This is a genomic window from Coleofasciculus sp. (assembly GCF_046565525.1).
Classification (GTDB): Bacteria; Cyanobacteriota; Cyanobacteriia; order Cyanobacteriales; family Coleofasciculaceae; genus Coleofasciculus.
The window spans coordinates 1-57,671 of sequence record NZ_JBKHUP010000048.1 but is presented as its reverse complement, the minus strand read 5'-3'; the positions used below and the strand labels follow the sequence as shown (position 1 = coordinate 57,671).

Sequence of the window (57,671 nt, the reverse complement as noted above, 5' to 3'; positions counted from 1 at the left end):
GAGCATCCGCAGAGCCTGTGTTGGTATCTTTCCCGGTGGCTGGGTTGACATAGAGAGTGGATTGAACCATTCGTTTAGAATTTCCGATATTAAAGTAACCTATTTCAGCAATTGTGGAATAGATTTGTTTTGTAGTGAGGGAACCTTAGCCCTCTCCAGCTAGGCTTTAAAGCACTCTTTGTGCTTACTACAAAGCCCTATTTTACCTGTGTCACGCCAGTAGAAGCTAGGAGATTAAACAAATGAGTTTCGATAATTCATCGGTGACATGAATAATTTATCTGTTCCATCCCTTACCCCATCCGCCGCCAACTTTTCCCAGCCACTCCCATAAGCACCATCAGGGAGAATGGCGTTATCTATCGCGCAGGAGTTGCAGATTCTTACGGAAAGTGACAGTATTGGGATGATTAGAGCCTAACGTGCGATCGGCAATGGCTAAAGCCTCTAGATAAAGAGGTTCAGCTTCCTCGTAGCGTCCTTGAGATTTGTAGAGTCCTGCTAAATTATTCAGGCTTAATGCGACATGGGGATGATTGTCTCCCAGCAGGCGTTTGAACAGTGCTAAAGCGTCTAGATAAAGAGGTTCAGCTTCCTCATAGCGTCCTTGAGAATAGTAGAGACCTGCTAAATTATAGATGTTTTTGGCAACATAAATATGATCCTCTCCTAATAATTCTCTTATTAAACTCAAAGCTTGCAGAAAAAATTTTTTAGCTTTAACATAATTGTCTTTAAGAGAGTATAGTACTGCCATATCATCGAAGATAGCGGCAATGTTAAGATTGTTTTTGCCCAACAAGCATTGTTTCAGTTTTAAAGCTTGCAAAAACAAGGGTTCAGCTTGGTCGTAATATTGTTGAGCCATGTATAGTTTTGCCAAACCATGGAGGCTAGTAGCAACATCAGCATGATTTTCTCCCAACAAGCGCTTTCTCAATTCTAAGGCTTGTAGAAACAAAGGTTTGGCTTTCTCGTACCATCCTTGAAAAGAGTAGAGGTTTGCCAAATTATCAAGGCTAGCAGCCACATCGGGATGATTTTCTCCCAAACGCTGGACAGTGACAGATAGACAATCCTTAAACCAAGGTTCAGCTTGCTCATAGAGTCCTTGACCTTTGTAAAAACAACCCAACCCAACAAAAGGCACAATTAAATCATCATCCGCCAACCAGTCTTGTTGACTCGTCGCCGCTTCTGCAATATGAGGAATAACCGGATTAACTGCTTTAATCTCTGCCAATGTCGGCGTCTGCGGGATTTTATCTGCCTCCCCTACCATCACCCGACAAAAATCCCGCTTCAACTTATCCGCTATCCCTGACGCTTCCCGCTTACTAATCAAAAATTCCCGAATCAGCGGATGTAATTGATACAAATCCTTCCCTTGACGCTGCACTAAATGCAGATTCACCAACCCATAATCCCTAATTTCCTCCAACTCCTCCTCATCCATTTCCGCCAAACACCCCTCCACCAACCGCCAGGGAATTGGCGTAGCCGCAAACAAACTTAACCCTATCCCCAACTCCTGCGCTGACTCATCTAATTCTTGCCAACTCAACTCAAACGCATCTCTTACCCCCAATTTCGCCGTCATATCATCTTCTGACTTCGGCTTTTTCATCGCTAACTGTTCCAACTGTTTCGCATGCAACCGAGATAACATTTCCTGTAACGATAAATCCGGTTTTCGCCGCAAATATCGCCCCACCAACTCCAAACCTAAAGGCAAATATCCCAACTCGCGACAGAGTTTTCGCCCTTCCCAGGGTTCCTGTTGCAGCCGTTCTCGTCCAATCAGCGATTCTAACAACGCCAATGCTGCTCTCGGTTTCAGCACATCCAGGGATAACTGACGAATCGACGCCCCCAAGTCTAACCGCGTCGTGATGAGCATCCTAAACCGAGAAGCATCCGAGGGCAAATACTGCCGCACCTGCTGATAATCCGTGACATCATCAATAATAATCAGCACCTGTCCCGGCGGTACCCAATTTCGCCAGCAGTACGCCACCTGAAGCGGTAACTCTAACCCCTCTGGAATCGATAAGGGTAAATAAGTTCTGGCAAATTGGACAATCTGAATCCCTAAATCCACACCTCGCCCATCCAACCAGCACACCCCACCCTCATACACCGATTCCGGCGGAATGTTTTCCCGATGGGAATAGCGCCTAGCATATTGCAGCGCCAATTCCGTTTTCCCCACACCTCCCATCCCCGCCACAGCAGAAATGGCAACCTGCTGATTATCTTGTAACTGTTGATGTAAAGTATTTAATGCCTCTTCCCGTCCAAAAAATTGATCGTGGCGTACACCACTCCAAGGAAGATTGTGAGGCGGATTTACCGTTACCCGTTCCGCTACGGGCGACTGTAGTCAGAAGTGAACGCCACCGCTAAAATCCTTGAAGGTATTGCCAAAAACGGCTTTATCCACGACTTCTGCGACTTTGCCAAATTCCTGTTTAGTCGTCGGTTGTTGAGCCTGAATTGCCGCTTTTAGGGCTTGCAGTTGTGCCAAAATTTCCCCATTGGCATTTTCCTGCGCCGCCGTCGCTACATCTTGCACCGCTTGCGCTACCTCTTGATCCTGCTGCGCGGCGGCTTCAAGTTCCAGCACCGCTTCTCCCCAATCTTCCGGTTGTTCCTCAACCCGCGCCAAGGCTGCATCGGCGTTAGGGAATCGGGCTTTGAGCAATGTTACCAACTTGCCACCCTGGGCTAATGCCTTTTCACCCAAAACCTCGCCCGTTTTCTCAAATGCTTTGGTAATCACCAGAGTTGCGATCGCAGCTGCCGATAGCGTCAGTGGTTCCATATTTTTATCCTAAGTCACCGCCATAGTTTTATTCTAAATCAGGGAGTCTCCCAGCAAGATCCCCGATTGGAGACGTCGGAAACCTGTCTGACTTTTCACGTTATGTGGCACCTCTGTAGGGGCGGGTTTCACCACTATCTTTTCGGTTGCACCCAGATTTTACTAAACCCGCCCCGACGTTGCATGCAACGTCTCTACAACTTTTTGGTTGCACAAGAGATGTGACTAAACCCGCCCCGAATCAGGTTTCTAGACTTCCCGTGAAAAGTTAGACCCCCTACTCCTACCCTTCCCTGATACGGCTATGACTCTAGGTTTTAATTCCGTCTTGCCAACCGTGACTCGCCTCAGTCGCTGGGCATTATCTGCGGCTTTACTATGTGCAGGTGCGACGCAAGCCCAGATGAGTGTGTCACCTTTAGTGATTGAAGCCCAAGCCAACCGGGGTCAAGCTCAGGCAATTATTAATGTTACCAATACCAGTAATCAACCCTTTCGGGGGAGAATTTACGCGGAACCCTTTACTTATGGCGATAATGGGTTTCAAATCTTAGACTCTAGCCCCAGCGATTTAACCCCTTACCTGCAATTCTCACCCAGAGAATTAACTGTACCACCGGGAGTGCAGCGGCGCATTCGTTTAATTACTCGCTTTCCACCCAGTTTACCAGACGGGGAATATCGAGCCGTTGTTTTTACGGAAACGCTCCGGGAAACGACGGATAGTGGTGGTAATTCTGTCGCTTTAACGGCACGAATTGGCACAACCGTTTATGTGCGTCAGGGAGAGTTATCGCCAACTTTGGCAGTAGAAAGTGCTAGTTGGAATTCTGAACAAGACCAAATTCAAGTATTGGTTGAAAATACTGGAATGGCATCGGCTAGAGCAGCGGTGAGTTGGACGTTAAAACAGGGAGATACGGTAGTGGAGACGGGGAGTTTGAAACCAACGGGAATTGTGGCGGAGAGTGAGCGTCAGTTTCTATTAAATTATCCTGATGAAGGGCAATTGGCTACGGGTCAATATCAGCTTACGGGTGAGTTGATCTGGGCTGAAGATGATGAGCGACGTACACAGCCGTTTAGTGTCGATTTGATGATTCCTACACGGTAAATGAGGGGCGATCGCGTGGTTGAGCCGATTGGTTCTGAAGTTTTGGCTGGTGGTCAGTGCCCATCCTACAGTATATCTTGTGGTGTCGAGAGGTTGATCTTTTTTAACGCAGAGGGTCGCAGAGGTTGGCGCAGAGGGTCGCAGAGGGTACGTGGGGTTTGAGTCGGGGAGGCGATGGGCTTTGTTTTTGCTGTTTATTTGGCTTTGTTCGCTATACCATAAAAAGGGAGTTATGTCAAAAAAAATATGTGTTTTTTACAAAAATACATGCATCCAAGTGGTGCGGGTTTTGAGGGGTATTGAGGCTAAGTTGGATTTATTTTGATGCTATTTCAATGGTTTTGGGGAATGATGTCCAGGATTGGAAGAAAAGTGGATATACTTCCCCAGATGTTCAATTCTACCAAGTCGCTGGATTGACGTAAATCCGTTAGTAGTTGAGAATTATTCTCACAGTTTTTGGGGCGGTTAAGTTCTGTAAATTAACAAAAATCTGATTGAAGTTGGGTGGGGGGAAAAGTTTTCGTTATCATCAGCCGTCATGGATAACCTACAGGAAGAATGTCGGCAATATTTGATTGGGGTGAGACAGCTAAAATGGTGGATTAGATATTACAGGTTTTCCGGGCGCAAGTTTAGGGTTTTTTGGGCGCAAGCCTTGCGCCCCTACGTGATATATTCTGTTGGGTGGCAAATCCCGATCGCGCTGGGTTTGGCTGTGGGAATAGCGGCTAAAGCTTTTTCTCAAAGCAATTCCAGTCTTGCTCCGCATTTAATCGGTCAAACACAGAGGGAGGATTCAGACAATCCGGTTATCGAATTTTCCGATAACTTTACGGTGTTTCCGGTGGGGGTGAATGTGGGGGGGCGCCCGGTAATTTTTAGTGTTTTGGTGCGGGGACAGGAAGATGGTAGTCAAGCGGTTGAGTTTGAGAAGTGGCTGATTCCTTATGATGCGGTGGTTCAAGCGTTGAAGCTGGAGGTGACACCTTTACCGGATGGGCAATTAGACGTGCGATCGCCTGGATTGATTACTCGTCTCAATCCCCAGGAATTACGGAATGATCCGGAGTTGGGGTTGGTTTTGTCGATTCAAGAGGTACAAACCTTACTCGGTGTTCCCGCAGAATTTGATATTAATGAGTATGCAATTATTTTTAATCCCCCTTGGTTGGGACAGAAAACTGGGGGGATTGCGACAGAAACCCCTGTGCAACTGGAAGGTTTGCCCCGAATCACTCCTACTGATTTTACCCTAACCGCGATCGAGGAACGGATTACGGCGACTGGATCAGAGTCAACGTCGGGTTTGGGTGAGGCTTCTTCCCTACGGTATCGGGGGGAATTAGCGGCGGTGGGGACATTACTATCGGGGAGTTGGTATGTTCGGGTGAATCAACCGGATTTGTTAGACTCGCCGAGTTGGAGTCTCACAGAAGCCCAGTATTTGCGACAAACCGATGGGGCGGATTATGTGATTGGTTCTCAACCCACGTTTTGGCGGAGTCAGGGGAGGGGGGATTATTGGGGTGTGACGACGATTCAACGACAGGGATTTATACCTCCGGTGACGTTTGGTGGGGGTGGATTTAGTCCGGGACAACGGTTACAGGCGTCGCAGGTGGGGCGGACTATTGTGGGTGAAGCGGAACCGGGGACGTTGGTACGCCTGACACAGGGATTTAGCGATCGCGTCTTGGCTGAAGTTCTCGTGGATTCTTCGGGTGTTTATCGGTTTGAGGAGGTGCCGATTGGGGGTCAAACCTTAGGGAGTTATCGCATTTTATTATATCCCCAAGGACGCCTTTCTGCTCAACCGGAGGTGCGGGAGGCGACGTTTTCTACGGTACCGGGACAAATTCCTGATCGGGCTGCGGCGATGATTGTTTCAGTTGGTTTTTCCCATCAACCACCTGGATTGAAGCGTCAAAATTTTGTGGGAGAATGGCAGGATTTTCAGGGAGGAATTGCCCAACGTTGGGGCGTATCGGAAGCGTTGACTGTAGGTGTGGGTGGGATTTATGACCAAACCGCGAGGGGATTAGCTGATGTGTTTTTTCGCCCCAAAGGGATACCATTGGAAGTGGCGGCGTCGGTGTTGAGTCCAGATCAAGAGGGGGATTGGGATATTAATGCTAATGTGCGTTATGAACCGACGTCTAATATTAGTCTACAATTCAATAGCGATCGCTTCTCCCAACGGCTTAACCTGAATTGGCGTGTCTTTCCCCGTTTAACGGTATTGGGAACCTATAATAGTCGCGAGGGTACGGCGGTAGGAATGCAAACCGGGTTTAGTCGTCGTGGTTTTTTTACCTTTGCCCGGGCGACAATTGATGACCAAAATCGCTGGCGCTGGAATGCGACGCAACGGTTAGGATTTTTACAACTGAGTCAACAGGGGAATGAATTGGGGTTTCGCTCAGAGTTGAATTATAATCTGTCTGGGCGTTTTTTGGGTGATGGTTATTCTGCACTGCTGACTTATGAAACCCGCAACCTCCAGCAGCGGGATAATTTAGCCACAATTGGCTGGCGTTATCGATCCAAGGCGCGATCGCAAGATGGGAGTTATCTGTGGGAAACTCAGTTGGGCTATGGGTTGGGTTCTCAGGGTTCGGGATGGATTGCCCAGCTACAGACTACGATTATACCCGGTTTGCTTTTGCGTGGGCGTTATGATGGGGTATCCTTAACCTCGAATGAAGCCAATTATAGCCTAGAACTGGTTGCGAGTTTAAATGTACAGGAGGGGGTAACTCCTGGCGATCGTCAATCAGATCGGTTTCGCGATCGCGGCGGGGTATTGATTCAGCCGTTTTTTGACCGTAATAATAATGGTAAGCGCGATCCGGGTGAAGATATTTACACCGAAAACCCAGAGTTATTATTAATTCTGAATAACCAACCGATTCAATCCTTTCGTCCCCAAGTCCAAGGGGATCGAATTGGGCTACGCTTACCACCGGGAACCTATCGCCTCGACTTTGATCCGTCTGGATTTCCCCTCGATTGGCAAACCGTCAATGATGCATACAGGGTTGAGGTGGTAGCGGGAAGTTATACGTTAGTCCAAGTTCCTCTGGTCTTATCCTATACTCTCTCTGGGGTAGTTACAGATACCGCCGGAAATCCCGTTGCTGGCGCGAGGGTAGAAGCGATTAGCGTTGATGGCGAACAACGACGATTTTCCGTCACCAATGGGGCGGGTGTTTATTATCTCGAACAGTTACCCCAGGGAACCTTTACCCTACAAATCAATCAGGAACCCGCCCAACCAGGGACAATCACCCTGGATGAGGATTCAGAACCCTTTCAGGAATTAAACCTGCGATCGCCCTAACTCACTCTGGGAACTGGAAACTGGGATAAATTTCAAAAATCATTTAGATATGCTCTATAATATAAAGCTTCGTAAAAAGTTCGGCTTTTAATTTATAGCATAGTTTGGCAATTTTAAATCATTTTAGCTAGAATTTTTTTCTACCCCACTGACACTTGGCATTTATTTCTTTATACTAGAGAAAGCTGCGGCAAAATAATGCTTCACAAATTGACAATGGATAATGAACAATGGATAATGACCTCTCCTTAAAAGAATAGGATTGAAATTAAGGAAAATCTTTTTTAATTTCTTCGTAAACGAAGAGGTCTTAGACCCAATTAATCAATTGTCAATTATCAATTATTAATTATCCATTGAGAAAAACCTCTTCTGAGTCGATCAACCACCCCCGACAGGATGACGTTTGATCGATTTAATCCATTAAACCAGTCCAGTGCATTTCTACCTCAAGATCAGGGAACGCTCATGTCTACACCGATTCAGTTCAGCCGTTGGTTAGCGATAGTATTGATCATCCCGTTGGCATTTCTGAAGCATGAACCGCTACAAGCTGAGTCGATAAAAGCGGCTGATGATGGGACGGGTACAAGTATTAATTTAGACGGTAACCAATTTAATATTACAGGCGGAAGCATTTCCGGAGATGGCGCGAATCTGTTCCACAGTTTCCAGCAATTTGGACTCAATGCTAATCAAATTGCTAACTTTTTATCCAATCCGCAAATTCGTAATATTTTGGGTAGAGTTTCGGGGAATGAGGCGTCGATGATTCATGGGTTAATTCAGGTCAGCGGGGGAAACTCTAATCTATTTTTGATGAACCCATCGGGCTTTATTTTTGGGTCTAATGCCAGTTTGAATGTGCCAGGAAGTTTTACGGCGACGACGGCAAATGGGATTGGGTTTGAGAATGGTTGGTTTAATTCCAGTGGTGAGACAAACTACCAATCGTTAGTCGGTTCCCCAAATCGTTTTGCGTTTACGATGAATCAGCCGGGAAGCATTATTAATGCGGGTGAATTAGCTGTAATTGAGGGAGAAAATTTAACCCTGCTGGCGGGTCAAGTGATCAACACGGGAACCCTTTCCTCTCCTGGAGGGACTATTACAATTACGGCGGTTCCTGGAGAAAACGTGGTCCGGATTTCTCAAGCTGGGATGTTACTGTCGCTAGAATTTGAAGCCGCGACAGTGGGAGATTCTCTACCAACAGCAGACGGAATTTCACCCTTACAATTAGCTGAGTTACTCACCGGACATCAGGAAGAAGAGAGTACAGGCGTCATTGTTGACTCAGAAAATACAGTGCGACTCATCGGTTCAAATGTCGAGATTCCCACAACAGCAGGAACAACAATTCTGTCGGGCGTAATTGATACCTCTAGTGAGCAATTTGGGGGTAATGTCTATCTATTCGGCGAACAAGTGGGATTAATAAATGCCACTATTAATGCCTCTGGTGGTGATAAAGGTGGCACTATTTTGATTGGTGGCGGGTTTCAAGGACAAGGTGCGATACCGAATGCTTTACGGACATTTGTGAGTCAGGATTCCGTTATTTATGCTGATGGGATAAACACAGGAAAGGCTGGACAAGTTGTGGCTTGGGCAGATGAAATTAACCGTTTTTATGGCAGTGTGAGTGCCAAAGGGGGCGACATTTCCGGTGATGGTGGCTTGGTCGAAATATCGGCGAAAGAGAGTTTGATTTTCCGAGGATTAGTTGATGTCGGGGCAACATCCGGGAATCCAGGAACTATTTTATTTGATCCGAAAAATATCACGATTAGTGATGGGGGAACCGATAATTTTGCACAAAATGATTTGTTTGGCGAGAATCCAAGCAACTCTGTTACCTTTGATACGGAACAGCTCAATGAGCTCATGGGCAATGTTATTCTACAAGCGAATAATGATATTACGATTAATCAGAGTATCAATGCCAGTAACATTACCACATTGACCCTACAAGCGGGCAGAAGTATCACGATTAATAATGTGCTCATTACCTTAAACGGCGGCAACTTTAGCGCCACAATTAATGATGAAAATGCTTTAGCCACCCAACGAGATGCAGGAGTTGCCCAATTTGTGATGAATTCAGGGTCGCAAATTTTCACCAATGGGGGTAATATCTCGATAAAACCGGGAAGCTTTGGCGGTGATGCGATAGGAACAGTACTGCTTAATGGTGGAACTCTCAATTCTGGAGACGGTACGATTGATATTACCGGCAGAGGAAGTAGTGGAGGTGCAGCGAAAACGGGGATTTTTCTGAGTAATGGTGCGGTTGTGGAATCAACAGGAACAGGCGCGATTACTTTAGAGGGAACAGGTGGCGCTGGAACAGATGCGACTCGCGGTATCGAGATACAAAATCCTGGAACAAGGGTAAGTTCTGAGGATGGCGATATTTTAATTAATGGTATTGGTGGAGACTCAACCGGAAACGATAACTTTGGTATTTTTATGCTGGGTGGTGTGGTTGAATCCACAGGTACAGGCAATATTACTCTCCAAGGAACAGCGGGAACGGGAACAGATGGGAATCGGGGTATTCAGATTCAAAATTCAGGAACCGTAAGTTCAAACGATGGCGATATTGTCCTAAGTGGTGCAGCCGGAAACGCCACGGGAAACAATAACTTTGGTATTTTTATGCTGCAAAGCAGTGTAGTTGAATCCACAGGTTCAGGAATGATTACCCTAGAGGGTACAGGGGGAACAGAGGCTTCCAGTCGCGGAATTCAGATTCAGGATTTGGGGACAAAGGTAAGTTCTAATACGGGTAATATTCTCCTTAGCAGTACGGGTCAAGATACAACAGCATCAGATAATATTGGTATTTCTCTGCTGGGAAGTGGTACGGTTGAATCCCAGGGTACTGGCAATATTACGTTAACCAGCGAAGGTAGCATTGATACCCGTAGTGGAATTCTGGATAGTGGTTCATCCACAACGGGTGGAACAATTACGCTAACGGCGCAAAATGGGGCGATTACTACGGGTGATATTAATACATCTGGCGATATAAATGGTGGGGATGTTGTCATCGAAGCCAACCGGGAAATTACCACTGGGAAACTTAACACCACTGGCGGTTCCGGAGGAGGTAATGTTAACCTTAATGCCCCTAATGATATTCAAGTTAGCTGGATTAATACAGAAGGGGGTACAACAGGCGGCACAGTCGATGTTAACACCGACAGCTTTTTCCGCGCCACCGATATCTTTACCGCCGCCAATGGGATACCTGCGAGTATCTCCACAATTGGGGGGAGTGAAGGGGGCAATATTACGATTAGCCATGGCGGAGAGAATGAAACACCTTTTGAAATCGGTGATGCGACGACGAATGGCATAGCCGCCGCCCTTACCACGGGTAGTGCGACAATTTCTCCGGTGGAATCATTCCCCTCAACTCAAACGACAGGAAATATTCAGATTATCAGTGCAGGTTCTCCACAGACACCTGTTCCTCCACAGACACCTGTTCCCCCACAGATAAACCCAATTCTTTCCCCGGATGAGATTTACAATCTTTCTGAGGGGATTGATTCAGACAATCTTATCGAGTCTCTGCCCTTTATCGACACCACAGAAAATGTGACTCAGGCGCTGCCAATTATAAACGCCTCAACCCCACTTTTGACCCTACAGGATGCATCGGAGGCGACGAATCGCTATATTGAATCCTTAGAACAAGCCCGACTTAAGGAATTTGCGGATTACTTTGGGCAGGATTTCTCTCAATATTCGATTTCCTTAGCCAGTATTGAACAGAAGTTGGCAGAAATTGAACGCCAAACCGGGAATCGTTCTGCCGTAATTTATGCGGTAACCCAACCGGATGGCGTGAAATTAGTCCTCTTTTCCGCCGCCGCCGAACCTGTCACTAAAGTTATCCCGGTTAATCAGGATCAACTTTTACAAACTACGAACGAACTGCGAGTACAACTGACAGATGCATTTCGCCGCCGGGGGAATGGTTATTTGCAACCCGCGCAACAACTTTATCAGTGGTTAATTGCACCGATTGCATCGGAACTGGAAGCGGCTGAAATTGATACGTTACTCTTTTCCATGGATGCGGGATTGCGGACGATACCGATGCCCGTCTTGCATGATGGTGAACAGTTTTTGATTGAAAACTACAGCCTCAGCATGATTCCCACATTCAGTCTGATGAATAGTAATTATCAGCCGATGACAAATCCGCAAATCTTGGCGATGGGGGCATCAGAATTTACGGAACTTAATCCGTTACCGGCGGTTCCGGTAGAGTTATCAACGATTGCCCAAGAAGTGGGTGGTAAAGTTTTTCTCAATCAGGAGTTTACATTAGAAAATTTAATTCAAGAACGCCAGCGTTATCCTTACGAAATTATTCACCTAGGAACTCATGCCGATTTTAAATCTGGGGGACCTAGTAATTCCTATGTGCAGTTGTGGAATGAAAAGCTAACCTTAGCGCAAATGCAACAGATGAATTGGGATAATCCGCCTGTGGAGTTATTAGTCTTATCGGCTTGTCGCACGGCGGTGGGAGACAACCAAGCGGAGTTAGGCTTTGCCGGATTAGCTGTGGCGTCGGGTGTGAAGAGTGCCTTAGGTAGTGTATGGCAGGTGAGTGACCAAGGTACATTAGCCTTAATGACTGAGTTTTATAACCAACTGAGTCAGACTCAAATTAAGGCAGAGGCGCTACGAGAAGCCCAGTTATCAATGTTGCGGGGAAATGTGGTGATTGAAGGGGGACAATTGCGCGGGAGTGGAACAGGGGGTGGGGTATTATTACCGCCACAATTGGCTGAGTTGGGACAAGTTGATTTATCCCATCCTTATTATTGGTCGGGATTTATGATGATTGGTAGTCCGTGGTAATTTGTCATTTGTCAGGCTATCGGTCTAAGGCGGGACATTTTGGTGAGGAAAGGGAACAGGGAACAGTCATTCTAAGAACTCCCTTTTGATAAGGCGATTAAAATCGCAACTACACAAACAAAGTCCGCCTGCGCGGACTTTTGCGGACTGGTTAATAATGGCGGTGACTAACCTGGATGGGGGATTATGTGCCTTTGTTTCAGGGGTTTAGGGTTGGTTTTTGGGATTAAAGCAAGGCTTTAATTTTCTGCCACAATTTTACCAGATTTTGATGCCATTTTTGCCAACGCCTACGATTAGTCGCTAGGTTTTGTAGCATCCACAGTTCATCATCATCCGGCTTCAAGTTTAACGCCTGATTGTAAGCGGTGACGGCTTCCTGATAGCGTTGTAATTCTTGAAGCGCATTTCCACGTTCTGTCCAGTAGTTATAATCTTGTTTGAGTTGCAAGGCTTGATCATAACTGTCAATCGCTTCTTCATAGCGCCTTAACCTAAATAAAGTCTTACCGCGCAAATACCAAGTCTGGTAATTCTTAGGGTGAATCCGCAATGAGTGATCATAACACTCAATCATCGATTCGTAGTCTTTTAGATTTAAAAGTACAACCGCTTTGGTGTTCCAGGCTAACTCATAATCTAGATTACTCTCCAAAGCGCGATCGCAACTCTCAAGCGCCTCCTGATAACGTTCTAGGTGATTTAAGATCATCGCCCGATTATGCCAAGCTTGAGCCGAATTGGGATTTACTTTGATCCCTTGATCGAAGGATACTAGCGCCTCTTGATAACGATGTAATTGATACAACAGAAAACCGCGACTACAGCAGGTTTCCTCATCATCAGGTTGAATTGCCAAGGCGTTATCGTAGGATGCAATTGCTTCCTGCTGGCGATTTAATTTCCGTAATGTGTTCCCCCGATCAATCCAGGCTTTCCCATAGTTGGGGTTAATCGCTAAGGCGTGATTGTAGGAGTCAATCGCTTTTTCATACCGCTTGAACTTCCGCAACGCTATTGCCCGGTTATACCACACTTTGACATCATTTGGGTTTAAGGTCAACGCTTTATCGTAGGACGCGATCGCTTGGTCGTAGTGTTTTAACGTTTGTAGTGTAATCCCCCGATAGTTCCATATTTTTGGATTATCAGGATTAAACTGTAACGCTTTATCGAAACTCGCTAAAGCTTCTTCCTCACGTTCTAAATGGTGTAACGCTACCCCCTGATGATACCAAGCTGAGGTGCAATCGGTCTTAAGTGTTATTGCTTCATCGTAATAAAGAAGCGCACCTTCATAATCTCCTTTTTTGGCTAAAGCATCTGCCTTTTCTACCTTTAAGTCTGCCTTTTCCTTAGCGGTTTTACGGTAGGATAAGGGACTGGAAATTGTTAAAGTTGGGTGTGAATGTTGTTGAGATTTAGGCAGGGAATCCCACTCATAACTCATTTCGATTTCGTTAATTAACATGGGCAGACTCAGGAAGGCGTGATCTAGGTTCCAGCTTAATTTTAGCTGCCAAGCCTTCAAGCTGGAATCTTCCTAAATAAATAAATTCTGTCAAAATAGTTTTTCTAGAGAGTCCAGGGTTTAGAGGGATGAATGTTTCTTATATTTGTTGTGCAGAGAAAATAAAACTGAATAGAGACTTTACCGACAACCTATCTATGACAGGGAGAACCCGGTAAGGCTTCTGCAAATCCTCTGAAAACGTTATTGTAGTGAAAGTAAGGTTAGAAAAAAAGATATGGCGGTTCAGTTGCGGCGACCTATTTTAGTGGGCGGTATTGCTTTATCCTTTGGATTATGGATGCTCCCGACTGTGCATCAGTCAGTGGCGGAGTGGGGAGAAGTCGGACTCTTGGGCGCGATCGCACTCGGTACTGGGGTATGGTTGTTTAACAAGGGAAGCTCTCGTCTGGTGGAGTTTTCACCCCCTTCTTCACCTCTAGATCGAGGGACTGTAGAGAGGGCGATCCAAGAGGCTGAATCCGCGATCGCTCGCCTCGAAACAGAAGTGGAGAACCCCTACATTAGCACATCGTTACGACAGCAGGTTTGCCAATTAACCGCCCAATTGGAGCGACAAAACCTGGAACTGCTGATTATCGGCGGTAAAGGCGTGGGAAAATCTCGCTTGGTGCAAGTGTTAGAATCCAAGGGGTTATCGGAGCAATTCCCCACAGTAAGCCTACAAGAAACCACCGCCTTATATGCAAGCGATCGCACTCAGGATCTGAGCCCAAACTTAGATTTAATCCTCTTTGTGATCACCAGTGACTTGACAGATTCAGAGTTTCAGCTTTTACACCATCTCAAAAGCCTCAATCAGCGAATTCTCCTAATCTTTAATAAACAAGACCAATATTTACCCCCAGAACGAGTGATAGTGTTGCAACAATTGCGACAACGACTCGTCCAACTTTTACCCCCAGAGGATATCGTTGCGATCGCGGCTTCCCCCACTCCTGTAAAAGTACGCCAGCATCAATCGGATGGGTCAGTCAAAGAATGGCTAGAGGAACAACCCGCCGATGTAACGGCTCTGACTCAACGATTAAACCTGATCTTAACTCAAGACGCCCAACAGTTGATATGGGGAACAACCCTCAGATCCGCGCTCAGCCTAAAAGCTGAAGTCAAAACCGCCCTAAATCAAGCCAGACGCGATCGCGCTTTACCGCTGATTGAACAGTATCAATGGATTACCGCCGCCACTGCGTTTGCTAACCCGGTTCCCGCCTTAGATTTACTCGCAACGGCGGCAATTAGTAGCCAATTAGTGATTGAATTAGCCGGAATTTATCAGCAAAAATTTTCCCTATCCCAAGCCCAATCTGCTGCCAAAACATTGAGTAGCTTAATGGTTAAACTCGGTCTTGTGGAACTCTCCACCCAAACTATTGGTAGTATTCTCAAAAGCAACGCTTTGACTTATATAGCTGGCGGTGCTGTACAAGGTGTTAGCGCGGCTTATCTCACCCGATTAGCGGGTCTTAGTTTAATCGAATATTTCCAAGAACAGGAGATTACTCAACAGACAGCAACCGATCAACCCTTAAATCTTGAACGCCTGAAAGAAAAGCTGCAAACTGTTTTCCAACAAAATCAACGGATGGGGTTTTTAGCAGGATTTGTTCAGCAAGCAGTAAGACGTTTGCACTTAAATTCAGCTCAACCTGAACCCACGCCCTTGTCCTAAGAGTCTAGTCATAGCAGTAGAGACGTTCCGGCGGAACGTCTAATCAATTGTAGGGGCGGGTTTTACCGATAACGTTAACGTAGAGACGTTGCATGCAACGTCTCTACAGGATTAATTTTCTGCGTCAGTCGTAGAAACGGAAGGAATAGAGCCCTCCCCATAACCCACATCAAACACAATAGCGAATTGTAAATTAGGCATCATCCGCTTCAAAATACGCAAATGACCTTCAGCATCGCCACGACGACGGAAGTTACCCACGATGACATGTTGCAAATTAGATTGCAAGCGGACAATTTTCCACGGACTTAACCTGTCTTGATAATTCATAACACTCTTTCCTGTAAAACCCCTTATGTCAACGACCCATGACTAATGGCTAAACACGATAGTCAGGGCTGAGATTATGGATAGAGAACCCTGTGAGATCATGTTTCAGTCTTATATAGTGATACAGCTTTCATCAGAGCTATCGGGATAGAGTCCCTGGTACCGCGACCTTAGACGTTAAAACTGTGTCAGGGCACGTCTACAGGTTGTCCGAAAAAAGAGAGTTTAGTAGCTTTTGTTACACTTTTCCGGACGACTAGCATCGGTTTCGTTGACGATAAACCTTCTACCTTTTGCGATACCTCACTGAATTTTCCTGAATTTTACCCAGATTTTAATGTTATCGATTTCATTTTAATCCTCAATTATTACAAATTAACTTTTGATTTTGCCGATTAAACTAAAAACATCAAAATTGGAAACCATACAGGATGAGTTTGACTTGTTATATACTGTGGAGCGTACTGATTTAATCAATCGAGCCATCGCCGCTATTTCATCACTCGATCAACGTTATCCTAATCGAGGGTATCAGAAACTATGGCAGGGTAAAGTCCAAGGCAAAACCCAAGTCGAACTGCTTGCTGATTTGGGCTTAAAAAGTCAAGGTGCTGTCTCAAAACGTTGGCGCGAATTATTAGAACGCCTTGCTGAGGAGTTAGGATTATTGCAAACGGCGACTCTCCAACTCGAACTGAAAGCCACAAAGGGTCAAAACCTGCGGCGATTGCGCTCAACTCAAAGTTGGTAATGCTAAATTATACCAAATCTGCCTGGGAAACCCCATGCAAGAGGAGGCGATTGAAATCGCTGCTACACAAACTTTCGTCCGCCTTCGCGGACTAAATTAGGGCTTGCTGCACAAGTCCAAAACCCTTAGCTATCAATGCTTTGAGTAGTATTAATATTGGCTCCTCTTCAAGGAAAAAGGGTTAAACCCTTTCATACCCTTGCACCGCTATCAGGAAAAATGTACCATTGCTCCCCCTGCTCCCCCTGCTCCCCCTGCTCCCTACCCCCACCACAATACTTATTCAGCAGACCCTAAATTATAAAGGGGGTGGCTAACGCGGATTTGGTATTAGATGATTTTTAACGGGTGCATCTCATTTAAAATTTAGATTTTGGATTTTCTAAGCTTTACGGATTGGGTCTAAATTACTTATAGGGGAATAAAACCTCTCGAAACGTGAGCGAAACTCTCCGACTTCTGACTAACTCTTGACCTTGATACTTATCCTTTTTGCGAGGAGGAATGCCATGTTGCCACTGATAACGGGCAACCCCTTGTAAAATAATTAAACTTCCAGGTAATAAAAGAAAAGGAATCTGGGTTTGAGTTGGCGCATGGGTTAAATTCATCACACAACGACTCCCCAAACTCAGGGAGATAATTGTATTACCAAAACAGGGAATGCAGTCAACATGATTGGTAATTCCTTGACCGGGCAAATACTCATTGACAATCAGTTGATCGGGAAGAATTGGGGTTACGCGATCGCGAACCAGTCGTTGTGCCAGTTGATCTGCCCAATCTGGCAATTCTCCTAAGTAGCTGGCAGAGGTTAATGTCCGTTTTTGATATTCATAGCGATACCCATAATGTTGCACTCGGCGTTTTAATTGGGTTGACCATTCCTGTTGATCTATAATCTCCAGTAATTGATTTTGTTCCTCTGTATTAATATAATCGGGAATGTAGTTTAGTCCAGGTATTTCTGGCACAATAGATTCTGAGTTAGTGTCTACATCGAAGTTGAGTGATTTTGAGGATGGTATCATTTTATATAAATAAATAGTCTATAATCCGATTAAGTAGCCCCTTGAATTTTAACATATCAAAAATATTAACTATAACTTAATAGATTCATTAGTAGGCTTGTAGTAAGGGCTTTAGCCCTAGAAACCATTTACCGCTATGCTAGAACATTGGTGTTATCCGTTATGCCCCTAAGATGACTTTAATTCTCACCAATGATGATGGAATAGATGCTCCAGGGATTCAAGCACTCCAGCACGCCGTCAAGGGTAAGGGCGTCATCGTCGCGCCTCAAACCCATTTATCCGGTTGTAGTCATCAAGTTACGACGCATAAGCCTATCCATGTCCAACAGCGCTCAGAATTTGCCTACGCGGTAGCAGGTACGCCCGTCGATTGCACCCGTCTCGCCCTGAGTCAACTGGTGCAAAATCCTCAATGGGTACTCTCTGGGATTAATGCAGGCGGTAATCTGGGGGTAGATGTCCATATTTCCGGTACAGTCGCGGCGGTACGGGAAGCTGCAATTCTGGGAATTCCGGGGATTGCAATTTCCCACTGGATTAAACGCCCCTTGGTGATTGATTGGCAAGTGGCTAGTCGTTGGACAACCAGGGTGTTAGGTGAGTTATTTCAACATCCGACTCCTCCAGGTACGTTTTGGAATGTCAATTTACCTCACCTAGAACCCGGTTCTCCAGAACCCGATATCGTATTCTGTAAACCGAGTACTCAGCCCTTACCCGTTAACTATGTTGTAGAGGGTGATCACTATTACTATAAAGGAGAATATGCCAAACGCGATCGCGCCCCTGGTACAGATGTTGATATTTGTTTTAGGGGTAGTATCGCCGTGACTCTTCTTTCTCTTTGAATTCCCAATTTTCACGGGAAATCTAGAAACCTGCGTCGGGGCGGGTTTATTTACATCTGGGTGTAACCGAAACGATAGTAGTAAAACCCGCCCCTACACTGCCAATAATGGAGCGGCTTGTAATAGGGTTTGGGTATAAGGATGCTGGGGATTGGTAAACAAAGTTTCCGTTTTTGCCATTTCCACAATCTGACCCCGATTCATCACCGCGATCGCGTCACAGAAAAACCGCGCTACCCAAAGATCATGGGTAATAAATAAATAGGTTAACTCAAATTCTTCTTTTAGCGATCGCATTAATTCTAGTACCTGCGTCTGCACAGTTGCATCCAACATACTCACGGGTTCATCACAGATAATCAAACTGGGGCGAGTAATCAACGCCCGCGCGATCGCGACTCGTTGCTGCTGTCCCCCGGATAAGTCCCTGGGATAGCGGTGGTAATAGTCTGCAGGGGGAGTTAAGCCCACCCGTTCTAGCATTTCCATCACCTGATGTTTCGCTTCTATGGGTGTCGCCAAGTTGTGGATAAACAAGGGATCAGCAATACTATCACCCACTGTCATTAAAGGATTCAGACAAGCCAAGGGATCTTGAAAAATCATTTGAATATGTCGCCGCATCTTCCGTAGAGATTTCCGGTTCAGTTGGGTTAAATTTATGCCTTGAAATTCAACAGTACCAGAGGTGGGCGGAATGAGTTGCAAAATGGTGCGCGATAGTGTACTTTTGCCACATCCAGATTCTCCCACAAGTCCCAAAACTTGACCCGGATACAGGTCAAAGCTAACCTCATCCACTGCTTTGATAACTTGAGGTTCGCCCGAAAACAATTGGGCGATAAAATTTTGTTCTAAGGTAAAATACTGCTTTAAATTTTGCACTTGGAGAATGGGTGTCTCTAGAATGTTCTCCCCCGGCGTAGAGACGTTGCATGCAACGTCTCTACATTGTTCGTGATCATTCACCGTTTGCATAAGCAGCGCCGCTTGCAGGAGCGATCGCGTATACTCATGCTCAGGGTGGTGTAAAATATCCCCAACTGCCCCCATTTCTACCAGTTTGCCCTCATACATCACCGCCACGCGATCGCAATATTCCCCCACCATTGCCAAGTCATGAGAAATTAACAACAGCGCCATATCCCGTTCTTGGCAAAGTCGCGTCAGTTCCTGTAAGATCTGGGCGGATACAGTGACATCTAAACTTGTGGTTGGCTCATCCGCGACAATCATTTTAGGATTGAGTAAAAGGGCGAGTGCGATCGCGACTCGTTGCCGCATTCCACCACTAAATTCATGGGGATACTGTGACCAACGGTTAGCGGGTATCTTCACCGCTTCTAGGGTTTCAATTGCCTTTTGCTTACTTTCAGAACGCGATAAGTGAGGTTGATGGGCTTGTAAGGTTTCCAGACAATGATCCCCAATCGTCATCAAGGGATCAAGACGTGTCATCGGATCTTGAAATACCAGCGCCACCACTTCCCCGCGAAACTGGCGCAGTTGAGTTGGGTTCAATTCAAAAACAGAGTGTCCTTTAAATCTAATTTGCCCTTTAATCTTGGTGGCTTTTGGCAATAACCGCATCGCCGCGCGTCCCAAAGTGGATTTGCCACACCCCGACTCTCCCACCAATCCCAATCGTTCTCCGGGATTCAGGGTAAATGAGACATCATTCACCGCCCAATAATCAGGATTACTCGGATAGGCAATGTGTAAATTATCAATACAAAATAAACTCATAAGTCAATTGTAGGGGCGGGTTTAGGCACTCAAAACCTAGCTTTCACCTTCTGCACCGCCAGGGCGTATGATAGCGTCGATCAAATAGCCTATTTCGGATTGTGTCGTTGCCAATTTCCGCCGACGCGCCGCATCAGGTAAGCGACACCAAAATCCCCATTGGGATGTTCCGCTAATTTTTCCCCCAACTCAATCACCTGCGCCGCTAAATCACTCCCTAATTTGTCAACCGTGGCTTGGCGTTCTTTTTGCCAAAGGTGCTGTTCTCGTGCTTTACTCTGCCATTCGTTGGTAAAAAGTTGCTCAATTACGGTATGGAGTCCCAAACTTTCTAGAATGTCCCACTCCCCGTAATCGCACCAAATCCCGCGACAGTGAGAACACCGTTCCACATAAAAGGGCGTCTTGAGATTAACTTTAGCGCGAGAGAGATAGCGCTGGCACTCTGGACATAATGCGGCTTTGGTATCGAAAGGTGACTTGACAAAATTCACATTTAATGAATTTGGGGTAAGATCAGGCATTCTCTGAGCAGACGGTTGATGGGCTTGCCATGCTTCATACTCTTTGGCAGGAATCCAAGTGCCTTTACACTCTTGGCAATACTTCACGGCAAACTGATGCTCTAAATAGCCGTCTAAGAGTGGGACTTTTCTACATTTGGGACATTGCACCGATTTTCTTCCTCAAAACACCTGTCCTTATTAAAACTCAAAACTCAGACGTAGCATTCTATGTCTCTACAGGGTTGGGGCGGGTTTAATTACATCTGGGTGGCAAGAAACGATAATGGTAAAACCCGCCCCTACACATTCAAAACTCAAAACGCCCCCCTCGACAGGACTGGACGAGAGCGCTACAGTTGAAGCATGACACCACAGTATTGGATCAGGGTGTTCAGGCGATCGCGGATGATAGCCACCCTAGACTGAACAGTTGCAGAATGTCGCGCTGTCCGCAACATTAGTATATCGGTTTCTAGCAGTCGGATATGTCTATGGATTTCGGTTTGCCTAGACTGCCATGCTGAGACTTGTTCCTCATTGACCTCATCGGGACTGAGCGTGATAATTCGCCCTTGAAAGAGCTGTTTCACCGCCTGGAAACGCTCCTGGATCTCGGTTTTGTCTAACTCTTGACTCTGGGTGCTCTTGTGCAGGGTCTCTAGGACTTGTTGAAAGTCCTGATAGGATTGCCGTTGAGAGGGGACTAACATTATGAGACAGGTTGGTCTAGAATAAACGTAAAGAATCTTGTATTTTTGTTTATAAATGCAAGAATTTGCCACCAAGCTGAGGATCAGGTTTGAGTCTGAAATTCAGCTAGTATTCTCATCGCAGAGCAACCAGAGGAGGAGCCGTAATGGTGGTGTGGTACTGCCAAAACGGATTTCCCCTAAAACAGTTGCTGTTTGCTGTTTACTGTCTTAGCGACCCGCTATTGACAACCATCTGCAAAAAACCTAGGGTGTTGGCTTCAACCAAGTCCTTTGGTTATTCAAGATTTCCCTGGAAATAAAGTCCGTGACAGAAGCGACGTGTTGCTTCTGTACCGAATCCGAAGGATAGATATTTGGTAGTTCATGTTACTATTTCTCATCTAGGTCTAATTACTATACGGATAGTCTAGGGAATTTTGACCCGTTTCTGGAATTCACAAAAGCCAATAAATATACCACTAAATAGAGATCTTACTGCCATTACCGTTCAACCATCCTTATTATTGATAAATCTATCAGGGAAAAAATTATGAGTGCAACTGTCCTAACCACCACCTATAACCTAGACGTTCCCGACTGGTTGCAGGACTGTTTATCAACAGCCTCTGCCACCTCTGACCCATCAGCGCCGGATGAGGCGGCGTTAGTGGTGCGGGCGTTTGAATTTGCTTACCAACTTCATTCACAACAGTATCGAGCCTCTGGAGAACCCTATATCGCTCATCCTGTGGCGGTTGCTGGCTTATTAAGAGACTTAGGCGGCAACAGTACCATGATAGCGGCGGGCTTACTCCATGATGTAGTCGAAGACACGGATGTCACGCTGGAGGAGATTGAGTCAATATTTGGTGCAGAGGTACGCCATTTAGTCGAAGGAGTCACCAAACTCTCTAAATTTAACTTCTCCAGTAAAACCGAACGCCAAGCCGAGAACTTCCGCCGTATGTTCCTCGCCATGGCGAAGGATATCCGGGTGATAGTGGTGAAGTTGGCAGACCGCTTGCATAATATGCGGACACTAGAACATCTTAAGCCAGAAAAACAGCGTGCGATCGCCCAGGAAACCCGCGAAATTTTTGCCCCCTTAGCCAATCGCTTGGGGATTGGGCGGTTTAAATGGGAGTTAGAAGATTTATCCTTCAAGTATCTTGAACCTCATGCTTATCGCAAAGTACAGGAACTGGTCGCTGAACGGCGTCAAGACCGGGAGGAACGATTAGCCCAAGTTTCGCAGATTTTGCGAGAGCGCCTTACGGAGATGGGCATTCAATGTATGGACTTGAGTAGTCGTCCTAAGCATCTTTATGGAATTTATCAGAAGATGCAGCGCCGCAACAAGGAGTTTCACGAAATTTATGATTTAGCCGCGATGCGGATCATCGTGGAGAGCAACGAAGAGTGCTATCGCACATTAGCTGTCGTCCATGATGCCTTTCGACCGATTCCAGGTCGGTTTAAAGATTATATTGGCTTACCGAAACCCAATCGTTATCAGTCCCTACATACAGGGGTGATTGGCTTCCATGGGCGTCCCATCGAAGTGCAAATTCGCACCCTGGAAATGCATCGAATTGCCGAATATGGGATCGCTGCACATTGGAAGTATAAAGAAACCGGGAGTTCTGATCCGACCCAGATTGGTGACGACGATGATAAGTTTACCTGGTTGCGGCAGTTGCTGGAATGGCAGAATGACCTGAAAGACGCCCATGAATATATTGAAAGTGTCAAGGATAATTTATTTGACGATGATGTCTACGTCTTTACCCCCGATGGAGATGTGGTATCCCTGAGTCGGGGCGCAACCCCCATAGACTTTGCCTATCGGATTCACACCGAGATTGGCAATCACTGTGCTGGGGTGAGAATTAATGGTCAGTGGCGAGTCCTGGATACGCCGTTGAAAAATGGGGATATTGTAGAAATTATTACCCAGAAAAATAGTCACCCCAGTTTAGACTGGTTAAACTTTGTCGTCACCCCCAGTGCTAGAAACCGGATTCGCCAATGGTACAAGCGATCGCACCGGGATGAAAATGTGGCGCGAGGTCGAGAATTGCTGGAGAAGGAACTGGGTAAAAATGGATTTGAATCCTTGCTCAAATCTGAACCCATGCAGTCCGTCGCCGAACGCTGTAACTATCAGAATTCTGAAGATTTAATGGCGGCGTTGGGGTATGGAGAAGTCACCCTGAATTTAGTGGTCAATCGGTTGCGCGATGCGGTGAAAGCTTCACAACCTCTGGAAATTGAACCCGCAGAAATAGAAAATTTAGTTCCACCGCTACCGACAGCGAAAGCGGCGAGTGATCAGTGGACGGTTAAAGGCGAACCCATTGCGGGCGTCGAGGGATTAATGCATCGGATTGCTGGGTGTTGTAACCCGGTTCCCGGCGAACCCATTATTGGTACAGTCACCCGATTGCGGGGAATTTCGATTCATCGTCAAGGGTGTCCCAATGTAGAAAATATTGAGGGAGATCGATTAGTTCCAGTGAGTTGGAATCCGAGGGATCAGGAGAGTGGGCGTCCCCAAACCTATCCGATTAATATTCAAATTGAAGTGTTGGATCGAGTCGGAGTTTTGAAGGATATTCTCTCCCGCTTAAGTGACCATCATATCAATGTGCGGAAAGCTCAGGTGAAAACTCAAGACGGTAAACCCGCGCTGATTGATTTGTGTATCGATATTCGGGATTACGGACAATTGCAGCAGAGTTTCGCTCAAATTAAAAAGATGAGCGATATTTTGAATCTGCGGCGGATCAGCGATATTAATGAATGAACAGGTTAAAGTTTTAGAGACGCTTCTTGAATTGCGTCCGTAGGGGCGGGTTTTACGACTATCGTTTTTTACCTCACCCAGATGCAACTAAAAGAGCCCCTACCAATGTGTAGGGGCTCTTTTCACGACTATCGTTTCTGACTCAGAATTAAAGCTCGATACGTTAGGACAAAGTGTTGGGATCAATTCCCAACTCTTGCAATTTTGCCATTAACGCCTGATTGCGTTGCCGTTCTTCCTCTAGGTTGTTGGTCATCGCGTCAGCGCGTTGGCGTTCTTGTTCGGCGCGTTGGCGTTCTTGTTCAGCGCGTTGGCGTTCTTGTTCAGCGCGTTGGCGTTCTTGTTCGGCTTGTTCCGCACTCCACAGCAACAGGTTTCCCGACTCGTCCCACCAGCGTAACCAATGGCTTGTTGAGCCTAATCGAGTGCCATACCAGATACCTAAAAATAGTCCCAATTCAGGAATCCAATAGCGTCCTTCCGCTGTGGGTTGTTGCAATAGGTATCGATTATCTTGTAACCGACGGACTTCTAGGATTAGTTCTAGGGGATTAAAGATGACATAGGTGGGAACTTGAAGAATTTGCTCATAGAAGTACAACTTACCATAGGGAAACGTTGGTCGTACTGAGTATTCTCCTGTTTCCGTTTCTGACAAAAACTCCATGACTATCCCAACTGGACTTCCTTCCCGATTGGGGGTATAGCTGCGACGAATTACGCCTTCTGCAACCGGTAATACCTGGGGTACATACAGCCAGTCTGGTGCTTTGACCACGATTCTCCGATTTACCGTCGCCACAAGCCCAAAATTAGAAGCGATTAACATTTGCGAATTCAGGCGATTGGCTGCACCTAAGGCGTCTGTCACTGCGGCGGCGAGGGGGGGTTGTTGAATGTTTTCCACGGGATCATCAGGCAGGATAAAATCGTCGGGAAGCTTTTCCCAGGTAACTAGGGGTTCTTGGCGTTTGGTGGAGGTTGGAGTTTGCAGAACCATCTGAGATTGTTTAACCTTGGCGGTTGTTATATCTTCTTGTAGCGCTAAAGCGCCGACTACGAACGGAACGGTGCGATCGCAGTATTCCCTATAAACTAAATCTTACCTCTTGTACACCCTATACAATCAACAATGAACCATGAACCATGAACATTGCACCATGTACCCATTTCGGCTTTGTGCGATCGCGCTCTCTCATCTTTCCCGGTTGACTCAGACAATTGTGGGACTATTGCTCCTTTTTATTACCTTACTCGGCTGGTCTTCCCCGGTTCAAGCCGCTAGCCAAGTTAGTCCCCAATTTGAAGAACAAGTGTTGCAAGTGATTCGCGAACACCCAGAAGTAATTCTGGAATCCGTTCAGGCGTATCAGCAGCTTGTCCAACAGCAACTCCAACAAGCCCAGCAAGCGTTTGTTGAGGAACTTAAAACGAATCCTCAAGCCGTTATTGGGGAGTCACCCACCACGGGGGCGTCTCAGTCCAAGATTGTCATGGTGGAGTTTTCCGATTTTCAATGTCCCTATTGTGCTAGGGCGCATAAAACGGTGCAACGGTTTATGGCAAAGCATCAGGATCAGGTAACGTTGACCTATAAGCATTACCCTTTAGCCTCAATTCATCCCCAAGCTATCTCAGCAGCGAAAGCAGCATGGGCGGCGTTTCAACAGGGGAAGTTTTGGGAGTATCACGATGTGCTGTTTACTCAGCAGGAAAAACTAGGGGAATCATTTTATATTGAAACAGCCAATGGTTTGAAATTAAATGTAGATCAATTTAATCGCGATCGCAATAGCCAAGCAGCAGAAACGGCGATTAGTCAGGATATTCAGTTAGCTGAGAGTTTGGGAATTACTGGGACTCCCTTTTTTGTGATGAATGGGGAGGTATTCACCGGAGCAATAGAACTAGAGGAGATGGAGAAACGTTTCACTCGGGTTAAACAGTCGTTATAAGTAGGGCTTGCTGAATCAGTATTGTGGTGAAGGGAGGGAACAGGGGAAGTAGAGGGAGAGATTTAATTTTTCCACCTACTTAAGGCGTAACCTCTTGTAGTTGGTTTCCGGGATTAAGTTCTGATGTTTTTTCATTCGTTTCGGTAGAGATGAACGGTTCCGTAGAAAAAGGATCAGATGATTTCTCTGGCTCCTCTGGCTCCTCTGACTCCCTCCTCGCCAGTTGAACGGTTCTCTCAACTTCTTCCTTAAAATGCTGCTTTTGCGAATATTCAGCCCTCTTAATTTGAGCCGTCTCGTAGACAGATGTACCTGGCGGAATCTGCGACAGATAGTTCAACGCGCTTTTAAAATCTCGTTTTGCGGCTTGGTTATAGGCTTGTTGTAAAAGATATTCCGCTTTAATTCGTTGTTTTTCTTCATATTCGGCTAACTTCGGTTGAATTGTAGCCGCCGTTGTTGTCTCTGGGGGAATTTGGTTGAGCAAGTTCAAAGCGCCAATAAAATCTTTTTCTTGGGCTTTGGCGTAAGCTTGATCCAGTAATTGTTTCGCTTCAGCTTCTAACTCAGGTTTGGCTTGTTCAACCAGTGACTCAACTTTACGCCGCCAGAAGCGCACCCCATCCATTTGGCGAGCAGCTTCCAAAACATCTCGCCATCGCTTCTCCTTGAGAGCTTGTTCAGCGGCTTGGTATTGAGCTGCTGCTGTGTGCCATTCCCGCCGCCACCGTTTGAGGCTGGTGATAGAATCCTGATACAAAGCACTCTCTTGGGGAATCGATTTAACCAGTGCGATCGCCTGTTGAAAATTTCCCGCATCATATTCTGCCCTCGCTCGTTCTAATCGGTCAAGGTCAGGGTTGGATGGAACAGCATTCAACAGAGAATAAAGCCCAAATGAGATCACCACAGTATTACAGGCGGCTAGACTCACTCCCATACCCTTTAACAGAGGGGGTAGCTGGAAAAACCAACGGAAATCAAATAGCGTCGATTCGGTTTGGGGTTCTAATACGACTCCATCCGATGGTTTTGTGTTACTCACTGTAGACTGCTGCTCCATACAACCTATCCAAAACACTTATCTTTGTTGCATTTCGGTGTTTACTTCCTGCTGCTTCGGGGACTCTTGATTGCTTACCTGTGTTCAAGTCACCCTCATTTTCCATATTTCTATAGATGAACAATTTTTCCGGAATCCCAGGTACTGGAATTAATCGCCGCCAAGATTGACTTTAGGTTAGTTATGTGTATAAAGGGTTTAAAACGCGATCGCACCCTTGGTAATCAGCACATCTACACAAGCATCTGCTGCAACTAAGAAATTCTCCAACCTACTAAGAATGGGCTTATTCTTCATTCGATGACTCTTGTGGAATATCTAACAGTGGCGAGTTACCCAGAGCATCAAGTCTTGCCCAATTAAAGCCAATGTGGATTTCATGGAGTTGAGCTAATCGTTGGTCAACCGAAAGAATAAACTGCTCAGCATCAGGGCGCTCAAACTCTTGAGTGACTTTTGGTACTTCAGTGATCACGGTTTCTGTTGCCAAAAAACTGTAAATTTTATTTCTCAACGCTACATATTCTCGGTATTGCTGGAAATTTTTCATAAAGTTTTCTTCATATTTAAAAATTCGAGGAATTTCTCGAAAAAATAATGCACTGGTTGAAGCCACGAGAAAAATAGTAATCAATCCTTTATTCGCTTGTTTCCATCCCTCACGAGTAATTATAAACAAACAAATCCCCGCTCCTATCCCCGCACCAGCAGCTAGAGAAGTCGTGGTGTAGTAGCGTCGATAAAAGGATTTCATGATTTGTTCATGGATTTCAATCCGGGCGTGTACTTCTTGAAGCTGTTGATCTATTCTCTGAAGTTCAGCCTTAGAAAAGCTTGCTCCATTGGTTGATGGCTGAAAGGAATTTGCCGGATATTTTAGCGGTTTATTTGAGTAGTTTTGCCAATCTGATAGCCACTGATTAGCTCGGTGTTCAGCCACTCTTTCTTTAGAGAAATAAGCTCCAACTAGAATAGCCAACAAGGTTAAAATAATCAGAAAATGTCCCATTACAGTTGGCTGCCCCTGCTTTTGCTCATCATATTGGAGCAGAGCGATTTTTAACCCTCTCCACTTCTGGCGAGAATTTCCCCGTTCTTCAATGGCTTCGGTAACTTCTATAGAAGCGGCTTGATTGACAGGAACAGAGGTATCATTTAGTGCAGAGGCTAAGGATTGGAGTTGATCTTTAGCTTCTGCACTAGAATTCGGTGTTTGTTCACAAGGCTGACTCATGGGGATATCCTCTCCAGGCAGGTTAATAAATAATGTAGGAGGGAAACTTATATCTGTTCTGTGTTTGGATGATTTATCCTCCCTCCACTGAAACAGCTTGAATATAGGTCTTACTCATCTTTATGACTGATATCCGAAAAGTTGGCGAATATTTGTCACATCCTGACTTTTTACGGGAAGTCTAGAAACCTCAATAGGGGCGGGTTTAGTCACATCTTTTGTGCAATCGAAAAGATAGTCGTGAAAAGAGCCCCTACAGGTTACTTTTCACGGGATCTGGAAAACCTCTCTCCATCCCCCCTCGAAGGTTATGAAGGGTCAAAACTCCCCCATCTCTTTACCAAGGACTACCAATCATCGTAAACGCCGCCCAGTAGTAAGGATGAGAAAAATCTTGATTACCTCTGCCTTTTAGTTCCGGGGGTAAAGGAATTCCCCCCATATCAATACCGTGTAATTGACCATTCTCCAGACGCACCTGTCCCCGTAGCATAGCAACTTGGGCGCGTTGCAACGCCTCTGCTTTAATCGTCACTTCCGGTTGACTCAATTGCCGATAAAACTCACTCATCAGCACCAATGTACTGCCATCATTGACATACCAGAGACTGGCTAAGGCAGATTTCACTCCTGCATTCACCGCTAATCCCGCAAACCCTAACTCCGCATTCATATCGCCAATAGCGGTACGACAAGCACTTAAGACTAATAACTCCACTTGAGGCGACTGATTCCAACCGATTTGCCTTAGCTGATTTAACCGGAGTTTTTCATCCCAGAGTTGAATATAGGAATGACTGGGGTCATTTGGTCGGAAGTCGGCGTGAGTGGCGAGGTGGATAATCTCAAACTGCTGACGTTGTTGTTTCAGGTTATTTAGGGTAAATTCTTCATTTAAAAACGATTTACCAGACCATAATTCCTTAGTAATAATCTGCAATTCCTTCGGTACAGCGGGAAGCGGGGGTAAATCTTCAAATTTAGACGCTCCCATGGCTAAAACTTGGGCATTTTTGATTGTGTTATAGCGGCGATTGGTGAGACTAATGCTGGGTATAGAACCAATTGAATATTTTTCTACAAGAAATTGATTGCCATCGTGAAGTGCTGCCATGGGAATTGTCCGTAAACCTGCGTCCATAGAAAAGATCAGCGTATCAATTCCCTGTTCTTCTAGCTCAGATTCTAGAGGGGCAATCATCCAATTATAAAGTTGTTGGGCGGGGGCGAGGTAGGCTTTGGGGCGATAGGCATCGGTGACGGTTTGGCGGAATTCTATCAAGGTTTGCTGTAATTCTTTGGCATTGGCGGTTGGGATTCTTTTGCGAATAGGATAACCTTGAGGAAGAACTAACAGCAGTTCTAGATGGTTGGTCAGTGAACGTACATAGACAACGCCAGAACTCTTTCCCGTTTGCTCCTTTAGAGTGATTAGGGTGTCTCGCAAGCCTTCGGCGGTGATGATTTCATGGCTTAGATTTTGCTGGAAATACTTCTCAAATTGCTCCTCAAACAGTTGGTCAGTCTGACCCACTGATAATGAAGTCTCAAGATTGATCGCGAGAGTTCCTGGAGTGTAAAAGCGCTGCACAATCCTTTTTTCTCCAGTTTCTGGATCTTCCTCAATTTCGATTTCGGCTTCTAAACCCTGCCCAATTATATTGTTTAAAGACTCACTAATATCTACGTCTGTCTCTAGTTTGGGTTTGGCTTCTCGAATGAGTGATTCATCGGGAATGAAAGGGACAGGGGATGATAAAATTTGTATCCGTTCTTCATCCTGGGTATGGCTGAAGAAATAGACTTGATTGGGTACAATTGTTTGGTCTGGTGTAGTATCACCTCGAGTCATTGCGCCTCGGATACCGTTGGTTTGGGAATTACCAACAATAAATGGAATGATTCCCCCATGATGGATAATAATGCTGCCACCGTCTGTTCCTCCAGCCGCAGAAATACTGGCATTGATACCATTCTGGTCGATGAAAGATTCAGTCGCCCGGAAGAAATGGTTGGTTGTAATTTCAACGTTTCCGCCTATACCGTCGAAACCCTGAGTATTAATGTGGCTAACCCTAATAGTGTCATCAGCATTTAGCTGAATATTACCCCCATTACCAGCAGCAGAGGTGTCAAGAATACCTGTGGTAATTTGTCCGTTGTGGCTGAACAAATTAATCCCGCCGGCGGCAATAATATTACCCGTTGTGATGGTATTTTGGGCTGTGATATTTATCCCTTCAATATTATTGGTGGTAATATCACCTTGAACTTCTAAACTTTGCAACGGATTCAAACTACCAACCTGATCATTAAACTGAACAATACCACCACCGGGATTAAGGGTGAGATCGTAGGTTCCGTCAACCGTGCTATTAAAAATAATCATACCGGAGTTGGGGATACTCACAGAGAAATCTCCAGGTAAAATCAGGGGACGATTGAACGTAATCTGGTTACCTGCATTAAGCGTAATTAGTCCTGAAGTTCCAGACGCAGAACCTGAGTCTAAATCCCCAGTTGTGATATTGTTACGGGCATTCAGTGCGATCGCGCCTCCTTTGCCTATACTTGATCGTGTGTAAATTGTCCCCGCATTCGTATTAATATTTCCCGAAAGACTCGTCAGCGTCACCGCTGCACCTGGATTATTAATATTACCTGTGATAATATCTTGGTTCGCCAGTAGCGTAATAGTTCCGTTTCCGGTTAAAGTAAACCCAGTGGTATTGATCGAACCATCACCCATTGGCGATCGCAACGTCACCGAGTCATTAAAGGTAATATCATCAGCTAGGGTAATTGCACCACTGCTGTCATTACGTCCTATAGTGATAGACTCGAAACCATTTTGCAAGGCGTTGATATCACGGGCTGACAGGTCTAGCTTTTCTGTGTTAGTATCTGTTGAACCATTAATCGCGATCGCGTGACTGGGATTAAACGGTTGTAAGGTCAAATTCCCATTCCCCGCTACATTCCCGAAAAAATTAATTTCGTCACCCGTTAATTGAATATCGCCAATAATAGTAACGTCATCACCATAGCTTTGACCCGATTCTCCAGTTGTTATCACATTTCCCCAGATTTGAGTGATACCCCCTGCATCGGTAGTCAAACTCTGAACCGTTACAGAACCCTTAAATTGAGTGATACCCGTACTATTGACGCTTAAGTCTGCCAAATTAATCCGATTACCCACGCTATGATCAAATGTAATAGTACCCGTACCCGAATTTAGGGTCAGGTTTGGGGTATCAGCCGTGACACCATTAAGCGTATTGTTAAAGATAATATTACCGCCAACCGTCATACCTGTGGTCGTAAATATTGTATCCGGTTGGAGCAGAGTAACATTACCATTAAAGCTGATATTACCACCGTTTCCAGAACCCGCTGAGGTATTAATAGAACCCGGATTGATAGTGGTAGCCGTAAGATTAATCTCTCCACCATCCCCAGTTGTGGCGCTAGTGTCGAGGATTCCCTGATGAGTGTCGATAGTCCCGTTATTACTGGTTAGGGTAATTTTCCCACCTGGATTAATAATATCGCCAGTAATAATATCTTGGTTTGCTTGTAGCTGAATCGTGGCGTTATCGATTCCGGTTAAGGTATAATCGGCAGTATTTATAGAACCTGAAGCCATCCGCGATCGCAAAATTACTGGATCATTAAAGGTAATATTATTAGCTAAGCTAATTGTGCCACTACTATTCGCGCCACCAATAATAATTTGTGAAAAGCCATTTCGCAAACTAGCCAGTGCATCAGTATCCAAATTTAATGTGCCAACAGCAGTATCGCCAATCGTGATTCCTAAACTGGGGGTTAACGGTTGTACCTGTAATTGTCCTTTACCCACCACGTTAAACGTATTATCAATATCTAGCTTATCTGTCGTTAGCGTCAGGTTTCCCGTTTGTGTTCCTTGTCCCAAGACTCCATTTTCAGCTAACTGAATTCCATAGGAATCACTTCCAGTACCACTAATACCAATTACATCTACTGTTCCGCTATTGGTTCGCACCTGAGACGATTTCCATATCCGTACTCCTTGATTATCACTTGTACCCATCCCGCCAGTACCATTTAATATTATAGTTCCAGTTCCAGTGGCTTCCACAATGGAATCCAAAGCAACTTCTACCCCATCGCTAGCAAAAGTTGAACCTTGTCCGATTCCCGTCAAATTGATATCGCCATCGACTGAATGAATTCTAATATTACCAACACCAATAACAATACCATCATTGGCTTGAGTTCCTGTGCTACTTCCTGTACCATTAAAGGTTATCATACCACTCCCTTTGGTTTCGACAGTGAGACCCATACCACCGGAAAAGTTATCAACTCGAATGCCACTATTTTCATTTCCTGACCCTTGTCCTATTCCTGTTAAACTAATATTGCCATCAATTGAACTGATGTTAGTATCTGCTTCTAAAAGAAAAATTCCCCGATTGTCATTTCCCCCCATCCCGCCTGTTCCCCTCAGCGTGATATTGCCCGTGGTGCTTTGAATTATTGCCCCGGTTGTGACTAAAATACCAAGGGCAGAATCTGTACCATCGAAGCCTTTACCTGTAATCGAAATATCACCTATACCCGAATTGAGTTGAGCACCCTGAAGATAGACACCAGAAGCTTCAACTGATGTAGTTTTACCTGTACCCACAGCAGGATTGGTCAACGGATTACTACCACCCCCCAGAATAATATCGCCGCCATTAGAATTGATAACTGAACCAAAGTTGAGGAAAATAGACCCTGCACCACTCCCATCTCGGTCAGCATTGAGAATAACATCTAACTTCCCTATATTATTAGCTGTTATATCTGCACCAAAATCAAAATTAATACTATTATTCGCTTGTAAATTTAGGGCAGTATCAGCCGTCCCTGAATACCTGATATTCGCATTCAGATTAATATCGTTATCGGCAAAAAGTGTCAGGGACAAGTCACTACTCCAAGTAATCGGATCATCTACAGTAATCGATCCCGCACCTGACAAACCGGAAGCTGTGGAAACGGTGACATTACTTAAAGCCAATTGATTTTCCAGAGTCGTCGTATTCAGTGTAGATGGAGTCGTCGTAGTGTCGGAAAATATACCCCCAGAAAACATCATACTCCCGCTATTCGTTGCGGTACTAATCGTAATATTTGTTGGGTCTAATAATAGCGTTCCTACATTACCAGCAGGCGCTAACAAATCAGCCACGCCTTGAAAATTCAAAACCTGTTTTCCTGAAACTTCTACAAACCCCCCATCACCGCTATTAAATCCACCACGGGCGCTAATGTTACCCAAAAATTGGGTAATTTCATCTGACCAGAGAATCACTTGTCCACCATTACCATCAATAAGTGCATCCGCATTAATCACTGAATTGCGACTCACAAACGTATGTAAAGCATTGGGAATAGTACCGCTTCCCTGATACTCTCCGCCAATCCGTACTGTACCCCCACCATTTGCACCAGAGGCATGAATCGTCGCATCAACAAGTCCCACTTTATCGCCCAAAATATTAACCTCACCCCCAATCTGTGGTGAAGCTGAAAAGTCTGGCGTAGATACATCTAACTTACCGGAAATAATCGCTGTTCCGGCTTCAGTGGGTAGAGTTATCTCAGATTCAGTTAACTGCACTTCGTTAGTTTGAGAAACAGTCAATCCCGTTTCTACAGTCTCCGCTGTACCCGTTAGCAATATGGGCAAATCTAGGGGATTTAGCTGTAGCGCTTCATCGGTATTACTTGGACGTGAGGAAATCTCCAAACTTAATAGGCTCCCCGGTTGACTAATGCGGACTAAATTTTGACCCGGTACAGCCGCAACGGTAATCGTTCCCCCAGGTGCGGTGAGTTTACCTGTGTTAATCACAGTACCCCCCAAAAGGGTTAAATTCTGCCCCTCGGCTACCGCTAAATTACCAGCATTCACAATACTCCCCACCGGGGAAACATCAAAGACAAATTGATTGGGAACACCCACTAAACTTTGGTATTCATTGTTACCCAAAGCATTGAACCAATTATTATTGCCAAACCCAATACTCGTAGCCGTGGTTGCTGTGAAATCAGCCGGAACATTTAACCGGGCGTCTGCACCAAAAACAATTCCCGCTGGGTTCAGTAAAAATATGTTAGCATTGCTCCCAGTAACTTGGATTAAACCATTAATAATCGACGGATCACCCCCCATCACCCGCCCTAAGATATTGCGAGTCTGGGGATTCGCCAGAAAATTGGCAATCTGACCGGAATCGAGTCCAAACTGCTGGAAACTATGAAACAGATTTGCCCCATCTGCGGAAACGCTACCTCCCTGAATATCAAAGCGGTTACCATCTGGTGTAACCTGGGTTCCTGTTCCATCAGTCGCTGGTGTAATCGGTTGGGAGAATAGCGGCGTCGGTGTGAACGCTGCTACTAAGCAGAAGGGGATAAGCAGTCGATACACGGTTTTCATGGCGATTGTTCCCTATCCAATTATTAAATCTCTACCCGGTAAACCTGTTGCATTCCTGAAATTGAAATTATTAACTTTATAACACAAGTAATAGTAAAATAATTGAGTATTAATCAGTATTTTTGAGGTTAATAATACTTTAGAACTGGCTCTCCCGTACTTGTGGTGGAAAAGCCTATATTAGTGATAGCTTCCCTAAAAACATTGTTTTGAAAGTCTTGCCCCACAAAGTTTCCAAGAATAATCAGGTTTGCTTATCACCCTAGGTACGGGAGAGCCAATGAGCAGGTGAGTATGGCAACATAAATGTTGTTCAATGAGTTAAAGATTGTCAACGCGCACGAGTTCCGCCTGTTCCCTGTTTCCTGTTCTCTGTTCCCCGATTGCAACCGTTAACTTTAATTTTGTCCGACTAGGTACAACATACTATGGTATTATCAGTTAGCAAAAATCTATAATTCGGTAGCAGATCACCCCTATCTCAATCATGGTTGCAGTCGCGATTTTAGCAGCAGGGCGCGGGACACGAATGAAATCCAAGTTGCCCAAGGTATGTCACAATTTGGGTTCCTTGTCAATGGTGGAACGAGTTCTCAAGAGTTGTCTTGGTGTCAATCCGTTGCGGTGTCTTGTGATTGTCGGCTATCAAGCAGAACTTGTGAAAAATTCTCTCGCCCAGTTCCAGGACATCGAATTTGTTGAGCAGACTGAACAATTGGGAACCGGTCATGCGGTACAACAACTCCTACCCTACTTAGAGGGATTTACTGAGGATTTGTTAGTCTTGAATGGCGATGTTCCCCTATTGCGCCCCCAAACGCTGCAACAATTATTAGAAACCCATAAAACCCATCAAAATGCCGCCACACTCTTAACCGCGCAACTCCCTAATCCTCAAGGATATGGGCGAGTTTTTTGTGATGGTCAAAATCTGGTCACCCAGATTGTGGAAGATCGAGACTGCACCACAGCACAAAAGCAGAACCGTCGGATTAATGGGGGAGTCTATTGTTTCAATTGGCAGAAATTGGCAAAAATACTGCCAAATCTACAAACGAATAATGACCAGCAAGAATATTATTTAACTGATGCGATTCATGAACTAGAACCCGTAATGGCGGTTGATGTGGAGGACTACCAGGAAATTTTAGGGATCAACAACCGCAACCAGTTAGCCCAAGCTTACGAAATTTTACAGGATCGGGTGAAGGAAGCATGGATGAGTGCAGGAGTAACGTTAATTAATCCCGATAGTATTACCATTGATGACACGGTAGAATTAGAACCGGATGTGATTATTGAACCCCAAACCCATCTGCGGGGAAAAACAGTGATTGGTTCCGGGAGTCGGATTGGACCTGGAAGTCTGATTGAAAATAGTCAATTAGGGAAAAATGTCACGGCGCTGTATTCGGTGGTGAGTGATTCTGTGGTGCAAGAGAATAGCCGAATCGGACCCTATACCCATCTTAGAGGTCATGTAATCGTCGGGGAATCCTGTCGGGTGGGTAATTTTGTGGAACTGAAAAACACTCAAATTGGCGATCGCACGAATATCGCCCACCTCTCTTATCTGGGGGATGCGACATTGGGGAATCAGGTGAACATCGGTGCGGGAACGATTACCGCCAACTACGATGGGGTACAAAAGCATCGCACCCAAATCGGCGATCGCACGAAGACGGGTTCCAATAGTGTCCTTGTTGCACCCGTAACCTTGGGTCAAGATGTCACAGTAGCGGCGGGTTCAGTCGTAACCGAAAATACACCCGATGATTGTCTGGTGATTGCGCGATCGCGTCAAGTCGTCAAACCGGGTTGGCGTCTCAATGTTCCAACCCCGTAGGGGCTTGCGTAGGGGCTTGGTTCCCAAACCCCTCAAACAAAGACATTAGGACAAATTCCCGATCAAAATCACCCATTTTCGAGTAACCAACTTGATAACTCTTCTAAATTGTTGAAATCAAAAACATCATTGCTTAGACGTTCCAACTGTTCAACCGATAACTTTTGAATCCGCTGACTGATTTCTGGCGGAATTGACCCCAACTGTCGCTCCAGAAAACGGAATATCCATCGGATTCCTTGCTCTAACCCTTCTTGCCGTCCCTCCTGCTTTGCCTTAACAATCGATCCCCGTTGGTCTTCCAGGAACATTTCTTGCTTACGCAATTTTTCCACTTCCTCTACACTCAAATTCGCTTGATTTGCGATATTCATCGCTTTATTTAGTTCTGGAAGTTGGCTAAATGTGGGGGGAATCACTTCCAAGCTGGGAGCCTCTTTAATAAAATAAATCCATTTATCCGTTAAACTCTCTAATTCATCCAGTGTTTTCGGGAATTTCGGCAATTCTACAAAAATTAACTCGATTTCTGGATCAGGATAGTCAAATAACTCCTGTTTTTCTTTCAAGCTAAACCGGGTCAGATACCGTTGCGTCTGATTAAACATGGGAAAATCGGTAATCGTTAAGGCAATGACTGGTTTCAGGTACGAGTATCCTTCACCATATTTTAATTGATTCGCATAAGTTTTGGTCAGGTTATAAATGACCCGCTTCTCAAAGAAGGCTAGGTTGAGGACTTGCATTTCAATTAGCACAGTTGAGCCATTATCCAGTAAGGCTTTGACATCCAGATAGCTATCTTTTAGGTCAACCACATCCCTAGGATTATAGGGGTCAATGATTTCTAAATCCTGAATCACGGGGTTGGCTTCATAAATCAAGGCATTTAAAAAGCTAATTAGGATATCTTTACTATCTTTTGAGCCAAATATTTTTTTAAAAGCAAAGTCAGTTTTCGGGCTGATAAATCTGAGAGTCATAGCTTTTTAATGTTTAAGCCGCGATCGCCAAAATCGTACCAGATTTACTTCTGATTCTGTTCTAATGGCAAAAGTAACCGGATCAAATAGTCATGGACTTGAGTTTGGTAAAAGAGGAGATCACCCCCCCAACTTCGCAAAATCTGTTGACAAATTTTCATACTTAAGCTAGGTAAAGATTTTATGGGTGAAGCGGTGAGAGCCTGCTGACACTCCTCCAGAGAACTGCTTTCAGAAATCAGTAACTCTAATAAAGGATAAGGTGAAGTTGATCGCAAAGTAGGCTTGACATCCGCACGCAAGGGACAGCACCACAGATGAATCCAAAGTCCGGCAGGGGAATGTAAGCCAATGGTGAGCAATAACTCTAACAAAATGCATTCTAGCTTAAGGCGATCGCCATAAATGGTAAACTGACTCACATTATGCATATTCAGCACCAGTTGACGCTGATGATAAAACAGTTCAACCTGTCGCAGCGATCGCTTCAACAAGGTTGCCAACTGTATGGGACGTAGGTTAGTCGTGAGTTGCCATTGTTCTTGCTTGAGGATGGGATTCAATGTCGCCAGAACGTCTTCTAACTGATGCAACAGTTGCTGACGACGCATCTTTTGTAAAGCAGAATTAGTAACATACTGCGTCGCCTCAGCCGGATAGGTGCTTTGAGAGTCCAATGCCAGTAACCCATTGTTCATCTCTTGCACAGACTGATACAATTTCTCTAAGCATCGGTGTTTGTACCAGTTTAGAGCTTGCAAATCTTCCCGATCTTGGGTTTGCCGAATCAAACGATAGCGATACTCACGCAAACTAGTAAACTGTTGGGTTAGGGTTTCGAGTACCGATAGCATATCCTCAGACCACATCCGTTCCTCGCGATCGGCAATCAGTACCAATCCCGTGGCTGAGGTTTTACCCTGATGCAACGCAATCACCAGGATTTGACCAATATCGGGACTATTAAACCATTGACGGATCGAATCAGGCAGATCCCTCACCAAACAGCAGCAGAAATGCGGCGTAGCTAGAGCCTCTTGAATCAAGGGGTTGGTTGCTACTGGAATCGTTAAATCTGGGGGGAGAGCCAAACGGGGATCAGCAACAACGGCAGTCGTTACCGTTGCCCAAGGAATTTGGGGAGTCCAGGTTAGCAGCGCCACTAGAGGACATTCCAACAGCTTTGCCACATAATTAACCCAAGCCTTTTCAAAGCGCACCGGATCTTTGGAGGCACAGTTGAGCAGGGATAATCCCGACTGGAGGGTTTGGCGAGCCAAAAAAGAACGTTTGGCGTTATCCAACTCACCCGAAAGAGTCAGCAGCAGATGGATGAGTTGGGCAATGGTTTTGGCAAAATCCCGTTCATTACGGTTCCATGTCCGGGGACTGTCATGACCAATAATTAACACGAAGCTGAGTGAGTTGGGGGAATGTTCTGCAACAGACAAGGACTCCAGCAGCACAGAGCGCACATTAAGTTGAGTGAAACTGTCCCGCCAGGATATCAGTAGCCCATCTGCCTCTAAATCTTCAATCACCACCATTTTGTTTTGTTCACTCAACCACCGCTGATCCTCTGGCTCAAGAGGCGGTAGGGGTGATGGACAAGGACGGCGATTCGACGGTTGTTTGCCAAATACGAGGTTGAACTGACCCGAGGGATCAGGTTGTAGGATTAAAAAGCGATCGGCTCTTAGATGCTGGCAAATCAGCTTTCCACAATCATTGAGGGCAGTTTCAGTCGTGGGGCTAGAAGCGATTGTCTGAGCAATCGTTGCCACCAACTGGCTATCCTTTAGGCTTAACTGAACTTGGGATTCTAGTTCCTCACAACTCACCACCAGCGCCACTAATTGAGCGGTTGCTAGTATAGAATTCCGTTCTGCCCGCTCCCAAATCCGAGGAGCATCATCTTCTACCGACACAAAACCCAAGAGTTCCCCCTGGCTTTGAATCGGGGCTGCCATCAATGAACGAGTCCGCAGCCGATTTAGGATATGTTCTGTGGTTTCTGGCTGGAGTTGGCTTCTACTGGTTCCAATCGTCACTAACTGACCCCTAGCCAGCGCCTGATAAAAGTCACTGGCTTCAGCAACAGTAAGACCTGCTGTCGAGCCTCGTAACCCCACCACACTGCGGAGAGATTGGCGATTGCCCACCCGATGCCAGAAATAGCGTTGCTGCGGATTATACCAATAAATACTGGTGCGTGTGGGCGTGATAAAATCTTGGGTCATCGACACCAATTTATCCAGACGCTGAACCACCTTGGGCAATTTGATCAGCTCATCGAGGGCTTGAAAGAGGGGTTTATCGGGGCGTTTAATTGCTGATTGTTGCCAATTTACTTCTATTTCATGTAACGCCGTCGCTAATCCCCCCAAAACCATGGATAAATGGGCTTTGTCTTCAGGTTTGGGAGAGATACCCCACTGATTTGAACCCAACAAGGTTATGCCAAAACATCGATCCTTGGCTCGCAAGGGCAACAGCAGTGTTCCCTGAATGCCTAAGTTTTCGGCAATTCGGCGCCATTCTCCAGCTCGGCTTTCTTTCTGAATATCTGGAAGGGTGATCGGGCGCTGCTGGATTACTACCTGTTCTAAAAGATCCCCCGGTTGCAGGTTGTATCGCTGCTTCAAAAAATCGGTATCCGCCGTCTGAGCGATACCCCCTTTCCCAAATAAGCGATGCTCTAAGCGATCATAAAGCCCAATCCAGATTAGGTGGTAATCAAACTCCGTTTGCAGGTAATTTAGAGTAGTCTCGATCAACACGTCAGTATTTTCCTCTTCCCGCAATGTCTCCAACACTCGTCCTAGGGCAACAAATGGATGATCGTTTTGGAGTGGTAGATTTTGCTGACCCATAATCAGTTATCAGTTATCAGTTATCAGTTATCAGTTATCAGTTATCAGTTATCAGTTATCAGTTATCAGTTATCAGTTATCAGGGAATGGGGAAGCTGGGGGAACTGGGGGAACTGGGGGAACTGGGGGAACTGGGGGAACTGGGGGAGCAAACAAAGGACAAATGACGAATGACAAAGGACATAAGACAAAGGACATAAGACCAATGACTGATATTTATCAATCTGCCATTCGCCCCATTCTATTTTCGCTCTTTAAAGCAGACCCGGAGTGGGCGCACGAACAAACGATAAACTTATTAGGTTGGCTAGACCGTACTAATGAATCCGCCTCAACTCCTTGGCTTTCCGCTCAATTGCACCAAGCCTTTTGCCTAAGTGATGCTCGCTTAGAACAAACACTGTGGGGACTGAAATTCCCCAATCCTCTAGGTTTAGCCGCCGGATTTGATAAGGATGGGGTAGCGGCTCGAATTTGGCGGATCTTTGGTTTTGGCTTTGCTGAACTAGGAACCGTTACCTTTGAAGCCCAACCCGGAAATCCACAACCCCGGTTGTTTCGATTGCTCCAAGATAGAGCCGTTCTCAACCGCATGGGGTTTAATAATCGAGGGGCAAAAGCATTGGCTCAACGATTAGGAGCGATCGCGCATCAGCCTTTTGAGCCGATCCCCTTGGGGATCAATCTGGGTAAGTCTAAGGTAACACCTCTAGAAGATGCGGCAACGGACTATTTAGCTAGTTTCCGTCTGCTTAAGCCCTGGGGCGATTATTTTGTGGTTAACGTTAGTTCACCCAATACACCCGGATTGCGATCGCTGCAAGATGCTGAGCAACTGCAAATCATTTTGGAGACGTTGCAACAGGATAATCAGGGGCAAAAGCCGCTTTTAGTCAAGATTGCACCGGATTTGGAGTGGGACGCGATCGCAGATGTTGTTCATTTAGCTCAAACTTACCAGCTTGCGGGGATTGTTGCTACTAACACAACCATTAACCGGGATAGGCTGAAAACTCAAGTTATCGCCGCAACCGGTAAACCCGTGACTGAAGAAGCAGGCGGAATTAGTGGTGCGCCTTTGCGGGAGCGTTCGACACAAGTGATTCGCTTTATTCACCAGCAAACCCAGGGGAAACTACCGATTATCGGTGTGGGTGGGATTTTTACCGCCGAGGATGCTTGGGAAAAACTCACCGCCGGTGCCAGTTTGATTCAAGTGTACACGGGATTAGTCTATGAAGGACCCTGGATGGTGCGGCGAATCATGCAGGGATTGTTAAAAAAGTTGGAACAACAAGGATTGAGTTCAATTACTGAGGTGGTGGAGCAGCCACCATCCTCTACCGAGTGAAGCTTAGTCCTAGTAAAGTTTTGCCGAGGACGGATAACACGGCACGAATCATCAGGTTATCCCCATCCACATATTTTTTTTTGATACTATTATAGGATATAATGTACACCACTCTATAGATAAATGTTTGGGATGTCATCCTTTGATGGTCAACAGACGGCGGCTAATTTAGTACGTAAGTATTAGTTATTCTGATACATATAAACTTTATCAGTTAGCGTCAATCGGACAAACCAATTTAACCGCCTAAAAGTTAGCATAAAGAGTAGCTTAGTCTTCTCTTGCTTCTCTTGGTGCGAAATTGCTTTAGGGAAGGACATCCTAGCTGTAGTGGTGGGAAAGAAGATACAGCTTAGGTTTGGTGAGAATGCTCTCCAGACAAGAAACCTAAGCAGAGCCATATTATGGGGAGATGACTCACTTTCCTTTATTGAGGAGTCACTCATCACCAAATTGATTGTCAAGCTATTGAGGTTTTGTATGTGGGAAACAGTTTTTATCGGATTAGTCGCATTTTACCTAGTCATGCTACCGATCTTATTCAGCCGATGGTTAGATTTCATGCAACATGATGACAGCTTATCCTCAAAGGATAAGTTTTTTTCTTGGGTGATTTTGGTCATTGCTACCATCATGTGGCCCATAGTGGTGCCAATCTCTTATCTAGAACTGTTGGACACCCGAAGAACGTTTAATAATTACTAGAGCATAAGTTCCAGAGTTAAGAAGGCGGTAGAGATTGAGTCGGTAATAGAGACAACTCACCTCTTCTGTCAAGAGATAAAGACTTGACAAAACGACGACTAAATTTCACTGACTACCATTGGCTAATCGGTTTTTCCTTAGCCGCCCTTTTCCTGGGAGGTATGTCTGTCGGGAATGTACCGCTACGAGATTGGGATGAGGGGACTCGCGCCCTAATTGCCAGAGAGATTTATCGTACAGGGAATTGGCTTCATCCGACGCTTGGGGGGGAACCCTATCTGCTCAAACCCCCGTTAATGGATTGGTTAATTGCTCTCTCGTATAAATTATGGGGGATTGGAGAATTAACCACCCGCCTACCGGGAGCGTTTTTATCCGCTTGTGGGGTTCCGCTACTCTATTTGTTGGGGCGAGAACTTTTTGCCCAACGTCTACCTGCTGTATTGGCGGCTAGCGTTTACTTGACGTTGCTACCTGTGGTGCGTCATGGGCGTCTGGCGATGCTGGATGGTACGGTGGTGTTGTTTTTTCTGCTATTGCTAGTGTGTCTGCTGAAAGCGCGTCAGGATAAGCGTTGGGCGGTTGGGATTGGGATTAGCCTGGGATTGATTACGTTAACCAAAGGAATTTTGGTGATCCTCCTGGGTGCGATCGCGTTTGGGTTTCTCTTAGCTGATGGACAATTAGCACAGTTGAAACATCCCTATTTTTGGCTAGGGATTCTCTTGGGGAGTACGCCTGCGATCGCGTGGTATATTGCTCAGTGGCAATATTATGGCGAAACCTTTTGGCAGGTGCATTTTCAGGCGCAGGGTTTGAACCGCATTTCGGAGTCTGTGGAAGGAAACCAGGGTGCGCCTTGGTATTATTTGCTGGAATTACTTAAATACAGTTTTCCCTGGCTACTGTTTTGGTTTGGCGGATTGACGCTCGCTTGGCATCATCGTCAAAGGAGTTGGGGCAAACTGGTACTGATTGGTACGATTGGCTATCTGGGGACAATTTCCCTAATGGGAACAAAGTTACCTTGGTACATTATGCCGTCATACCCTTTTTTTGCTCTAGCTGTCGGCGTATTTTTAGCACAGTTATGGCAAAAAAGCAAGCATTATCCCCAAGTTTTAGTCTGGCTTTTGGGGTTGATGGCAGTTGCTGGGGTAGGGGGATGTGTTTATTTTATCCTGGCAGATCCGCAGCCTGTGTTAATTATTATGGGCGTGGTTGTGGCGTTAACAATGGGTTTAGCGGCTTGGCACGTTTACCAGGATAATCGCCAATTTATCCCGATTTTATTGGGTGGAACTTACGTGGCGTTGTTGTTGTTGATGATGTCTACATCGTGGGTTTGGGAATTAAATGAAGCCTTTGCAGTGAAACCAGTTGCCGAGTTGATTCAGGAACATACTCCCCCAGAAACTGTAGTTTATACGTCGTTTGGTTATCGGCGTCCCAGTTTAGATTTTTATAGTGATCGCCAAGTGATTCCGGCGGATACAACTAGGTTGAAACAGTTGGCGTCAACGTCGGCGTATTTACTGGTGGATGAGTCAAGTTTGGCAGTATTACCGATTCGCGATCGCATCATTCTTGGTAGTAGCGAAGGCTTCACCCTAATTGCACCACCTTAAAGATGAATGGCACTGAAAATTTGCATTGTTGGAGCGCCGCAACCCTTGATATAGCGTAGGGTGGGCAATGCCCACCAGCATGGTAAGTCAGTACCATTCACCTTAATGATGTCTCTGTAGTTCAATTGGGTATCCATTGTGCGATCGCTAAATTTGGCGTTGATGTTGGATAGGGGATGTTGGGTTTCGGCGCGTCAACCCAACCTACGGCTATCTTGCGATCGCACGAAAAATCCCTTCAAATACTTGATGTTATAGTCATTCTATTAATTTTGAATGGGACGACAACAAAGCGGCAATAAATTTGTCAAAGCCCATGCAACTCACCCACTAGCTTTATTCTTGCTTGTCGCTGGTGTCATCAATGTGATCACTCTTCGTCCACTTCAACCACCATATCAGGAGCAAATTAATTTCCATACTGCTCGGCTAACTTCTGTACAAACTTTGCATGTTCCCCTGTGGGGAAGACGTCATCGTAGATGTACAATCTGGATTGAGCGGTGTCTATGACTTTTTGCTGCGCCGTAAAACTTAGCCAAAGTTGAAATATAATAAGATACTTAGGTTAATTACCCTCTCAACTGATGATATTAGGGTTGAGGTCAATCAAGGTTAGTTCTAACAAGGTCACGACGGGATCGATGATATGGTGATGACAGTTGTCCGAATAGAGATAACAGGGGGTACACAACAGCATGAGGCTGAATTTAGGCAAATCATCGTAGAATCTGTGAGGAGTGCTGTACTGCCTCATCTCTCAACCCGTAGACAAAAGAAAAGCAGGTTGCCAACCCCAAAACTGGATGTATCAATTGAGATACTAAAAAAAGCTGAAAAAGATGCATTAAATGCTCTACAGCATATACCGCAGGTTGGTAGCGATAGATTAGATAGAACGCAGCAAAGACTGCAAAGACTAGATAAGCTTTCACCTGAGCGCCGAGAGTTGTATGAGCGCATCCAGAAGCTGCGGGATGAGGTTGGTTCAGTTGACTTCAATATTATAGATACTTTAAGGGAGATGCGTGAATCTACCTGAGCATTTAGTAATTGACGCAAGCGTGGCGGCTAAATGGTTTCTGAAGGATGCTAGAGAAAGCGATGTTGACTTAGCTAGCGACATCCTTCTAGCGTGTTTAGCTGATGAAGTTGAATTACATGCTCCTCAAATTCTTCCTTATGAGGTATGTGGTATTTTAGCAAGAGCCTGTGGACAGGTGAAAGGGAATCCACCTCGTCTCGAAAAAACCCAAGCCGTAGAGTTTGCCAAAGCCTTTTTCCAGATCCCAATTCACATATCTGCGGCAATTGAGGATGAGTGCATAGCAGCAATGGAAATGGCTGTAGACTATGCGAAAGGTTCATACGACATGACCTACATCCGATTAGCTGAAACCCTAAATTGTCAATGGTGTACGGCTGACGAACAAATAATTAGGACTGTACCTAGCAGCTTTCCGTTACACCGTGTTCTTTTACTTTCGACGCTTAGATAGAGTGTGAATTGTGTTTCTCAATAGCTTACCATCTACTTTACTCAAGATTCGATGATGCCTAGAAAGAATCCATCAACCTCATCCAATCTTCCTCTCCAATAAGACCCTGTTTGCACAATTCTGTTGCCAAACATAAACCTTGCATTAGATAGATGGATATACAATGTAGGAGGAAGTTCTTCTAATCCTTTCTCTCTGCGAATTTTTAGATACTCTTGATTTGCATTTCGGTAAGATTCAGCAAGTATTTGACTGATTTCTTGATTACCAGTGGCAGATTTAAAGCCTTGAGCGCTTCCTTCAAGATATTTATGGTAACTGATGATGTTGCCAGCAATTAGTAATCCATGAATAGTCAGAGTAACTCCCAAGCTAAAATCCTGTTCTTCTGCAAAACGGACAAACGTTTTTAATATTGGATCGATTGAAAGGGGAGTCCCCTCTGTTTCCTCAAACTCTCTATCTTGAGATTCAGTCATCTTCTTGCTTAAGTTCAACTATGAAATTAAAGCTTTACAGTTATGCAATCTAACTATAACAACGTTTCGCTAACTGTTCGACAAACCTTGCATGTTCCCCCGAAGCTAAACCTTCCTGCAACACCGACAATACCCTCCCTATATTTCCAGCCAACAAATCATCGACGGCTAACCACAATCCCGGAAACACTCGACTCCGGATTACATTCCCTTCATCTACAGGCAAAGATATATACTCACCCTGCTGCAAGTAAAACCAATCAAGTCTCCGCTCACACACTTGCCAAACAATATACTCTTGCACTCCATTGCGACGATACGCTCGTTTCTTGTCATGCAAGTCTATCGCCACACTACTGGCTGCAATCTCTGCTACCAATTCCGGCGCACCCTCAATATAATCATCTTCGCTAAGTCTCGCTTGTCCACCCGCATTTTCATCAATTAACAATACAGCATCGGGTTGGGGTACGTTATCCAAATCTAACCGTACAGTTGGATTATCTCCTAACTCAACTCCGGGCGTAAAAATTTTGTAAGTCCATAGCCAACCGATGAGATTTCCATGGGGTTCAGCATGACTCCGAAACCGTAAAGCAGCAGGCAAGTAAACGACTCCTTCAATTAGTTCAGCTTTCTGGAGAGAATGCATCGCGTTATAACGACGCTCAAATTCATAACGATTTAAGCGATCGCCACTTTCAAGCCCTGGGAGTAAAGACTCTTGCTGGAAGCTCGTTTGAACCATAGATTGCCGTTGTCGCTAGTCTGTTGATGTCTCTATCCCTAGATCCTATCGGCTATTATCCTATATTCCCACAACTCGATAGGATTGATATGGCTACAACTCACGCTTGTTTATGGCTTACGGTGACTTGACTCTGAAAAAAGCCAAGGTGGTGTGGATGGCGCAAGATGGATAATTAGAATGGGTGTAACGGAAAATTGATCATGATTTATTTGGATTCAGCATTAGTCAGTGAAGCGAAAACGGTAGAGAAATGGGGATGGCTCAAGGGAATCACTACGAATCCGACACTACTCGCCAAAAGTGATTTACCCCCAGAAACGACACTGAAACAACTCGCGGCAATTAGTCCAGGGGAACTGTATTATCAACTCATGGCAACCGATTTTCAAGGAATGGTAGCAGAAGGACGAACAGCATTTGAGATTATTGGGGAGAAAACGGTGCTGAAAGTTCCGGCTACAGCCATAGGATTTCAGGTTGTCGCCCATCTATCTCCAGAGATTCCCTGTTCAGTCACCGCCATTTATAGCGCCGCCCAAGCCGCCGTTGCAACAGAAGCCGGAGCCAAATATGCGATCGCCTATGTGAATCGCGCCACTCGTTTACTAGGGGATGGCTTGGCGTTGGTAAGAGAAATGGCAGCTATCCTCAAAGACAGTCCCACGGAAATTCTAGCCGCCAGTCTCAAATCACCAGCAGAAGCGGCGGGGGCTTTAATCGCTGGGGCGGATCATCTGACGCTACCGTTGGAGATGTTGAATGCGATGACAACTCACAATTTATCGGAGCAAACCATTAATGAATTTGCCCAAAAAGGGCGGGGACTGATGTAGCAGGGGTGCTGGGGAAGCTGAGGGAGCAGAGACGTTCCGATGAAGATGGGAAAAGTAAGCTAGACCATGTGGCAGATATGCTGAACAATGCAGTCGGCAAAAAAAAGAATTCACGGGACAACTCCCCAATCCTGGAGAAGCGCGAATCGCGCCTAAATCCCATTTTAAAGGGAACAGGGAACTCTTAAGAGTAAAGAATGTCCTCACCTGCCTTGGTACTGCTATAACTACGCACTGGCGTGAGGATGTCAAAATTTGATTGACTGGATTAACAAGACAAACACACTCTCTTGAGACGTTCCACCGGAACGTCTCTACAAGTCCTAACATGAATGTCACGCTCCTTAAGGCTGGTGGGCAATGCCCACCCTACGGTATATCAAAGGTTTTGGCGATCTCACAAGGCTTATTTGAGTGCCATTCGTCCTAACATCCTTGGCGGTTGCTAAAAAGGGGAAAAAGAATAATAGAATTCCTTTCCCCTTTTTCGGTTAGGAGGGCTTATTGTACCGTTTTGTGTCCCGGACGGAGAATGTTGGCTTGTCGATTTCAGGTATTTCAGGTGTTTCTGGCTTAACGTCAATCGGCGTCACGTCTGTTTCTGCGACGTTCTTGTCCACAACAGTGACAGGTTTTGCCCCGATTACGGTTGAAGTTGGTTCAACAATAATCTGTCTTTGTTCTTCCACTACATCACCATCTTGATTTCTCGATGGCTTAGCCTTCTCGGCTTGATCTTGAACTTTATCGGCTGCACCAATTGCAGCACTTTTCGCTTTGTCAGCTTGACTTTCAATAGAAGGTTTAGCCTTCTCGGCTGCATCTTGAATCTTGTCGGCTGTCTTGACAGCAGCACTTTTAGCTTGGTTAGCGGCGTTTTCAATAGCTGGCTTAGCTTGTTCAGCCGCATCTTGCACTTTATTGGCTGCCTGTTCAGCAGCACTTTTGAGTTTATCAGGTGCATCCTCAGGAGTGGCTTTAGCGGTCAAACCACCAGCTACGGCGCCTGTGACGGCACCCACGACGGCACCTCGTCTGCCAGCAACTTGACCACCGACTACAGCACCAATGGCTGCACCAACTACCCCAGCGCCGACTACACCCTTACCTTCATCGTGAGAAGATTCATCGGGTTGATTGGCAGTGGGTTCAAGAGGTTGATTATCTTTATCCAGAAATTGCTTATTACTATCCATGTAGAGTTGTCCTCCTTTACTGATATTGAATGTTTCCTTAAATTAGGTTTAAGGCTCTTTTGTATCTTCTATCAACTTAACAATCAACCTTTATCGCTGACGCCAAGCTAAAGGAGGATATTACGGCACGTTGAGTCAGTCGATAGATATATTTCTGGTTTGACCAAGCTTGAGCTAATTTTTCAATCTATTCAAAAACTTGCTCTAACAGAAACTGAGTAAGAGGATCTCATTTTTAACCTCAGTTAGTAGTCAAAAAGAGGGAATCAGCGTCTCCAGAGTTTTATGGGTTGCAGAATTTTAGAAATCCAACGGAAGGTTCCGGGTTCGGTTAAAATTCCCTGAGTGGGACTGAATAGAAATGCCAGAATAAAGAAACTAAAGACAACCAGGACAATCGCCGAACCCGATGGTAAATCTAGATAATAGCTTAAATACATACCCGTGACACCAGCAATTATACCGATTATTGCCCCCAATCCCATCATCTGATGCAATTCTTTGACCAAAAGATAGGCAGTAATGGCAGGACCGACGAGGAGGGAGATAACCAGAAGCACTCCAACGGTTTGCATACTGGCGACAATTGTCAAGGTAATGGCACAAATGAAGCCGAAATACATGGTGGTGACGGGTAAACCACTGGCTTGAGCGCCGAGGGGATCAAAGGTGTAGAAAAGGAGTTCTTTGTAAAAAAGTTTGGTCAACAGTAAAATGACGACTGTAATCATTAGCGTGTGCCAGACATCGCTGGTTCTGACGCCTAAAATATCGCCAAAGAGAATAGAACTGAGGTCGAATTGATTGGTTTCTAAGAGGGAAATCAAGATAACTCCCAAGCCCAAAAAACTGGTTAACGTTAACGCCATTGCCGCATCCACCTTGACTCGCGATCGCTGATGAATGCCAGCCACCACTAAAGCGCTCAATGTCCCGGCTATAAACGCCCCCAGAGACAGAAATTGCTCCTCCACAAAAAAGGCAATGGATAGTCCAGGTAAAACAGCATGGGCGATCACATGACCAATCATGACCATCTGTTGCACAATCAAATAACTACCCACAACCGCACCTAAAATTCCCAGCAGCACCGCAATGGCTATAGCTTCACGCATATATCCCCACTGGAGAGGTTCAATTAACCCATGCCACATCACATCCACCTCACTTATTCTTGGTTTCCTGTTTGCTATTAATATCCCATTAAAACTCGTTATTAAATCGGGATCAACATTATGCAACAATAAGACTCATAATTTTTCCATAGGCTTTTTTGAGATTTTCAGTTGTCAATACTTCTGACCTTGAACCCACAGCAATTAATTCTTTATTTAACAGCAATATTTGGTCATACTGCTCCAATGTTTCTCCCAAGTCATGAGTAATAACTAATAAAATTTTATCTTGAAATTTTAATTCTTGAAAAATCTCAAAAAGAATCTCTTCAGTCTTTTGATCAATACCAGCAAACGGCTCATCAAAAAAAAACAACTCCGCCTGTTGCGCCAGCGCCCTTGCCAAAAATACTCGTTGTTGTTGTCCACCAGAGAGTTCGCCAATTTGACGATGGCGATACTCAAATAAGCCCACCCGTTCTAATGCATCCTGAACAATCTCCTGGGATTGACGAGACGGCTCTCTAAACCAACCCGTGTGGATAGTGCGCCCCATCATCACGACATTCCATACTGTAACCGGATAATTCCAATCAATTTGGGTGCGCTGTGGTACATAGGCGAGCCGTTTTCGTTGGCTTTTCAGGGGTTTGGCGTGAAATGTAGCGACCCCTCTGGTGAGGGGAATGAGTCCCAGAATTGCCTTAATAATCGTACTTTTCCCAGCACCGTTAGGTCCCAACAGCACCGTTAACTGTCCGGGTTGGATAGAAAAAGAAACACCGGAGATTGCCCAGGTATTTCGGTAGTTGACCGCCAAATCATGAACTTCGAGCATTATGACCTGTCTGTGAGAATGACTACCATTAACAAGTTCTGCTTTTAGCTTATCGGATAATGATTCCCGTGATTTCACACCAAGCGCCTTGGGTAGGGATAGGGAAGCAGGGGGAGCAGGTGTGTAGGGGCTCTCGCATTCGCGCCCAGATCTATCGGTTTTCTACTCAAATTCCAACGCGAATGCTTCGCCCAATCCTAGGGGGTGGAGGTGATCCAAGCGTATTAGAATGATTATCATTATAATTGTCTCTCGGTTTCAGGAGCTTGACTATGCTAAAGTATGTATTCAGCCAAACCTTGAACGGCTGGAATAGTAAGGTGTTGGCATTAGCGATCGCACTGACAGGGTGTGTTCAAAGTAACCAGACGACGGTTTCGCCAACAGGTGAAGGGACGGTATCAGGTGATAAACCCAGTGTGGTAGTGTCTCATCGCGTTCTTTGCGATTTAACCAAAGAAATTGCCCAGGACACCATTCAACTCAATTGTTTATTAGACCCGAACCAAGATCCTCATACCTACCGAGCAACCCCATCCCACCGCAAAGCCGTTGAAACCGCACAACTGATCCTTTATGGTGGCTATGATGCGGAAGCCGGTGTTGAGGGATTAATTGAAGCCAGCAATACATCCGCCCCTATCGTTGCTGTCTTTGAGGAAGCTGTCCCCAATCCCCTGGAGGGAGAAGTACATCACCATGATCACGGGGAAAAGGAACAAGGTGAACACTCAGATCATGAAGAAAACCATGCCGCAGATAAGGGGGAAAAAGTTCCTGACCCCCATGTTTGGCATGATGTGCAAAACGGTATGGCGATGGTTGATGTTATTCGCAACCAACTGACACAGATTAATCCCGCTCAGGCTGACCTTTATGCAGAAAATGCCCAGCAGTTAACCAGCCAACTCGACCAGTTAGATACCTGGGTAAACGCGCAAGTGGCAACAATTCCCCCAGGAAAACGCACAATTGTCACCACTCATGACGCCTTGGCTTATTATGTCAACGCTTATGGATTTGAAGCGGCTGAATCCTTGCAAGGACTCAGTACCGAAGAAACACCGTCAGCCGCACGGGTAAAGGAATTGGTGGAAACCATTGAACAAGCCAAGGTTCCCACGATTTTTGTGGAAACGACAACCAATTCCACCGCGATTGAGACTGTTGCGAGGGAAGCAGATGTCAAGGTTTCTGAACAAAAATTGATTGTTGGTAGTCTAGGTGACCAAAATAGTGACACAGGAACCTATATAGGAATGATCACCCATAATACCTGCGCGATCGCGAAAGGTTTGGGCGGAACCTGTACTCCGTTCAAAATGATGACAGGTGATAATCAGCCTGAAGAGGAATGATACAGCGTCGGTTTAGTTAAGGCGGGTACGATGCGATCGCTCGCCATTTTACCACCGTACAGGTTCCGTGCCACGGGTCCTATCTGTAGTGCGGCTAAACCTCCCATCACAAATAACTCACAACCCGACCAACGCAAATGCTCGTCTAAAACGGGCATACCCTTGACAAGAGGTACAGGATATGAATCAATAACATTTTTGAGTAACGGGTCAACGGTGGCATCAAAGCCAGTTCCAGTGGCATACCAAATACGTTGACATTCATACCCTTGACCCTGATCACAGTCAACCTGCCACTGGTTATCCTGCCACCGAGCCTCAACCACCTGACATTCTGGATAAAACCTCAGCTTACCTTGCCGCTCCAGGCGGCGTAACTGAAACATCATCTTTGGCGTCATAGATCCCCCATTTCGCGCCCCCTGAATCATCTCCCACCGCCTCCGCCAATCCGGTTCAGCCCAAAAGTCCTTGAGATACTTGGGTCCCAACCAACCCGGTTCAGCATCAAACCATTTTTCCTGGAGCCGACGCCGTGACATTAACATCACCTTCGCTCCCCGTGCTGCTGCACCCACGGCTAAATGTCCACTCGTCAACCCACCCCCAATAATTAACACCTGCTCACCGGCTATCTGCACGTTCCCTAAATCGACGCTTTGAGCATGGCATAATCGGTCAGTTGGATAAGCCGATGCAATCGTATTCACCCAATCTGGTACAATCTTTCTCCCCGCACCCGTAGCCAGAACCACCCGACGAGCGATTACTGATTGCCCATTTGATAACTCTAGGCAAAATCGAGGGCGTCCTAAAACCTTGGTTGGTTTAAGGCTACTCACATCAGCCCGAACCAGCTTATCCTGCAATTCCCACTGATAGATAACATCCTGACAAAACTCCTGAAATAGCTGCGTTCCGGGAAGATCATAGGGGGGAAAAAATTCCGACTCCCGGTTTTCGGCAAAAGAGCGCAGCGCATAGGGGTTGGGGTGGGGATGGTGTACCGCAGGGGATCTCAGATGAGGGATTTCTAGAGCGGCAAATTGATGGAACCACCGATTCATCCATCTGCCACTGCCATCAAAAACCCAAAACCTATTCCCCATTGTCTTACGTTTTTGCAGCAGGTGAGTGACTAAGGTTAGAGCCTGGGGACCTGCGCCAATAACGGCAATGTCAATGTTGGCGGGTAAGGATGCCGAATGGTAAGTCATGGAAAATCAGACCCTAGATTTACAATAACGATAATCGTTCTTATGATAATGATTATCATAATTTTGACACCGAGTCACCGATAGGTGATCGGGCAAGACCTTGAACTGAATAGGGTGTGAGGAGTTACTATGGCAAAAACTTGGTGGAATACTTTAGTCGTTAACCCAGTGGTGTTGGGTGGTACTTGGGCAGTCTGTGTAACCCCAAATGCTTTGGCACAGATTGAGGGGTACAACCCCATCAGTCAGGCGAACACTCTTGAGCAAGTCACCAGTGTCTCTCAGTTACGAGATGTCTCCCCTGGTGATTGGGCTTATGAAGCCCTACGCAGTTTGGTGGAACGCTATGGCTGTATCGCTGGCTATCCCGATGGCACCTATCGCGGGAATCGAGCCTTAACCCGATTTGAGTTTGCCGCCGGTTTGAATGCGTGCTTGCAGCAAATTGAGCGTTTACTTCCTAATGGCGAACTGGAGGGGAGTGATTTGGCAACCTTACGACGGTTGGTGCAAGAATTTGAGGCGGAATTGGCGACTCTGGGAGCGCGAGTAGATAATTTGGAAGGTCGAGTCGCCTTTTTAGAAGATAATCAGTTTTCCACAACGACCAAACTTCGCGGAGAAGTCAGCTTTGCACTGAGTAGCGTTTTTGGGGATGAAAAGGCAGATGGTAGTGGTGAAGACTTGGAAGATGAAGTAGTTTTCGACAACCGAGTGCGTCTATTTTTAGAGACGAGTTTTACAGGGGAGGACTTGTTACTAACTCGCTTGGATGCACTGAATACGGTTCCTTTTGGTCCTGGTGAAGGGGATAATCCCAATATTACCGGAACCAGCATGACCCGTCTCGCTTTTGATGAAGGCAATGATAATGATGTAGCTATTGGCAAGCTATTTTATCGCTTCTCTCTGGGGAACATGGCAGCGTCACATAATGAGGAAGAAGAGGAACATGGACATGGACATGGTGCCGTTAAAGGTGCAAAACTCTCCTTTATTATTGATGCCGTTGGCGGTGAGTTTAACGAGAACTTTGCCAACTATAACGAGTTTTTCTCGGAAGAACTGACGGGGGCGATTTCTCGTTTTGGGCGTTTCAATCCGATTTATTATCAGGGACTCGAAGGCACGGGTGGTAGTTTAACCTATAACTTCAATTCAGCGCTTAATTTATCCTTGGGTTATCTGGCTCCCAATGCTAATGATCCGAGTCAGAAAAACGGGTTGTTTAATGGTAGCTATGCTGCCATCGCCCAACTGGGGATTGAACCGAGCGAAGGTTTGCGTTTGGGTCTAACTTATGTGCGTTCCTATTATCCTGGGGGACAGGTGGTGGTTTCTGGGGAAAAATGTTTAGTATATGAGAATGATAATCATTTTAAGTGACGTATGGTAACAGTTCAAGCCTCCAGTACCATTCCGGTTACTGTTCTCACCGGCTATCTCGGCGCTGGGAAAACCACCCTACTCAACCACATCCTTACTTATGAACATGGCAAGAAAGTCGCCGTCATCGTCAACGAGTTTGGAGAAGTTGGTATTGATAACCAATTAGTGATTGATACCGATGAAGAAATCTTTGAGATGAACAACGGGTGCATTTGCTGTACCGTCCGAGGGGATTTGATGCGGATTATCGGGAATCTAATCAAGCGGCGTAACAAGTTTGACCATCTGGTGATAGAAACCACTGGACTGGCTGACCCCGCCCCCGTGATTCAAACCTTTTTTATTGATGAAGATATGCGGCAACAACTGCTTTTAGATGCCGTAGTAACGGTGGTGGATGCCAAGCATATTTGGCAGCATTGGGAGGCGGATGAGGCGCAAGAACAGATTGCTTTTGCTGATGTAATTTTGCTTAACAAGACAGATTTAGTTTCCCCGGATAAGTTAGATGAGTCGGTTCATTCCTTTGCTTTGGTTGAATCAAAACCTGTGGATGGGGAAAAACTGAATAATTGGCTCTCGCAATTGTTACAAACCAAGGGTCCTGATATTTTCCGGATGAAGGGAATTATCAACATGGCTGGAGAAGACCAACGGTTTGTCTTTCAAGGGGTACACATGTTGTTTGATGGTCGAGGCGATCGCGCCACGATCAGGTTCACTTGACAGCTCAGGTAAAAATGGGGTTAACTTATATTTAATTAGGAATTAATTGCAATAGTCGGGGAGCGGTAGCCATGAAGCAATCCAAACACAACTTTCTGTATCCCCATGCCCGTTATCGCGGAGCCGTTAAGCCGGAGCATCTGGTGCTGAATGCCAATCTGCAAGAGTTTGCCCAGCGAGTTAGCTATATTTGCAACCTGCAAACGGCGGGTAAACTGTCTCCTGATCAGGCGTTCGAGCAGATCGAGTCTCTTTGGCATCAGTTGCAACAATGTCAAACCTAGTTGAGTACAAACGAGCTGGAGAATCTTCAAGTGCATGGTTTGTAGGGGCGGGTTTTACAACTATCGTTTCTTTTTGACTCAGATGTAACTAAACCCGCCCTGCCCCAATCTTTCACCTAACCAATTCCCTAAAGTCCCAATTTGTCCCGACATTCTTTTGGTGCAGTAATTCGATCACGGCTGAGTGCTAACCCTTTACTGCTTCTGCAAATAACAATGGCAATTGGGCTTTTCAATCAAAGATTCAACTAAACTATTCAAAGCGACGGCGGCTAATAATCCACCGCCAGTCGTCCCCACAGTAGTAATATACTCCACACCCGAACCCATTAATCGGCGTTTAGCGGCTGGGGCGTGGCTGAAGCCAATCGGCATTCCTACAATTAAGGAGACTTGCAATTGTCCTTGTTCGATTCGTTTCAAGGCGGATATCAATACTGATGGGGCATAGCCGATCACTAAGATACAACCAGGCGTGAGGTGTTGCAATCGTTCCTGCCATTTCCCTTGTTGGTAAAACCTGTGTTCGGCTTCATCAGCGCTGTGGATGTGGGGTTCATCAAGTAGAGTCTTGACATTAAGCCCTAAATGTGCAATCCGCGTCTGATCAAGAGCCGCGACAACTGGAGAAACATCAGCAACAATTTCACAGTGAGTCTTGAGGGCATTTCTAGCTGAAGCGATCGCCCCTCGACTCAAACGCACAAAATCAACTAAACTGACATCAAAGGTGCAAGTAGTCTCAATGAAGCCTCTATTACTGGAGAGTCGCTACCCAGAGAAAAAGCGGTGGGAGATGAAGTTTTTGCTGGCACAATTAATGGGGCTGGAGCGTTAATTCTGCGAGTGCATCAACCCCCTGAAAGCAGTTTGATTCAACGGGTTATTCGTTTTGTTGTATTAATGGCAGATCGTTTAGAAAAGTTAACGGCTGCGATTCGTTTAGGTCGTCGTGTGACTCAGGTTGTTACCCAAAATATTGGGTTTGCTTTGTGTAGTATTGGTTTGTTATTAGTGGCTAATTTTACGATTGGCATTAGTCTTCCTCTCGGCGTTATTGGACATGAAGGTTCTACCATATTGGTGATTTTGAGTGGTTTACGGTTGCTTAGAAATAATACCAACTGAAGTTTAGACTACGATGCGCGACAGAGGGGGTTTCACCAAAATAAGGGGAGTGTGAGGGGTGAGATGGATGTCCTCGACAAAGAACACCTTTTTATCCAGGTTCACCAGTACATTGGCTGACTCATATCAACTTGTCAAGTTCTGATAATTTAAACGATTCTTTCCCCCAGAAAGGTTTGAATTTTCAAATCAGATTCCCGTATTAACAAAACGTCATAATTGCTCGTTTTTTACCTCGTTTTGGGAAAAAACTACGAATTTTCAGGGGTTGCAGCGATTGTGAGAGACTTGTGCGATTTTTAGGTATACTATTTATGGTGGGTTTTTTATGGGTAAAAAGAATTTTAATCCAGCTAAATTCCTTGAATCTTCGTAAGACTTTGTATAATTCATTGTTTTCGTCTCACGGCTAACCTCCCCCTTGGACATAAGTATTTTGTTGAACTTATGATAAAAATCATTACTAAGTATTGACAAAAACACAGATGACACAGATTCCAGTTGAAAACTTCCCGGTAGATAGAAAATAAAGCCTTTGGCAAAAATAATCGGGAGTTGAGGTATTGACAAGTTCAGTAGTTCTATGGGAGACTTACTTCATAATGGGAAAATGTGCCTGCCTATAGGGTCGCTTTTTCGTCCAATGGAACAGAAA

At 45.5% G+C, this 57,671-nt stretch carries 39 protein-coding genes and 3 pseudogenes (1 of these 42 running past the window's edge); 20 read left to right on the top strand and 22 right to left on the bottom strand.

The features are described from left to right. From ACLGGO_RS18160 to ACLGGO_RS18150, 3 genes are all read right to left on the bottom strand, one after another. Positions 1-70, bottom strand: the beginning of a protein-coding gene (locus ACLGGO_RS18160) for an S-layer homology domain-containing protein (RefSeq protein ID WP_446420357.1). Its footprint begins 2,000 nt before the window's first position; only the first 70 of its 2,070 coding nucleotides appear in the window; its start codon is at positions 68-70; its stop codon lies off the left edge, out of view. Positions 71-355: 285 nt separating this feature from the next. Then, positions 356-2,221: a tetratricopeptide repeat protein gene (locus ACLGGO_RS18155; protein WP_446420359.1), complete on the bottom strand. Its 1,866-nt coding sequence runs from the start codon at positions 2,219-2,221 to the stop codon at positions 356-358. Between the two features lie 162 nt (positions 2,222-2,383). Further along, on the bottom strand, positions 2,384-2,824 hold the full coding sequence (locus tag ACLGGO_RS18150; protein ID WP_446420356.1) for a hypothetical protein: 441 nt from the start codon (positions 2,822-2,824) through the stop codon (positions 2,384-2,386). 304 nt (positions 2,825-3,128) lie between these two features. On the opposite strand from ACLGGO_RS18150, the gene ACLGGO_RS18145 reads away from it, so the two are divergent. The 3 genes from ACLGGO_RS18145 to ACLGGO_RS18135 all read left to right on the top strand — a co-directional run bounded on the left by ACLGGO_RS18145 (position 3,129) and on the right by ACLGGO_RS18135 (position 12,168). After that, a complete protein-coding gene (locus tag ACLGGO_RS18145) occupies positions 3,129-3,938 on the top strand; it encodes a P pilus assembly protein, chaperone PapD (RefSeq protein ID WP_446420355.1) in 810 nt (269 codons plus the stop codon). Between the two features lie 541 nt (positions 3,939-4,479). Continuing rightward, a complete protein-coding gene (locus tag ACLGGO_RS18140; protein WP_446420354.1) occupies positions 4,480-7,281 on the top strand; it encodes a carboxypeptidase-like regulatory domain-containing protein in 2,802 nt (933 codons plus the stop codon). Positions 7,282-7,680: 399 nt separating this feature from the next. Then, positions 7,681-12,168 carry a CHAT domain-containing protein gene (locus ACLGGO_RS18135; protein ID WP_446420353.1) on the top strand — a complete coding sequence of 1,496 codons (4,488 nt, stop codon included), beginning with the start codon at positions 7,681-7,683 and terminating at the stop codon, positions 12,166-12,168. A gap of 226 nt (positions 12,169-12,394) precedes the next feature. On the opposite strand, the gene ACLGGO_RS18130 is transcribed toward ACLGGO_RS18135, so the two are convergent. After that, positions 12,395-13,639, bottom strand: a complete 1,245-nt coding sequence (locus ACLGGO_RS18130) for a tetratricopeptide repeat protein (protein WP_446420352.1) — start codon at positions 13,637-13,639, stop codon at positions 12,395-12,397. A 277-nt stretch (positions 13,640-13,916) separates the two neighbouring features. Here ACLGGO_RS18130 and ACLGGO_RS18125 point away from each other — a divergent pair, with 277 nt between their 5' ends. Further along, complete coding sequence (locus ACLGGO_RS18125) at positions 13,917-15,371, top strand: YcjF family protein (protein ID WP_446420351.1); 1,455 nt, start codon at positions 13,917-13,919, stop codon at positions 15,369-15,371. Positions 15,372-15,482: 111 nt separating this feature from the next. Here the strand turns inward: ACLGGO_RS18125 and ACLGGO_RS18120 are convergent, their stop codons facing one another. After that, positions 15,483-15,701: a hypothetical protein gene (locus ACLGGO_RS18120; protein WP_446420350.1), complete on the bottom strand. Its 219-nt coding sequence runs from the start codon at positions 15,699-15,701 to the stop codon at positions 15,483-15,485. A 388-nt stretch (positions 15,702-16,089) separates the two neighbouring features. On the opposite strand from ACLGGO_RS18120, the gene ACLGGO_RS18115 reads away from it, so the two are divergent. Beyond that, positions 16,090-16,452, top strand: a complete 363-nt coding sequence (locus tag ACLGGO_RS18115; RefSeq protein ID WP_446420349.1) for a hypothetical protein — start codon at positions 16,090-16,092, stop codon at positions 16,450-16,452. A gap of 407 nt (positions 16,453-16,859) precedes the next feature. Here ACLGGO_RS18115 and ACLGGO_RS18110 read toward each other — a convergent pair whose 3' ends face one another. Next, positions 16,860-17,483 carry an alpha-ketoglutarate-dependent dioxygenase AlkB gene (locus ACLGGO_RS18110; RefSeq protein WP_446420348.1) on the bottom strand — a complete coding sequence of 208 codons (624 nt, stop codon included), beginning with the start codon at positions 17,481-17,483 and terminating at the stop codon, positions 16,860-16,862. Between the two features lie 173 nt (positions 17,484-17,656). On the opposite strand from ACLGGO_RS18110, the gene surE reads away from it, so the two are divergent. Then, complete coding sequence (gene surE, locus ACLGGO_RS18105; RefSeq protein ID WP_446420347.1) at positions 17,657-18,334, top strand: 5'/3'-nucleotidase SurE; 678 nt, start codon at positions 17,657-17,659, stop codon at positions 18,332-18,334. 93 nt (positions 18,335-18,427) lie between these two features. Here the strand turns inward: surE and ACLGGO_RS18100 are convergent, their stop codons facing one another. From ACLGGO_RS18100 to patD, 3 genes are all read right to left on the bottom strand, one after another. After that, on the bottom strand, positions 18,428-20,080 hold the full coding sequence (locus ACLGGO_RS18100; RefSeq protein ID WP_446420346.1) for an ABC transporter ATP-binding protein: 1,653 nt from the start codon (positions 20,078-20,080) through the stop codon (positions 18,428-18,430). 89 nt (positions 20,081-20,169) lie between these two features. Beyond that, positions 20,170-20,754, bottom strand: coding sequence for a zf-TFIIB domain-containing protein (locus ACLGGO_RS18095; protein ID WP_446338264.1), 585 nt, complete (start codon positions 20,752-20,754; stop codon positions 20,170-20,172). 182 nt (positions 20,755-20,936) lie between these two features. Further along, positions 20,937-21,296 (bottom strand): heterocyst frequency control protein PatD, encoded by a 360-nt coding sequence (patD, locus tag ACLGGO_RS18090; RefSeq protein WP_446420345.1) that lies wholly within the window; start codon positions 21,294-21,296, stop codon positions 20,937-20,939. A 532-nt stretch (positions 21,297-21,828) separates the two neighbouring features. On the opposite strand from patD, the gene ACLGGO_RS18085 reads away from it, so the two are divergent. Beyond that, on the top strand, positions 21,829-24,084 hold the full coding sequence (locus ACLGGO_RS18085; RefSeq protein WP_446338262.1) for a RelA/SpoT family protein: 2,256 nt from the start codon (positions 21,829-21,831) through the stop codon (positions 24,082-24,084). A gap of 163 nt (positions 24,085-24,247) precedes the next feature. Here ACLGGO_RS18085 and ACLGGO_RS18080 read toward each other — a convergent pair whose 3' ends face one another. Continuing rightward, complete coding sequence (locus ACLGGO_RS18080; protein WP_446420344.1) at positions 24,248-25,084, bottom strand: Uma2 family endonuclease; 837 nt, start codon at positions 25,082-25,084, stop codon at positions 24,248-24,250. A 160-nt stretch (positions 25,085-25,244) separates the two neighbouring features. Here ACLGGO_RS18080 and ACLGGO_RS18075 point away from each other — a divergent pair, with 160 nt between their 5' ends. Beyond that, on the top strand, positions 25,245-26,039 hold the full coding sequence (locus tag ACLGGO_RS18075; RefSeq protein WP_446420358.1) for a DsbA family protein: 795 nt from the start codon (positions 25,245-25,247) through the stop codon (positions 26,037-26,039). A gap of 79 nt (positions 26,040-26,118) precedes the next feature. Here ACLGGO_RS18075 and ACLGGO_RS18070 read toward each other — a convergent pair whose 3' ends face one another. The 3 genes from ACLGGO_RS18070 to ACLGGO_RS18060 form a co-directional block, all read right to left on the bottom strand. Next, positions 26,119-27,102 carry a hypothetical protein gene (locus ACLGGO_RS18070; protein ID WP_446420343.1) on the bottom strand — a complete coding sequence of 328 codons (984 nt, stop codon included), beginning with the start codon at positions 27,100-27,102 and terminating at the stop codon, positions 26,119-26,121. A 286-nt stretch (positions 27,103-27,388) separates the two neighbouring features. Then, positions 27,389-28,336 carry a hypothetical protein gene (locus ACLGGO_RS18065; protein WP_446338259.1) on the bottom strand — a complete coding sequence of 316 codons (948 nt, stop codon included), beginning with the start codon at positions 28,334-28,336 and terminating at the stop codon, positions 27,389-27,391. 337 nt (positions 28,337-28,673) lie between these two features. Continuing rightward, positions 28,674-34,817, bottom strand: a complete 6,144-nt coding sequence (locus ACLGGO_RS18060) for a CHAT domain-containing protein (RefSeq protein ID WP_446420342.1) — start codon at positions 34,815-34,817, stop codon at positions 28,674-28,676. 487 nt (positions 34,818-35,304) lie between these two features. On the opposite strand from ACLGGO_RS18060, the gene glmU reads away from it, so the two are divergent. Beyond that, entirely contained in the window at positions 35,305-36,663 is a 1,359-nt protein-coding gene (gene glmU / locus ACLGGO_RS18055) for a bifunctional UDP-N-acetylglucosamine diphosphorylase/glucosamine-1-phosphate N-acetyltransferase GlmU (protein ID WP_446420341.1), read from the top strand. Positions 36,664-36,731: 68 nt separating this feature from the next. On the opposite strand, the gene ACLGGO_RS18050 is transcribed toward glmU, so the two are convergent. Further along, positions 36,732-37,646: an Rpn family recombination-promoting nuclease/putative transposase gene (locus tag ACLGGO_RS18050; RefSeq protein WP_446420340.1), complete on the bottom strand. Its 915-nt coding sequence runs from the start codon at positions 37,644-37,646 to the stop codon at positions 36,732-36,734. Between the two features lie 44 nt (positions 37,647-37,690). After that, positions 37,691-40,519 carry a GAF domain-containing protein gene (locus tag ACLGGO_RS18045; protein ID WP_446420339.1) on the bottom strand — a complete coding sequence of 943 codons (2,829 nt, stop codon included), beginning with the start codon at positions 40,517-40,519 and terminating at the stop codon, positions 37,691-37,693. Positions 40,520-40,724: 205 nt separating this feature from the next. Between ACLGGO_RS18045 and ACLGGO_RS18040 the strand changes: the two genes are divergently transcribed. The 5 genes from ACLGGO_RS18040 to ACLGGO_RS18020 all read left to right on the top strand — a co-directional run bounded on the left by ACLGGO_RS18040 (position 40,725) and on the right by ACLGGO_RS18020 (position 45,702). Continuing rightward, positions 40,725-41,870 (top strand): quinone-dependent dihydroorotate dehydrogenase, encoded by a 1,146-nt coding sequence (locus ACLGGO_RS18040; RefSeq protein WP_446420338.1) that lies wholly within the window; start codon positions 40,725-40,727, stop codon positions 41,868-41,870. Between the two features lie 480 nt (positions 41,871-42,350). Continuing rightward, the gene (locus ACLGGO_RS18035) at positions 42,351-42,575 is read left to right on the top strand and encodes a hypothetical protein (protein WP_446367809.1); all 225 of its coding nucleotides are present in this window, start codon (positions 42,351-42,353) and stop codon (positions 42,573-42,575) included. Between the two features lie 83 nt (positions 42,576-42,658). Next, entirely contained in the window at positions 42,659-44,203 is a 1,545-nt protein-coding gene (locus ACLGGO_RS18030; protein ID WP_446420337.1) for an ArnT family glycosyltransferase, read from the top strand. 649 nt (positions 44,204-44,852) lie between these two features. Then, positions 44,853-45,245, top strand: coding sequence for a hypothetical protein (locus ACLGGO_RS18025; RefSeq protein WP_446420336.1), 393 nt, complete (start codon positions 44,853-44,855; stop codon positions 45,243-45,245). Then, the gene (locus tag ACLGGO_RS18020) at positions 45,232-45,702 is read left to right on the top strand and encodes a type II toxin-antitoxin system VapC family toxin (RefSeq protein WP_446420335.1); all 471 of its coding nucleotides are present in this window, start codon (positions 45,232-45,234) and stop codon (positions 45,700-45,702) included. The genes ACLGGO_RS18025 and ACLGGO_RS18020 overlap by 14 nt, the downstream gene beginning before the upstream one ends. A gap of 41 nt (positions 45,703-45,743) precedes the next feature. Here the strand turns inward: ACLGGO_RS18020 and gvpU are convergent, their stop codons facing one another. Both gvpU and ACLGGO_RS18010 read right to left on the bottom strand, forming a co-directional pair. Then, positions 45,744-46,181 carry a gas vesicle accessory protein GvpU gene (gene gvpU / locus ACLGGO_RS18015; protein WP_446420334.1) on the bottom strand — a complete coding sequence of 146 codons (438 nt, stop codon included), beginning with the start codon at positions 46,179-46,181 and terminating at the stop codon, positions 45,744-45,746. A gap of 49 nt (positions 46,182-46,230) precedes the next feature. After that, positions 46,231-46,929: a Uma2 family endonuclease gene (locus ACLGGO_RS18010; RefSeq protein WP_446420333.1), complete on the bottom strand. Its 699-nt coding sequence runs from the start codon at positions 46,927-46,929 to the stop codon at positions 46,231-46,233. 203 nt (positions 46,930-47,132) lie between these two features. Here ACLGGO_RS18010 and ACLGGO_RS18005 point away from each other — a divergent pair, with 203 nt between their 5' ends. Next, positions 47,133-47,765 (top strand): transaldolase family protein, encoded by a 633-nt coding sequence (locus tag ACLGGO_RS18005; protein ID WP_446336413.1) that lies wholly within the window; start codon positions 47,133-47,135, stop codon positions 47,763-47,765. Between the two features lie 491 nt (positions 47,766-48,256). On the opposite strand, the gene ACLGGO_RS18000 is transcribed toward ACLGGO_RS18005, so the two are convergent. The 3 genes from ACLGGO_RS18000 to ACLGGO_RS17990 form a co-directional block, all read right to left on the bottom strand. Further along, positions 48,257-48,961 carry a YtxH domain-containing protein gene (locus ACLGGO_RS18000; RefSeq protein ID WP_446420332.1) on the bottom strand — a complete coding sequence of 235 codons (705 nt, stop codon included), beginning with the start codon at positions 48,959-48,961 and terminating at the stop codon, positions 48,257-48,259. Between the two features lie 266 nt (positions 48,962-49,227). Beyond that, positions 49,228-50,115: a metal ABC transporter permease gene (locus ACLGGO_RS17995; protein ID WP_446420331.1), complete on the bottom strand. Its 888-nt coding sequence runs from the start codon at positions 50,113-50,115 to the stop codon at positions 49,228-49,230. A 79-nt stretch (positions 50,116-50,194) separates the two neighbouring features. Further along, a complete protein-coding gene (locus ACLGGO_RS17990; RefSeq protein WP_446420330.1) occupies positions 50,195-50,914 on the bottom strand; it encodes a metal ABC transporter ATP-binding protein in 720 nt (239 codons plus the stop codon). A 272-nt stretch (positions 50,915-51,186) separates the two neighbouring features. Here ACLGGO_RS17990 and ACLGGO_RS17985 point away from each other — a divergent pair, with 272 nt between their 5' ends. Beyond that, the gene (locus ACLGGO_RS17985) at positions 51,187-52,272 is read left to right on the top strand and encodes a metal ABC transporter solute-binding protein, Zn/Mn family (protein WP_446420329.1); all 1,086 of its coding nucleotides are present in this window, start codon (positions 51,187-51,189) and stop codon (positions 52,270-52,272) included. On the opposite strand, the gene ACLGGO_RS17980 is transcribed toward ACLGGO_RS17985, so the two are convergent. Continuing rightward, complete coding sequence (locus tag ACLGGO_RS17980) at positions 52,254-53,489, bottom strand: FAD-dependent oxidoreductase (protein WP_446420328.1); 1,236 nt, start codon at positions 53,487-53,489, stop codon at positions 52,254-52,256. The genes ACLGGO_RS17985 and ACLGGO_RS17980 overlap by 19 nt on opposite strands. A 129-nt stretch (positions 53,490-53,618) precedes the next feature. Between ACLGGO_RS17980 and ACLGGO_RS17975 the strand changes: the two are divergent. The 3 genes and pseudogenes from ACLGGO_RS17975 to ACLGGO_RS17965 form a co-directional block, all read left to right on the top strand. Further along, positions 53,619-54,836 (top strand): annotated as a pseudogene (locus ACLGGO_RS17975) (iron uptake porin); the annotation flags it as partial. Between the two features lie 42 nt (positions 54,837-54,878). Then, positions 54,879-55,604, top strand: coding sequence for a CobW family GTP-binding protein (locus tag ACLGGO_RS17970; RefSeq protein WP_446420327.1), 726 nt, complete (start codon positions 54,879-54,881; stop codon positions 55,602-55,604). Between the two features lie 71 nt (positions 55,605-55,675). Beyond that, positions 55,676-55,888, top strand: coding sequence for a DUF7219 family protein (locus ACLGGO_RS17965; RefSeq protein WP_446336406.1), 213 nt, complete (start codon positions 55,676-55,678; stop codon positions 55,886-55,888). 195 nt (positions 55,889-56,083) lie between these two features. Here the strand turns inward: ACLGGO_RS17965 and ACLGGO_RS17960 are convergent. Beyond that, positions 56,084-56,614 (bottom strand): annotated as a pseudogene (locus ACLGGO_RS17960) (precorrin-8X methylmutase); the annotation flags it as partial. On the opposite strand from ACLGGO_RS17960, the pseudogene ACLGGO_RS17955 reads away from it, so the two are divergent. Beyond that, positions 56,612-57,016 (top strand): annotated as a pseudogene (locus tag ACLGGO_RS17955) (P-type ATPase); the annotation flags it as partial. The pseudogenes ACLGGO_RS17960 and ACLGGO_RS17955 sit on opposite strands and share 3 nt — an antisense overlap. Positions 57,017-57,671 lie beyond the last annotated feature (655 nt).

Coding starts and splice junctions, on each gene's coding strand:
- patD (WP_446420345.1), bottom strand. CDS start 21,296: ATGTTAGTCCCCTCTCAACGGCAATCCTATCAGGACTTTCAACAAGTC.
- ACLGGO_RS18050 (WP_446420340.1), bottom strand. CDS start 37,646: ATGACTCTCAGATTTATCAGCCCGAAAACTGACTTTGCTTTTAAAAAA.
- ACLGGO_RS17995 (WP_446420331.1), bottom strand. CDS start 50,115: ATGTGGCATGGGTTAATTGAACCTCTCCAGTGGGGATATATGCGTGAA.
- ACLGGO_RS18025 (WP_446420336.1), top strand. CDS start 44,853: ATGGTGATGACAGTTGTCCGAATAGAGATAACAGGGGGTACACAACAG.
- ACLGGO_RS18085 (WP_446338262.1), top strand. CDS start 21,829: ATGAGTGCAACTGTCCTAACCACCACCTATAACCTAGACGTTCCCGAC.
- ACLGGO_RS18155 (WP_446420359.1), bottom strand. CDS start 2,221: ATGGGAGGTGTGGGGAAAACGGAATTGGCGCTGCAATATGCTAGGCGC.
- ACLGGO_RS18110 (WP_446420348.1), bottom strand. CDS start 17,483: ATGATACCATCCTCAAAATCACTCAACTTCGATGTAGACACTAACTCA.
- ACLGGO_RS18140 (WP_446420354.1), top strand. CDS start 4,480: ATGGATAACCTACAGGAAGAATGTCGGCAATATTTGATTGGGGTGAGA.
- ACLGGO_RS17965 (WP_446336406.1), top strand. CDS start 55,676: ATGAAGCAATCCAAACACAACTTTCTGTATCCCCATGCCCGTTATCGC.
- ACLGGO_RS18040 (WP_446420338.1), top strand. CDS start 40,725: ATGACTGATATTTATCAATCTGCCATTCGCCCCATTCTATTTTCGCTC.
- ACLGGO_RS17990 (WP_446420330.1), bottom strand. CDS start 50,914: ATGCTCGAAGTTCATGATTTGGCGGTCAACTACCGAAATACCTGGGCA.
- ACLGGO_RS18125 (WP_446420351.1), top strand. CDS start 13,917: ATGGCGGTTCAGTTGCGGCGACCTATTTTAGTGGGCGGTATTGCTTTA.
- ACLGGO_RS18045 (WP_446420339.1), bottom strand. CDS start 40,519: ATGGGTCAGCAAAATCTACCACTCCAAAACGATCATCCATTTGTTGCC.
- ACLGGO_RS18150 (WP_446420356.1), bottom strand. CDS start 2,824: ATGGAACCACTGACGCTATCGGCAGCTGCGATCGCAACTCTGGTGATT.
- ACLGGO_RS18120 (WP_446420350.1), bottom strand. CDS start 15,701: ATGAATTATCAAGACAGGTTAAGTCCGTGGAAAATTGTCCGCTTGCAA.
- ACLGGO_RS18000 (WP_446420332.1), bottom strand. CDS start 48,961: ATGGATAGTAATAAGCAATTTCTGGATAAAGATAATCAACCTCTTGAA.
- ACLGGO_RS18005 (WP_446336413.1), top strand. CDS start 47,133: ATGATTTATTTGGATTCAGCATTAGTCAGTGAAGCGAAAACGGTAGAG.
- glmU (WP_446420341.1), top strand. CDS start 35,305: ATGGTTGCAGTCGCGATTTTAGCAGCAGGGCGCGGGACACGAATGAAA.
- ACLGGO_RS18145 (WP_446420355.1), top strand. CDS start 3,129: ATGACTCTAGGTTTTAATTCCGTCTTGCCAACCGTGACTCGCCTCAGT.
- ACLGGO_RS18130 (WP_446420352.1), bottom strand. CDS start 13,639: ATGTTAATTAACGAAATCGAAATGAGTTATGAGTGGGATTCCCTGCCT.
- ACLGGO_RS18060 (WP_446420342.1), bottom strand. CDS start 34,817: ATGAAAACCGTGTATCGACTGCTTATCCCCTTCTGCTTAGTAGCAGCG.
- ACLGGO_RS17970 (WP_446420327.1), top strand. CDS start 54,879: ATGGTAACAGTTCAAGCCTCCAGTACCATTCCGGTTACTGTTCTCACC.
- ACLGGO_RS17985 (WP_446420329.1), top strand. CDS start 51,187: ATGCTAAAGTATGTATTCAGCCAAACCTTGAACGGCTGGAATAGTAAG.
- gvpU (WP_446420334.1), bottom strand. CDS start 46,181: ATGACTGAATCTCAAGATAGAGAGTTTGAGGAAACAGAGGGGACTCCC.
- surE (WP_446420347.1), top strand. CDS start 17,657: ATGACTTTAATTCTCACCAATGATGATGGAATAGATGCTCCAGGGATT.
- ACLGGO_RS18100 (WP_446420346.1), bottom strand. CDS start 20,080: ATGAGTTTATTTTGTATTGATAATTTACACATTGCCTATCCGAGTAAT.
- ACLGGO_RS18035 (WP_446367809.1), top strand. CDS start 42,351: ATGTGGGAAACAGTTTTTATCGGATTAGTCGCATTTTACCTAGTCATG.
- ACLGGO_RS18135 (WP_446420353.1), top strand. CDS start 7,681: ATGACGTTTGATCGATTTAATCCATTAAACCAGTCCAGTGCATTTCTA.
- ACLGGO_RS18075 (WP_446420358.1), top strand. CDS start 25,245: ATGTACCCATTTCGGCTTTGTGCGATCGCGCTCTCTCATCTTTCCCGG.
- ACLGGO_RS18070 (WP_446420343.1), bottom strand. CDS start 27,102: ATGGAGCAGCAGTCTACAGTGAGTAACACAAAACCATCGGATGGAGTC.
- ACLGGO_RS18010 (WP_446420333.1), bottom strand. CDS start 46,929: ATGGTTCAAACGAGCTTCCAGCAAGAGTCTTTACTCCCAGGGCTTGAA.
- ACLGGO_RS18080 (WP_446420344.1), bottom strand. CDS start 25,084: ATGGTTCTGCAAACTCCAACCTCCACCAAACGCCAAGAACCCCTAGTT.
- ACLGGO_RS17980 (WP_446420328.1), bottom strand. CDS start 53,489: ATGACTTACCATTCGGCATCCTTACCCGCCAACATTGACATTGCCGTT.
- ACLGGO_RS18065 (WP_446338259.1), bottom strand. CDS start 28,336: ATGAGTCAGCCTTGTGAACAAACACCGAATTCTAGTGCAGAAGCTAAA.